The organism is Bifidobacterium sp., assembly GCF_022640935.1.
Lineage (GTDB): Bacteria > Actinomycetota > Actinomycetes > Actinomycetales > Bifidobacteriaceae > Bifidobacterium.
In genome coordinates this window covers 1-57,671 of sequence record NZ_JALCCV010000007.1, presented here as the reverse complement: position 1 = coordinate 57,671, position 57,671 = coordinate 1, and the positions used below count along the sequence as shown (strand labels likewise).

The 57,671-nt window shown below is 61.6% G+C and carries 44 protein-coding genes and 2 tRNA genes (1 of these 46 running past the window's edge); 17 read left to right on the top strand and 29 right to left on the bottom strand.

Going from position 1 to position 57,671, the window contains the following annotated elements; all coding sequences use genetic code 11:
- The 6 genes from glgX to LKG04_RS03365 form a co-directional block, all read right to left on the bottom strand.
- A protein-coding gene (gene glgX / locus LKG04_RS03390; RefSeq protein WP_291760424.1) for a glycogen debranching protein GlgX crosses the window boundary here: on the bottom strand, positions 1-1,586 show its 5' portion. 556 nt of this gene lie to the left of the window's left edge; 1,586 of the gene's 2,142 nt are visible here — the first part of the coding sequence; it begins with the start codon at positions 1,584-1,586; its stop codon lies off the left edge, out of view.
- Positions 1,587-1,648: 62 nt separating this feature from the next.
- Positions 1,649-2,239 (bottom strand): NUDIX hydrolase, encoded by a 591-nt coding sequence (locus LKG04_RS03385; protein WP_291760570.1) that lies wholly within the window; start codon positions 2,237-2,239, stop codon positions 1,649-1,651.
- A gap of 251 nt (positions 2,240-2,490) precedes the next feature.
- Positions 2,491-3,387: a Nif3-like dinuclear metal center hexameric protein gene (locus tag LKG04_RS03380; RefSeq protein ID WP_291760421.1), complete on the bottom strand. Its 897-nt coding sequence runs from the start codon at positions 3,385-3,387 to the stop codon at positions 2,491-2,493.
- Between the two features lie 157 nt (positions 3,388-3,544).
- On the bottom strand, positions 3,545-6,478 hold the full coding sequence (polA, locus tag LKG04_RS03375; protein ID WP_291760419.1) for a DNA polymerase I: 2,934 nt from the start codon (positions 6,476-6,478) through the stop codon (positions 3,545-3,547).
- Between the two features lie 83 nt (positions 6,479-6,561).
- Positions 6,562-7,350: an ANTAR domain-containing response regulator gene (locus LKG04_RS03370; protein ID WP_291760416.1), complete on the bottom strand. Its 789-nt coding sequence runs from the start codon at positions 7,348-7,350 to the stop codon at positions 6,562-6,564.
- Positions 7,351-7,427: 77 nt separating this feature from the next.
- Positions 7,428-7,501: transfer RNA gene (locus tag LKG04_RS03365), tRNA-Leu, on the bottom strand.
- A 222-nt stretch (positions 7,502-7,723) separates the two neighbouring features.
- Here LKG04_RS03365 and LKG04_RS03360 point away from each other — a divergent pair.
- Positions 7,724-8,317: an NUDIX domain-containing protein gene (locus LKG04_RS03360; RefSeq protein ID WP_291760414.1), complete on the top strand. Its 594-nt coding sequence runs from the start codon at positions 7,724-7,726 to the stop codon at positions 8,315-8,317.
- Between the two features lie 128 nt (positions 8,318-8,445).
- Here the strand turns inward: LKG04_RS03360 and pyk are convergent, their stop codons facing one another.
- The 6 genes from pyk to LKG04_RS03330 all read right to left on the bottom strand — a co-directional run bounded on the left by pyk (position 8,446) and on the right by LKG04_RS03330 (position 17,064).
- Positions 8,446-9,888 carry a pyruvate kinase gene (gene pyk, locus LKG04_RS03355; protein ID WP_291760411.1) on the bottom strand — a complete coding sequence of 481 codons (1,443 nt, stop codon included), beginning with the start codon at positions 9,886-9,888 and terminating at the stop codon, positions 8,446-8,448.
- Positions 9,889-10,034: 146 nt separating this feature from the next.
- Positions 10,035-11,030 (bottom strand): TerC family protein, encoded by a 996-nt coding sequence (locus tag LKG04_RS03350; RefSeq protein WP_291760408.1) that lies wholly within the window; start codon positions 11,028-11,030, stop codon positions 10,035-10,037.
- Between the two features lie 201 nt (positions 11,031-11,231).
- Complete coding sequence (gene uvrB / locus LKG04_RS03345) at positions 11,232-13,343, bottom strand: excinuclease ABC subunit UvrB (RefSeq protein WP_291760406.1); 2,112 nt, start codon at positions 13,341-13,343, stop codon at positions 11,232-11,234.
- 254 nt (positions 13,344-13,597) lie between these two features.
- Positions 13,598-14,374 carry a dephospho-CoA kinase gene (coaE, locus tag LKG04_RS03340; protein WP_434734843.1) on the bottom strand — a complete coding sequence of 259 codons (777 nt, stop codon included), beginning with the start codon at positions 14,372-14,374 and terminating at the stop codon, positions 13,598-13,600.
- 156 nt (positions 14,375-14,530) lie between these two features.
- Entirely contained in the window at positions 14,531-16,021 is a 1,491-nt protein-coding gene (rpsA, locus tag LKG04_RS03335; RefSeq protein WP_291760403.1) for a 30S ribosomal protein S1, read from the bottom strand.
- 164 nt (positions 16,022-16,185) lie between these two features.
- Complete coding sequence (locus LKG04_RS03330) at positions 16,186-17,064, bottom strand: bifunctional methylenetetrahydrofolate dehydrogenase/methenyltetrahydrofolate cyclohydrolase (RefSeq protein WP_291760400.1); 879 nt, start codon at positions 17,062-17,064, stop codon at positions 16,186-16,188.
- Positions 17,065-17,280: 216 nt separating this feature from the next.
- Between LKG04_RS03330 and LKG04_RS03325 the strand changes: the two genes are divergently transcribed.
- From LKG04_RS03325 to LKG04_RS03315, 3 genes are all read left to right on the top strand, one after another.
- A complete protein-coding gene (locus LKG04_RS03325) occupies positions 17,281-18,393 on the top strand; it encodes a metal ABC transporter solute-binding protein, Zn/Mn family (protein ID WP_291760398.1) in 1,113 nt (370 codons plus the stop codon).
- A 122-nt stretch (positions 18,394-18,515) separates the two neighbouring features.
- Positions 18,516-19,442: an ABC transporter ATP-binding protein gene (locus LKG04_RS03320; protein ID WP_291760565.1), complete on the top strand. Its 927-nt coding sequence runs from the start codon at positions 18,516-18,518 to the stop codon at positions 19,440-19,442.
- Entirely contained in the window at positions 19,439-20,278 is an 840-nt protein-coding gene (locus tag LKG04_RS03315) for a metal ABC transporter permease (protein ID WP_291760395.1), read from the top strand. Before LKG04_RS03320 ends, LKG04_RS03315 begins: the two co-directional genes overlap by 4 nt.
- 119 nt (positions 20,279-20,397) lie before the next feature.
- Here LKG04_RS03315 and LKG04_RS03310 read toward each other — a convergent pair whose 3' ends face one another.
- Positions 20,398-20,994: a CarD family transcriptional regulator gene (locus tag LKG04_RS03310; RefSeq protein ID WP_291760392.1), complete on the bottom strand. Its 597-nt coding sequence runs from the start codon at positions 20,992-20,994 to the stop codon at positions 20,398-20,400.
- Between the two features lie 159 nt (positions 20,995-21,153).
- On the opposite strand from LKG04_RS03310, the gene glgB reads away from it, so the two are divergent.
- The 4 genes from glgB (at position 21,154) to LKG04_RS03290 (ending at position 26,012) form a co-directional block, all read left to right on the top strand.
- Positions 21,154-23,412, top strand: coding sequence for a 1,4-alpha-glucan branching protein GlgB (gene glgB, locus LKG04_RS03305; protein WP_291760390.1), 2,259 nt, complete (start codon positions 21,154-21,156; stop codon positions 23,410-23,412).
- Positions 23,413-23,425: 13 nt separating this feature from the next.
- Positions 23,426-24,163, top strand: coding sequence for a response regulator transcription factor (locus LKG04_RS03300; protein ID WP_291760388.1), 738 nt, complete (start codon positions 23,426-23,428; stop codon positions 24,161-24,163).
- A gap of 3 nt (positions 24,164-24,166) precedes the next feature.
- Positions 24,167-25,249: a sensor histidine kinase gene (locus LKG04_RS03295; RefSeq protein WP_291763251.1), complete on the top strand. Its 1,083-nt coding sequence runs from the start codon at positions 24,167-24,169 to the stop codon at positions 25,247-25,249.
- Positions 25,250-25,472: 223 nt separating this feature from the next.
- On the top strand, positions 25,473-26,012 hold the full coding sequence (locus tag LKG04_RS03290) for a LexA family protein (protein ID WP_291760382.1): 540 nt from the start codon (positions 25,473-25,475) through the stop codon (positions 26,010-26,012).
- A gap of 175 nt (positions 26,013-26,187) precedes the next feature.
- Here the strand turns inward: LKG04_RS03290 and LKG04_RS03285 are convergent, their stop codons facing one another.
- Together LKG04_RS03285 and LKG04_RS03280 are read right to left on the bottom strand one after the other, a co-directional pair.
- On the bottom strand, positions 26,188-26,994 hold the full coding sequence (locus tag LKG04_RS03285) for a ComF family protein (protein ID WP_291760379.1): 807 nt from the start codon (positions 26,992-26,994) through the stop codon (positions 26,188-26,190).
- Positions 26,995-27,185: 191 nt separating this feature from the next.
- On the bottom strand, positions 27,186-27,989 hold the full coding sequence (locus tag LKG04_RS03280) for an HAD-IIB family hydrolase (RefSeq protein WP_291760376.1): 804 nt from the start codon (positions 27,987-27,989) through the stop codon (positions 27,186-27,188).
- A 93-nt stretch (positions 27,990-28,082) separates the two neighbouring features.
- On the opposite strand from LKG04_RS03280, the gene LKG04_RS03275 reads away from it, so the two are divergent.
- Positions 28,083-28,511 carry a metallopeptidase family protein gene (locus LKG04_RS03275; protein ID WP_291760374.1) on the top strand — a complete coding sequence of 143 codons (429 nt, stop codon included), beginning with the start codon at positions 28,083-28,085 and terminating at the stop codon, positions 28,509-28,511.
- 57 nt (positions 28,512-28,568) lie between these two features.
- Here the strand turns inward: LKG04_RS03275 and LKG04_RS03270 are convergent, their stop codons facing one another.
- On the bottom strand, positions 28,569-30,128 hold the full coding sequence (locus LKG04_RS03270; protein WP_291760369.1) for a DUF5719 family protein: 1,560 nt from the start codon (positions 30,126-30,128) through the stop codon (positions 28,569-28,571).
- The gene (locus tag LKG04_RS03265) at positions 30,125-33,319 is read right to left on the bottom strand and encodes a glycosyltransferase family 2 protein (protein ID WP_291760367.1); all 3,195 of its coding nucleotides are present in this window, start codon (positions 33,317-33,319) and stop codon (positions 30,125-30,127) included. Before LKG04_RS03265 ends, LKG04_RS03270 begins: the two co-directional genes overlap by 4 nt.
- A 210-nt stretch (positions 33,320-33,529) precedes the next feature.
- Between LKG04_RS03265 and LKG04_RS03260 the strand changes: the two genes are divergently transcribed.
- The 4 genes from LKG04_RS03260 (at position 33,530) to LKG04_RS03245 (ending at position 39,463) form a co-directional block, all read left to right on the top strand.
- On the top strand, positions 33,530-34,915 hold the full coding sequence (locus LKG04_RS03260) for an LCP family protein (RefSeq protein ID WP_291760364.1): 1,386 nt from the start codon (positions 33,530-33,532) through the stop codon (positions 34,913-34,915).
- 74 nt (positions 34,916-34,989) lie between these two features.
- Positions 34,990-36,417 (top strand): LCP family protein, encoded by a 1,428-nt coding sequence (locus LKG04_RS03255; RefSeq protein ID WP_291760362.1) that lies wholly within the window; start codon positions 34,990-34,992, stop codon positions 36,415-36,417.
- Between the two features lie 340 nt (positions 36,418-36,757).
- On the top strand, positions 36,758-38,815 hold the full coding sequence (locus LKG04_RS03250) for an FtsK/SpoIIIE domain-containing protein (protein WP_291760360.1): 2,058 nt from the start codon (positions 36,758-36,760) through the stop codon (positions 38,813-38,815).
- A 369-nt stretch (positions 38,816-39,184) separates the two neighbouring features.
- Positions 39,185-39,463 (top strand): WhiB family transcriptional regulator, encoded by a 279-nt coding sequence (locus LKG04_RS03245; RefSeq protein ID WP_024462875.1) that lies wholly within the window; start codon positions 39,185-39,187, stop codon positions 39,461-39,463.
- A gap of 196 nt (positions 39,464-39,659) precedes the next feature.
- Here the strand turns inward: LKG04_RS03245 and LKG04_RS03240 are convergent, their stop codons facing one another.
- Positions 39,660-41,168: a sensor histidine kinase gene (locus LKG04_RS03240; RefSeq protein ID WP_291760355.1), complete on the bottom strand. Its 1,509-nt coding sequence runs from the start codon at positions 41,166-41,168 to the stop codon at positions 39,660-39,662.
- 183 nt (positions 41,169-41,351) lie between these two features.
- Here LKG04_RS03240 and trhA point away from each other — a divergent pair, with 183 nt between their 5' ends.
- A complete protein-coding gene (gene trhA / locus LKG04_RS03235; protein WP_291760353.1) occupies positions 41,352-42,236 on the top strand; it encodes a PAQR family membrane homeostasis protein TrhA in 885 nt (294 codons plus the stop codon).
- Between the two features lie 212 nt (positions 42,237-42,448).
- On the opposite strand, the gene LKG04_RS03230 is transcribed toward trhA, so the two are convergent.
- From LKG04_RS03230 to LKG04_RS03210, 5 genes are all read right to left on the bottom strand, one after another.
- On the bottom strand, positions 42,449-42,928 hold the full coding sequence (locus LKG04_RS03230) for a GreA/GreB family elongation factor (protein ID WP_291760352.1): 480 nt from the start codon (positions 42,926-42,928) through the stop codon (positions 42,449-42,451).
- 132 nt (positions 42,929-43,060) lie between these two features.
- Positions 43,061-43,468, bottom strand: a complete 408-nt coding sequence (locus tag LKG04_RS03225) for an FKBP-type peptidyl-prolyl cis-trans isomerase (protein WP_291760351.1) — start codon at positions 43,466-43,468, stop codon at positions 43,061-43,063.
- A gap of 177 nt (positions 43,469-43,645) precedes the next feature.
- The gene (locus LKG04_RS03220; protein WP_291760350.1) at positions 43,646-45,109 is read right to left on the bottom strand and encodes an L-serine ammonia-lyase; all 1,464 of its coding nucleotides are present in this window, start codon (positions 45,107-45,109) and stop codon (positions 43,646-43,648) included.
- Between the two features lie 19 nt (positions 45,110-45,128).
- Positions 45,129-45,695: a 4-hydroxybenzoate polyprenyltransferase gene (locus LKG04_RS03215; RefSeq protein ID WP_291760348.1), complete on the bottom strand. Its 567-nt coding sequence runs from the start codon at positions 45,693-45,695 to the stop codon at positions 45,129-45,131.
- 467 nt (positions 45,696-46,162) lie between these two features.
- The gene (locus tag LKG04_RS03210) at positions 46,163-47,494 is read right to left on the bottom strand and encodes an exonuclease domain-containing protein (RefSeq protein WP_291760346.1); all 1,332 of its coding nucleotides are present in this window, start codon (positions 47,492-47,494) and stop codon (positions 46,163-46,165) included.
- Between the two features lie 344 nt (positions 47,495-47,838).
- On the opposite strand from LKG04_RS03210, the gene LKG04_RS03205 reads away from it, so the two are divergent.
- On the top strand, positions 47,839-48,048 hold the full coding sequence (locus LKG04_RS03205) for a hypothetical protein (RefSeq protein ID WP_291763248.1): 210 nt from the start codon (positions 47,839-47,841) through the stop codon (positions 48,046-48,048).
- A 674-nt stretch (positions 48,049-48,722) separates the two neighbouring features.
- Complete coding sequence (locus LKG04_RS03200) at positions 48,723-48,950, top strand: hypothetical protein (RefSeq protein ID WP_291763245.1); 228 nt, start codon at positions 48,723-48,725, stop codon at positions 48,948-48,950.
- A 404-nt stretch (positions 48,951-49,354) separates the two neighbouring features.
- Here LKG04_RS03200 and LKG04_RS03195 read toward each other — a convergent pair.
- From LKG04_RS03195 to eno, 5 genes are all read right to left on the bottom strand, one after another.
- A tRNA-Leu gene (locus LKG04_RS03195) sits at positions 49,355-49,437 on the bottom strand.
- A gap of 114 nt (positions 49,438-49,551) precedes the next feature.
- Entirely contained in the window at positions 49,552-50,562 is a 1,011-nt protein-coding gene (locus LKG04_RS03190; RefSeq protein WP_291760342.1) for a Ppx/GppA phosphatase family protein, read from the bottom strand.
- A 100-nt stretch (positions 50,563-50,662) separates the two neighbouring features.
- Positions 50,663-51,223 (bottom strand): DUF501 domain-containing protein, encoded by a 561-nt coding sequence (locus LKG04_RS03185; protein ID WP_363300767.1) that lies wholly within the window; start codon positions 51,221-51,223, stop codon positions 50,663-50,665.
- 225 nt (positions 51,224-51,448) lie between these two features.
- Positions 51,449-52,057 (bottom strand): FtsB family cell division protein, encoded by a 609-nt coding sequence (locus LKG04_RS03180; protein ID WP_434734887.1) that lies wholly within the window; start codon positions 52,055-52,057, stop codon positions 51,449-51,451.
- A gap of 59 nt (positions 52,058-52,116) precedes the next feature.
- Positions 52,117-53,412: a phosphopyruvate hydratase gene (gene eno / locus LKG04_RS03175; protein ID WP_291760339.1), complete on the bottom strand. Its 1,296-nt coding sequence runs from the start codon at positions 53,410-53,412 to the stop codon at positions 52,117-52,119.
- A 413-nt stretch (positions 53,413-53,825) separates the two neighbouring features.
- Between eno and LKG04_RS03170 the strand changes: the two genes are divergently transcribed.
- Positions 53,826-54,326, top strand: a complete 501-nt coding sequence (locus LKG04_RS03170; RefSeq protein ID WP_291760338.1) for a hypothetical protein — start codon at positions 53,826-53,828, stop codon at positions 54,324-54,326.
- A 302-nt stretch (positions 54,327-54,628) separates the two neighbouring features.
- On the opposite strand, the gene mfd is transcribed toward LKG04_RS03170, so the two are convergent.
- Positions 54,629-57,671 (bottom strand): transcription-repair coupling factor (mfd, locus tag LKG04_RS03165; RefSeq protein WP_291763242.1); only part of this gene is annotated, 3,043 nt, incomplete at its 5' end.

Here is a 57,671-nt window from a genome sequence, read left to right as displayed (position 1 = left end):
ACTTCGTCGCCGCCGCTGATCATCGGAATGCCCTGGCTGACCAGAAGCGTAGCGAACATGTTGCGCATCTGACGCTGGCGTAGCTCGTTCACGTCATGAATGGTCGTCGGGCCCTCGACACCGCAATTCCACGAGCGGTTGTTGCTTTCGCCGTCGCGGTTGTCCTCGCCGTTGGCCTCATTGTGCTTGTCGTTGTAACTGACCAGATCGTTCATGGTGAACCCGTCGTGCGCGGTGATGAAGTTCACCGACGCCACCGGGCGGCGCCCGTTTACTTGGTAAAGATCAGAGCTGCCCATCAGCCTGCTGGTGAATTCGGGCAGTGTGGATGGCTGCGAACGCCAGAAATCACGCACGCAGTCGCGGTAGCGCCCATTCCATTCGGACCAGCTGGAGGGGAATCCGCCGATCTGATAGCCTCCCGAACCCAGGTCCCAAGGCTCGGCGATCAGTTTGACGCGCGAAATGACCGGATCCTGTTCGACGATGTCGAAAAACGCCGAAAGCTTGTCTACCTCTTGGAACTGGCGGGCAAGCGTGGCGGCCAAATCGAAACGGAAGCCGTCTACATGCATCTCGCTAGCCCAATAGCGCAAAGAATCGGTGATGAGCTGCAATGCGTGCGGCGAACGCATGAGGAGCGAGTTGCCGGTGCCTGTCGTGTCGAAGTAATGCCGTTTGTCGTTGTCTACCAGACGGTAATAGGACTCGTTGTCGATGCCGCGGAAGCTGAGCGTGGGGCCTTTGTCATTGCCCTCAGCGGTGTGATTGTATACGACATCGAGAATGACCTCCATGCCGGCGCGATGATAGGCCTTGACCATGGATTTGAATTCGTTGACCTGCTCGCCGCACTGGCCGGAGCTGGAATAGGAGTTCTGCGGCGCGAAGAAGCCGATGGTGTTGTAGCCCCAGTAGTTGCTCAGACCCTTCTGCTGCAGGGAGGGATCGTTGATGAACTGATGGATCGGCATGAGTTCGATTGCAGTGACACCGAGCTTTTTGAGATACTCCACGACGCTGGGATATGCCAGCCCGGCGTAAGTGCCACGCAAATCGGGTGGAACCATGGGGTTGAGGTTGGTCATGCCGCGTACATGCGCCTCGTAGATCACGGAATCGTGGTATGAGATGGCCGGAGGCTGGTCGCTGCCCCAGTCGAAATACGGATTGACGACGACCGCTTTCATCGTGTGGTCGGCAGAGTCGAGCGTATTCATCGTTTTCACGTCGTCGGGATTGCTGAAGGAGTAGGAGTATAGGCTCTCGTCGCCGTCGATGTTGCCTTCGATCGCTTTGGCATAGGGGTCGATCAGGAGCTTGTGCGGGTTGCAGCGCAGCCCGTTGGCCGGGTCGTACGGACCGTAGACGCGGTAGCCGTAGCGCTGACCGGGCTGAATGCCGGGGATGTAATTGTGCCAGATGTAGGAGTTCTGCTCGGTCATCTCAACGCGGGTTTCAATGTTGTTCTCGTCCAACAGACACAACTCGACCTTTTCGGCGACTTGGGAGAACAAGGCGAAGTTGACGCCGGCGCCGTCATAGCTCGCGCCCAGCGGATACATGGAACCTGGTCTGATTTGCATAGACACTAGTATGGCACGTTACCGGATGCATGCGTGCACCCTTGGAAAGTCGAGCCCGCCATCTAGCATGTCCGGGCACGTACGCGGCGCAGCGTTTCGTGCTGGATGGCAATGACGGAATTCGATGAGGCGATGGGCAGGATGGTGAGTTCGCTCCAGCTTACCCAAGCCGATTCCACGTATTCGTCCTCGTCGAAATGCCGCGAGGTGGCGCGCCAAGCCTTCAGATGCAGCACCATGACGTGCACGAGTTCGTCGGTCATGCCTTCCGAGGAATAGAAGTCGCCCACGCGATCGATCTGCAGATCCGCGGCATCGGCCTCGACCCCGGTCTCCTCGCGCAGTTCGCGCAGAGCCGCCCGCTCGGGGTCCTCGTCCTCGTTCATAAGCCCTGCAGGGATGCCGTATGCGAAGATGTTCGAGCCGGCCCGGTATTCGCGTTCGGCGAGATAAAGGTCGCGCTGCAAGTCGTGCACGAGCATCACGACGCTCGGCGCATGCAGAACGACTTGTCTTCGGATGTCGAGCCGCTCGCCGCCACGAGAGCTCACGGACACCGTGCGGTCTTCCACGGAGAAGATAGCGCCTTGATAAACAGTGTCCGAACGCGTGATGCGCGCCGGCCGACCCATGTCGATGCGAGTGCCCTGCATCGGCTGGCCGGCGAATTCTGCCGCGCCGTTGCCCGCTTGTCCATCTGAGGTCTCAGCGTCGGCATCATGGGTGCGCTCTGCCATTGTATGCTGCTGTTTCGCGATGCGGTTATCCTGCATGTTCATTGCCTCTCCCCTTTGCCCGTCTGTCTGTTCGCCGCCGTCCAGGCAAGCTTTGTACCACCGTTCTTCTCGTGCTATTGGGCGTCTTCGTCAGCTCGGCATGGCACTCGCACGCAATCAACAGCGCGTTATTCGCACGGTATTGACAGCGTCCACGGATCGGTGTTGCGAACGAGATGCCGCACCTCGTCGAGTCTGCCTCCGGTCGCCTGTTCCACAGCCGCGGGAACGTCTTCCACGGCGTAGCGCAGCCAGAGCGATTCGATGGCACTATGCGGGGTGTTGATGAGCGCCGGTCTGCCGGATCCGCTCCCTTTGCCCGTCTCGGTTCCTTCAGCGCACAGCGATGCCTCATAGCGCATCTGCTGGAGCGCATCGGTCGCCGGATGGTGGCGCAAATCGCTGGTCACGTAGACGTCGGCGCCACAGTCACGCACCACATCGAATTCGGAATCGCCGGAACCGGGCAGTACGGCAACAGTGCTGATTGGCGCCGACAAGTCGCCGCCGACCTGCACGCCGAGCTTCGTCGGCGGCAGCGCGGCAGCGGCCCGACGTGCGAATGCCTCCAAGCTCATCGGGCGTTCCAAGCGCCCTATGCGGCCTAGACCGACAGCATGCTGCGCCTGGGGATCCTCAATCGGCTCCAGCGGGCGCTGCTCAACCAGCCCGAAGGCGTCCGCGGCAGCCTGCGCGACCCCGCGATAGGCGCTGTCGGCGTTGGTATGACCAACCCATAGCGCGCAATGCCCGGCATAGAGTTTGCCGACGATCGCGCCGCGAAAATCCAACCCCGAGACGGCATGCACCGGCCGGAAGAACAGCGGATGATGGCATATCAGCAGATCGGCGGACATCGCCAGCGCATCGTCGATCACATCCATCGTCGGGTCGACAGCGAAAGCGACGCGCCGCACCGGCGCATGCAAGTCGCCCACGATGAGCCCGGGCGCGTCCCATTCCTCCGCGTAGCGCAGCGGGTACAGCGTTTCCAGCACTTCGACGATCTGGTTGAGCGTAGGCATGACGAATGACCTTTCTGTTGTTCGCTTTTGTTATATGCCCTGTGCGCATAGCTGGAAACCCACACCGGGCGCCCATCCAACGGGCACGCCGTCTCTGCAATGGCCTGCGCCGGATGCCCGCCATGCTGCTGGATGGATGATGCCCCGCGTTGAACCCTCAGTGTGCGGCGAGCTGCCAATCGGCCCCGATGCCTGTGGAAACGTCCAAAGGCACGGCGATATCGACGGCATGCTCCATGGCATCCTTGACGATGCCGCTGACCTGTTCGGCCTCCCCCGGGGCCACCTCGACGACGAGTTCATCATGGATCTGCAGAATGATGCGGCTGACGACTCCCGCTTCCCGGAGCAGACGTTCGGCGCGAATCATCGCCAGCTTCATGATGTCTGCGGCCGAACCTTGGATTGGCGCGTTGAGCGCCCCGCGTTCGGCTGCGTCCCGCGCGACCCGATTACTCGATGCGAGCGCGGGGAAGTAACGCCGGCGCCCGAACATCGTCTCGGTGTAGCCTTTGCGCCGTGCCGTGGAGACCAGCGATTCGAGGTACGTATGTACCTTGCCGAAGGTGGAGAAATACTGGTCGCGCAAGACGTCAGCTGCAGCCGGGCTGATCTTGAGCTGCTGGGCGAGACCGTAGGTGCTCAGTCCGTAGGCCAGGCCGTAGCTCATCGCCTTCACATGGCTGCGCTGGTCGGAGGTGATTTGCTTCACCGGCACGTCGTAGACTAGGCTGGCCACGTATTTATGGAAATCCGTACCCGAGCGGAACGCCTCGATCAGCGTCTCGTCTCCGGACAGATCAGCCATGATGCGCAGCTCGACCTGCGAATAATCGCAGCTCAGCAGCGATTCGAATCCCTCCCCCGGCACGAAGGCCGAGCGTATTTCGCGTCCTGTGGCGTTGCGGTTGGGAATGTTCTGCAGATTCGGATCGACTGAGCTCAGCCTGCCGGTCGCGGCGACCGTTTGCTCATACGTCGTATGAATGCGCATGTCATGACGATTCGCCGCATCGAGCAGCGTTTGCACGATCTGTTTGAGCTTGTTGGTCTCGCGGTGCCGCAGCAGCGCGCCAAGAAAAGTATTCGCCCGCTCGTTGTCGGCGGATTTGATGTAGAGATTCTGCAAGGATGCCGCATTCGTGGTGTAGGAACCGGATTTGGTCCGCCGAGTGGGCTTCAGGCCCATATCTTCGAACAGCACCTTCTGCAGCTGCTTAGGGCTCTGCAGATTGATCTGGCTGCCCGCAGCCTGCCATGCGATGTCCTGCGCCTGGTTCGCATCGGCGGCGAACTGCTCGAGCATGCCGTTCAGACGTTCGATATTCACGCTGGCTCCAGTGTGCTCCATGCCGTAGAGCACGTCGGAGACCGGCATTTCAATCGCGCGCAGGAGGCCGAACTGCCGTCCCTTATCGAGTCTCGACGCCAGTGCATCAGCGAGCTGGCGTACGATCGCCGCCTGCTTGACCGCATACTCGAATTCCCCGGCGTCGGGCTGGTTCTCGTCCAGATCGAGCTGACCCTGCGTCACTGCATCCGTTTCCTCGAGATGGATCTCGAGGAAATGCGCGGCAGACTGCTCCAGCGTATCGGCGTGAAAATCAGGATGCACCAGATATCCGGCGAGCTTCGTGTCGAAAAAGGGAAGCGACAGCCGCAGCCCAGCCGTCTCCAGGATGTGCTTGTGCTCCTTGTAGCCATGCATCACGAGATTGCCGTGCCGGCTGTCGCACAGCTGTTGCAGCGTCTCGCGCAGCTCATCGTCGAACCCGGCCCGCACTACTGCGGCATGGTCTGAAGCGAACAACACCAAACAGCTCAGCGAGGCACGCCCGGGCTTGGCCGACCCTTGCGCATGCAGCACCCAAGTCGAGCCCATGCCGGGAGCGCTTCGCAGCGTTGCATCTACATAGTTGCGCGGGTCAGCCTGCGTATCGGCGAAACGCGCCGTCCGGGTATGCGTGGCCTCGGATTGGACCGGCTTTGGTTGCATTGCCCCGGCGGAGTGCTCGGCGCTGTTGTTCTCAGCGCCATCCTCGCCATCGATCTGCGGTTGCGGGCAATACGCTTTCACCCAGGCCCTCAGCGCCGCCGCATCGCCGATGACCTGTGTTTCTATGGGCTCCCGCCCATGTTCGGCCGGTTCTGAATCGTCGGCCGCCTCAGACGCGAGCACTTCGCTGCCCGGCGCCGCGGCAAAGGACTTTATGATGCGCCGCTTGGTGCGCGTGCCGAATTCGAGCTGCGTGAAAAGCTGGTCGATCTTGTCGAGATTGATCTGTCCGAAGGTGCAATCAGCGATGCGCACCCCCAAGTCTAGATCACGTACCAGTGCGTTGACCTTGCGATTGAGCCGGACCTGATCGGCGTTCTCGCGCAGCGATTCTCCTTTTTTGCCGGTGATCTCATCGGCATGATCAAGAATCTGTTCGAGCGAGCCGAACTGGTTGATCCATTTGGCGGCATAACCGTCTCCCACGCCGGGGACCCCGGGGATATTGTCGGCGGTTTCGCCGCGCAACGCAGCGAGATCCGGATATTGGCCGGGCGTGACATGGTATTTGTCCACGATCTCATCCGGTGTCATATGTTTCAGGTCTTTGAAATGATGGCCCGGATACAGCACCGTGATCGCATCGTCAACCAGCTGGAAGGCGTCGCGGTCGCCGGAGAGCACCAGCGTGCGATAGCCGCACGCCTCCCCCATGCTCGCCAGCGTGCCGATCACATCGTCGCCTTCATACCCTGGCTTTTCGATGTAGGTGACGCCCAGCGCACCCAGTAGCTGCTGGATCAGCGGCAGCTGGGTGAGCAGATCCTCCGGCGCGGCATCGCGCGTGCCTTTGTACTGCGGCAGCATCGTATTGCGGAATGTCCCGCCCTTGACATCGAAGGCGACCGCGAGATGATTGGGCTTCTCCGCATCGATCACCTGCGCGAGCATGGTGACGAAACCCCAGACCGCGTTCGTGGGCTGGCCTGCAGACGTCGTGAAATTATCGACTGGCAGCGCGAAATAGGCGCGGAACGCGAGCGAATGCCCATCGACGACCAGCAATGTCTCCTCTGGGTTGTTTTCTTCGCTCATGTCCCGCCTATCGACCTGCCTGCCAGATTGTACCCATCACGCTGTGCGTACCGCGCCCCGGCCTATCGTGTTATTCCGCCTCGTTACTCGTCATCCTCCGGTTTTTCGTCGCCGTACTTGGCGATGATCGCCATGGCCAGCCGCTTCTTCGGAATGCGCTGATCCATCGAGGCTTTCTGAATCCAGCGGAAAGCGCCTTGCTCCGAGAAATCAGCCTTATCCATCAGCAGGCCCTTGGCCCGGTCGACGAATTTACGCTCTTCGAGCGTGTCTTCCGCCTTCTTAAGCTTTTCCTCGGTTTTTTTCAGCTCGTCCTGCGCCTCTTGGAGCCGTCCCTCGCTGCGTTCCACGCTGTCGAGCAGATCGTTGATCTCGGCGAAGCGGCCCATCGCGACCTCGAGCGCCGGCAGCAGCTTCGATTCCTCATACGGTTTGGTGACGTACGCCATTGCGCCGGCACCAGTGGCTTGCTTGACCAGATCGGGCTGCGAGTATGCCGTCAGCATCACCACGGGAGCGATGTTCTCGTCGCAGATGGTGCCGGCGGCGGCGATGCCGTCCATGCGCGGCATCTTGACGTCCATGCACACCACATCGGGATGTAATTTGCGGGTGAGCTCGATGGCCTCTTCCCCGTTCGCTGCCTCGCCAATTACCTGGTAGCCGTTGTCTTCAAGCATTGCGACCAGGTCCATGCGGTTGACGGATTCGTCTTCGGCCACCACAACCGTGGGCTTGCCTGGCTTACGTTCCCCTTCGGCCGGCTTTTCCTGCACCGCCCGCCCATCCTCGCGCGCAACCGCCGCGAGTTCTTCTTCAGTAAGCACGGAATCCGCCGTATCCTGCGCTTCCGCCTTCTTCGTTGTAGCCATCTGAAGCCTCTTTCAATACCTAATCGCTCAGAATCCATCCATCAAGCAGGTGGGAATTCGTCTTCGCCGACCTGACGTGCCCTTGGTGGGACTCGAACCCACACTGCACAGATTTTGAGGCTGTTTCCTCTACCAATTGGGATACAAGGGCGTGCACCGCGGGACTCGGCGCCTGACGCGCCTGCCCGCCTCATGGCAATCTACCATATTCTTCGGACTGTGCAAGCCGTGTGTCGCCCGGAACCAGCGCAGCGGCGGCCTTCGCCTTCGCTATGCGCCGAAAACGCATGTTCGCGACCGGCGTTCCGCCTGCTGCGCACGGGGTCGAAGGCTTAGAATGGCTGTGGCGCAAGGCATCTTCAAGGAGGACAGTATGAGCAATGAAACTTATCGGCGATTCGACCCGTGGCGTCCCGCGCCTGTCGAGGAGAAATCGCGTCGCACCACCCTTGACAGCCATTATTTCGGCGTGGACCACGTGACCTTCTCCTCGCCTGAATCCGGGCCTTTCGAACGGGATCTGCTCCATGAGAACATCGGCGACACCATTGGCGTGCTCGCGCTCACGTCCAAGGGACGCGTTCCCTTCATCGAGCAATATCGGCTCCCCACACATCGCTGGACACTTGAAATACCTTGCGGGCACGCCAAGACGCCGGGCGAACAGCCACGCGACATCGCGGTGCGCAAGCTGCGCGACGAAGCGGGCTACGCAGCGCAGCATCTCACGCAGTTCACACGTTTCATCAACACTCCGAGCTTCTCCGCGCAGCACACCGTGCTCTTCTATGCCACCGGACTGACTCCGGCGCCGACCGACTCGCAGCTCGGTCCGGAGACGCCGCGCGCGCATGTCCGCTTCTATACGCCCGACGAGGCGTACCACATGGTCGTCAATGGGACCATCGTCGATGCGAAAACGGTGATTGCGGTGTTGCGGTTGCATTGCGGTCTGTCCATCGAATAGACAAAACCATGCGAATAGGCTGTGGCCCTGTGCGCCATTCATGAATTCATGAATGGCGCACAGGGCCACAGCCTTGCCCTCACCGTTTCGCCGCGGATCCTTCATTGCAGGCCGAAACCTGCACCGAATCAGTCGCAGGCACCGACCGTATGAACGTAGATCGAATCAGTGCGCCCCGACTGATGCACACCTTGGGCGGAGCTCAGGATGACGATCTTGTCACCGTCGCCGGCCTTGCCTGCGTCACGCAGCACTTTGTCGGTGAAGATCATGAGATCCTTGCGGCTCATGTCATGGTAGTCGCCGGGAAGCAGGAATGCCTCAGTGCCCCAGCTCAGCGCAAGCCAATGATAGGTGTGTTCGTTGCTGGTCAGGCCGTAGATCGGGGCTGCCGGGCGTTCGCGCGAGACGCGCTGCACAGTGTGCCCGGTCTGCGTGTAGGCCACGATGGCCTTGGCATTGAGCTTGTCCGACAGGTCGACGGCAGCCGAGGAAACGGCGCCAGTGCTCGACATATCAAGCGTCTTGAGCTCCGGAATGCGGTCGTAGCCGTGCTCGGTCGCATAGCTCGAGATGCGGTTCATCGTGCGCACGGTCTCGACCGGATAGTCGCCGACCGCCGTCTCGTTCGAAGTCATCGTGGCATCGGCGCCGTCAAGGATCGCATTGGCGCAGTCAGAGGCCTCGGCGCGCGACGGAATCGGCGAATGGACCATCGAACCCAAGACTTCGGTCGCGACGATGACCGGCTTGGCATATTGGCGCGCCAGCTCGATACAACGCTTGGTGACCAGCGGCACCTCTTCGAAAGGCATTTCCACCGCCATATCGCCACGCGCCACCATGATGCCGTCGAACGTCTTGACGATCTCCTCGAGGTTCTCCACAGCCTGCGGCTTCTCGATCTTGGCGACGATCGGGATGCGGCGGCCTTCCTCGTCCATGATCTCGTGGGCGCGGTCGATGTCGGTCGCGAAGCGCACGAAGGACATGGCGATGATGTCGGCGCCTGTCCGGATGGCCCAGCGCAGATCCGCCTCGTCTTTTTCGGTGAGGGCCGGGAGGCTCACGGCCACGCCGGGCAGATTGATGCCCTTATGGCTGGAGACCGGGCCTGCAACGATCACCTTGGTGTGCACGTTGCTGCCCTCGACCTTGGTGACTTCAAGACGCACCTTGCCATCGTCGATCAGAATCGGGTCGCCGGCATGGCAATCGCCGGGAAGGCCTTTGAACGTGGTAGACGTAATATGTTCGTCGCCTTCGAGGTCATCGGTGGTGATGACGAACTCCTGGCCCTCCTGCAGCTGGACCTTGTCCTCGCCCTGAGCGTTCTTCTTGATCCATCCGCAGCGGATCTTCGGTCCCTGCAGATCGACCAGCGCCGCCACATTGCGGCCAGTTGCCCGGGATGCCTGGCGCACGTTGTTGTACACCTTGAGATGATCCTCGGGCGTGCCGTGCGAGCGATTGAGCCGCGCCACGTCCATGCCAGCTTCAACGAGCTTGGTGAGATCCTCCAATGACTCAGTAGCCGGACCGATGGTGTCTACGATTTTGGCTTTTCGCATGAATGCCTGCCTCTTCTTTTTTGATGAGCAAGGATCTTTCGACCCCTCTGTCGATGTTCAGTCTACTAGGAGACGACGAAGGAATCCATGCGCAGGCACTGGCGTGTTGTGAGCGCTCACAATCCAGAATCCCCGCAGCCGGGCCATCATTGTCCCAACGTCTGGCCCGCCGACTGCTCCCGGCGCATCTTAATGACGCTGGCCAAGGCAGAGCCGCCGATCGCCGCCACAATGACCGCGAGCGAAAGCCAGGTCGGCAATTCCGGCACCTGCTCGATGGGCCGGCCGCCGTTGATGAACGGCAGCGAATTGCCGCTCAGTGCCTCCATGATGAGCTTGACGCCGATGAAGCCAAGCACCACTGCAAGCCCGGCCGGCAGATAGACGAGTTTGTCGAGCAAAGCCCCCAGCAGAAAGTAAAGCTGCTGCAGGCCAAGCAGCGCGAAGACATTCGAAGTGAAGACGATGAAGGGATCCTTGGTCAGCCCGAAGATCGCCGGTATGGAGTCGAAGGCGAACATCACGTCCGTGGTGCCGATGGTGAGGAACACGATGAGCATCGGAGTCCAGAAACGCACGCCGTTCTTCTCGGTCCGCAACTTCTCGCCATCATATTCGTTGGTGATCTTCACAACCTTGCGCAAGCCTCGGATGATGGCATTCTCGTGGTATTCCTCGTCTTCGTCGCCGCCCATCGCCGTTCTGACCGCCGTGACGATAAGGAACGCGCCGAACAGAAAGAACACCCATGTGAAACGCTCGATGATGGCGGCGCCGACCAAGATGAACAGGCCTCGCAAAATCAGCGCCACGGTGATGCCGATGCTGAGCACGTACTTCTGCAGATTGCGCGGCACTGCGAAATTCGCCATGATGATGACGAAGACGAATAGGTTGTCGATGCTCAGCGAGTATTCGGTGAGCCAGCCGGAATAGAATTCAACGGCGGGCTTCGCCCCGACCACAAACCATAAGACCGCGCCGAAGACCAGTGCCATGGCGACGAAGAAGACGATGCGCCGCAGGCATTCCTTGGTGCTCGGCACATGCGGGTTGCGCCCGATGACAAACAGGTCGACGACGAAGAACGCCGCGAGCACGACGAATGTGATGATCATGAAGGCAAGGGGGGTTTCGGCCATGGCTCCCAGCATACGGACGGCCGGTGACGGTGGACAGCAGTTGCCTGTGGCGCGTCCCTTCGCGACTTTGGCGTTCGCCCACCTCGCCTGCGGACGGCACTTCGTGTTGCGTTTTGCGCAGCTTGCGCTGGTAGTTCGCCCACCTCGCCTGCGGACGGCACCCTGTGCTTGTCCACCTAGCCAATCGGCCGAATGGCGATGCTACTTCTGCGCCTCGGTGATCTGGCGCAGCTCCTTCTTCAGGTCTCGGATCTCGTCGCGCAGGCGCGCTGCGAGCTCGAATTGCAGCTGTTCGGCGGCGGTGTGCATCTGCTCGCTCATCTGCCGGATCAGATCGGCGAGATCCTGCGCCGGCAACCCGGCCTTGAGAATCTCCTGATGCCGTTTATCGGCCTCGTCCTGGTCGAAGTTTGGCAGGCCCAGATGCGTGTTGCCCGCCTTGCCGGCATTGCGATAGCCGCCTTCGAGCAGGGTCTGAGTGTCTACGTCCTCCTTGGCGAGCATGTCGTTGACGTCGCTGATCTTCTTGATGAGCGGCTGCGGGTCGATACCGTGTTCGGTATTGTAGGCGATCTGCTTGGCGCGGCGGCGGTTCGTCTCGTCGATGGCCTTGTGCATCGCGTCGGTCATCTCGTCGGCGTACATAAGCACGGTGCCCGATACGTTGCGGGCCGCTCGGCCAATCGTCTGGATGAGCGAACGATAGGAGCGCAGGAAGCCTTCTTTGTCGGCATCGAGAATCGCGACCAAGGAGACTTCCGGCAGGTCCAGGCCTTCGCGCAGCAGATTGATGCCGACGATGACGTCGATTTTGCCCTCGCGCAGTTCGCGCAGCAGCTCCACGCGGCGCAGCGTGTCTACGTCGGAATGCAGGTATTCGACCTTGATGCCGCGTTCCAACAGGTAATCCGTGAGGTCCTCGGCCATTTTCTTGGTCAGTGTGGTCACCAAGGCGCGCTCGTTCCTGGCGACGCGGTCCTTGATCTCGGCGAGCAAGTCGTCGATCTGCCCGGTGACTGGACGCACCTCGACCTTCGGATCAAGCAGCCCGGTCGGGCGGATGATCTGCTCGACGACGCCGTCCGAAAGCCCCATCTCATAATCGCCGGGCGTCGCGGACAGGTAGACCGTCTGGCCGACGCGCTGCAGGAACTCCGGCCATTTGAGCGGCCGGTTGTCCATCGCCGACGGCAGGCGGAAGCCGTGCTCGACAAGCGTGCGCTTGCGGCTGGCGTCGCCTTCGTACATCGCGCCGATCTGCGGCACGGTGACATGCGATTCATCGATGACCAGCAGGAAATCATCGGGGAAGAAATCGAGCAAGGTGTGCGGCGCGGTGCCGGGGGCGCGGCCGTCGAAATGCCGCGAGTAATTCTCGATGCCGGAGCATACGCCCACCTGCGTGAGCATTTCCAGGTCATAGGTCGTGCGCATCGTCAGCCGCTGGGCCTCCAGCTCCTTGCCCTGGTTGCGCAGCTCGGCGACGCGCCCATCGAGTTCGGTTTTGATGTCCTTCAGCGCGCGTTCCATGCGTTCGGGGCCAGCGACATAGTGCGAGGCGGGGAAGATATGGACGGATTGTTCGTGGGCGATCACATCGCCGGTGAGCGGGTGCAAAGTCGAGATGCGGTCTATCTCGTCGCCGAAGAACTCGATGCGCACGGCGAGCTCCTCATAGACTGGGATGATCTCGACCGTGTCGCCGCGCACACGGAACGTGCCGCGGGTGAAGGCGATGTCGTTGCGTTTGTACTGCATGTCGACGAATTTGCGCAGCAGCGTATCGCGGTCTATCTGCTGTCCTTCCTCCAAGAACAGCATGCGGCCGGCATACTCCTCAGGCGTGCCCAAGCCGTAGATGCACGAGACCGTGGCCACGACGACGCAGTCGCGCCGGGTGAGCAGATTGGCGGTGGCCGCATGCCGCAGCCGCTCCACGTCGTCGTTGATGTTCGAGTCCTTCTCGATGTAGGTATCCGTCTGCGGAATGTAAGCTTCAGGCTGGTAGTAGTCATAGTACGACACGAAGTAGCTCACGGCGTTGTCGGGCATGAGCTCGCGGAATTCGGCGCACAGCTGCGCGGCGAGGGTCTTGTTCGGCTCCAGGATCAGCGTGGGCCTCTGCAGTCGCTCGATAAGCCAGGCAGTGGTCGCTGTCTTGCCGGTTCCGGTGGCGCCCATCAGCACCACATCGTTCTCACCGTTTTCGATGCGAGTAGCCAGCTCGTCGATGGCCTGCGGCTGGTCACCGGAGGGATGGTAGGGCGATTTGACGACGAAAGGCTTGTTCGCACGCTCGATATTAAATCCCATGTCCATCCGATCCTTTGGTCGCCTGCTAGTCATTACCGTATGTGATCAGCGCGGCGCCCAGCAACGCCGTGCCGATAACACAGCATCGACGGGCGCCGCGTCAGGTCTGCGCAATCGGATCCAAACGGTCGGATCCAGACAGCCGGATCCAGACAGCCGGATCTGCACAGCCGTCTGCGCACTGCCATATTTTCGCGCGGCCATGAGAATCATCGTCTCCGTGCAACCGTCTTCCCGTGCGATGGCCGCCGCCATCAAGAGTACGGCGCGGCGCGAAGCTCCTGCCGCCATTGCGCAACCAGCATATCAACATGTTCGAACATTCGTTCGATTGGCTGGCTGGCGTCGATGACCGCATCCGCCAGCGCCCTGCGCTCCGCCTCGCTGGACTGGTGCCGGATGCGCGCCAGCGCCTGCACGCGGGTCATGTCCCGCGCGCCCACCATCCGCGCGATGCGCGTTTCCGCTGGCGCCTCGACCGAGACGATATGCGCGAAGGAGAACGGCATGGCATCGATCACCTCGGAGAGCAGCGGCACGTCATGCACGACGATGGACTGCATCTTTGGCTCGTGCACCCCCTGGTCTTCATCGTCAAAGCCGTCGCCGCCGACTTTGACGCCCTCACCGATTGCGCCGGTCTCATGGATGCCCATGTGGCTGGCCTCCCGTTCGCTTTCGTCCCCGGCTTCACGCTCGCCGCACTCCAACGACTGCTCGATGCGCCGCGCCGCCTCATAGATCAGCGGATGTTCGATGGCATCGAGCCGCTCGCGAGCACCGGGCGCAGCCTGCTCGCCGAACACATGATCGGCCATCCACGCCCGATCCAACTGCCCCTCGGCAGTGATCGACCCGTTCCCGAACTCCAGGGCAATCCGTTTCAGTCCTTCGCCGCCGGGGGCGACGACCTGCCGAGCCAAGTCATCATAATCGATGACGAGCAGCCCCAAATCCTTGAGATGCCCAGCCACCGTGCTCTTGCCGGCCGCAATGCCGCCAGTCAGTCCGATCCTCATCATGCATTCCATCGTAGCGTGGGCTGATTCGATGCGCGTCAGCAGGAGACGGCAGGAACGGCAAAGCGGCAAGCGCGCAGTGCGCGCTTGCCGCTGCCCGGATACGGGCGAAGCCCGGCCCCTCAAGGGGAAACCGGGCTTCGTGACGTTATACGCGAGCCTAACGACTCACTTCTTCTCGCTCAGCAGCTGCTCGCGAAGCGCGGCAAGCTGATCGGAGCCGGCGAGAGTGCCTTCGTTCGCATCGTTGGACGAGTAATTCGAGGCTTCCGAACCGGCGGAGTTGGCGTGTTCCTGCCGTGCGCCCTGACCGTCTTCGGCGGCCGAAGTAGCGGCGTTCTCGCTCTCCTTGGTGACGAACTCCTTGTGCTGCTCCCACAGGTCGTGGGCGGCCGCATACTGCGACTCCCATTCCTCGCGCTGCTTCTCGTAGCCGGCGATCCACTCGTTGGTCGTCGGATCGAAGCCTTCGGGGTACTTGTAGTTGCCTTCCTCGTCGTACTCGGCGGGCATGCCGTAGAGCGCGGGATCGAAGTCCTCGGAGCTGGCGTCGACGGAATCGTTGGCCTGCTTGAGAGACAGGGAGATGCGGCGACGATCGAGATCGACGTCGATCACCTTGACGAATACCTCTTCGTTCGGCTTGACGACCGTCTCGGGGTTGTCCACGTGGCGGTTGGCCAGCTCGGAGATGTGCACCAGGCCCTCAATGCCGTCTTCAACGGAAACGAACACGCCGAACTGCACAATCTTGGTGACCTTGCCTTTGACGATCTGCCCGGGAACGTGGGTGCGCGCGAAGCGCTGCCACGGATCTTCCTGGGTCGCCTTGAGGCTCAACGAGATGCGTTCGCGATCGAGATCGACGTCAAGCACCTCGACGGTGACTTTGTCGCCGACCTTGACGACCTCGGACGGATGGTCGATGTGCTTCCAGGACAGCTCGGAGACGTGGATCAGGCCATCGACGCCGCCGAGGTCGACGAACGCGCCGAAGTTGACAATGGAGGACACGACGCCCTCACGAATCTGGCCCTTCTTAAGCTGCGAAAGGAAGGTCTCACGCACCTCGGACTGGGTCTCCTCGAGGTACTGGCGACGGGAGAGGACCACGTTGTTGCGGTTCTTGTCGAGCTCGAGGATCTTGGCCTTGATCTTCTGGCCGATGTACGGGGTCAGATCGCGTACGCGACGCATTTCGACCAGCGACGCGGGCAGGAAGCCACGTAGGCCGATGTCGACGATCAAGCCGCCCTTGACGGCCTCGATGACCGTGCCCTCGACGACGCCATCAGCATCCTTGATGGTCTCGATGTCGCCCCATGCACGCTCGTATTGGGCACGCTTCTTGGACAGGATCAGACGACCCTCTTTGTCCTCTTTGGTGACGACGAGCGCCTCGATCGAGTCGCCGACCGCAACGACTTCCTCAGGCTTGACGTCTTTCTTGATGGAAAGCTCGCGGGAGGGGATCACACCCTCGGTTTTGTAGCCGATGTCGAGCAGCACCTCGTCATGATCGACCTTGACGACGGTTCCCTCGACCAGATCGCCATCATCGAAGTTCTTGATGGTCGAATCGACTGCCTTGATGAAGTCCTCTTCAGTGCCGATGTCGTTGATCGCGACCTTGGTGACTTCCGTATTGTTCTCTGCCATTAAAATAAGTGGTTTCTGTTTGCTAGTGGATGGATATTGCCGATGTTCAATTATCAGTGCCCTTGCGGGCACATACATATTTTAAGATACAGGAAGCCATGTCCAAAGCAGCGGTCATATTCCGGTCGTGTCATGCATTGCGCCGCGGAATGCCGCATGCGACCTTATGAAGCCCGCCGTTCGGCCATCTCCACGACGTTGCTCAGCAGCATCGCGCGGGTCATCGGCCCTACTCCGCCGGGGTTCGGCGTATAAGCGCCGGCGCGGTCGTAGCAGGCCTTGTCGATGTCGCCTCTGACTCGGTAACGGCCGGTATCCTCGTCGAGCACCCGCGAAACACCCACATCGACAAGCACCGCACCGGGCTTGACGTCCTCGGGGCGCACAAAGCCCGGGTGACCGGTCGCCGAGATGATGACGTCGGCCCGGCGCAGGTGACTGTGCACATCCCGCGTGCCCGTATGGCACGCCGTGACGGTCGCGTCGACCCCCCGACGCGTCAGCAGCAGGGGGATCGTGCGCCCGATGGTGATGCCGCGGCCGAGCACGCAGACATCCTTGCCCGCCAGACCGATGCCGTAGCGCGACAGCAACGTGAGTATGCCGCGCGGCGTGCAGGGCAATGGCGTGGCGATCCCGCCGCCGATGCGCAGGACCAGCTGGCCGAGATTGTACGGGTGCATCCCATCGACATCCTTGCCCGGGTCGATGGCGTCGATGACCTCGTTCTGGTTCACGCCGCGCGGCAACGGCAGCTGCACGATGAACCCGGTGCACCGCGGATCGTCGTTGAGCGCGCGCACAGCCTCGAGGATTTGCGTCTGGCTGGCATCGGCAGGCAGTTCGCGCCGGATCGAGCGGATACCCACTTCGGCGCAATCGACGTGTTTGCCGGATACGTATTTGGCGGAAGCCGGGTCGCTGCCCACCAGCAGCGTTCCCAGCCCCGGTTCGATTCCACGGGCGAGCAAACGCTGCACCCTACGCGCCAGATCGGCCTTGATATCGGCCGCCGCCGCCTTCCCGTCAAGTCGTATGGCCATAGACATCCTTTCCTCCCGCGTACATCGCCGCCGCCTGCCGCCGTCACCGGTTTTGCCACTGGCACTTCCCGCTGGGATTGCAAGCTCCGTAACGTAGATTATCGTTAGGTATTGTCGGTTGCCGGCGTGAGGCATTAGGGACGGCACATCTGGGATGTGCGCCAGGACACATCGCGGTAGCCAGGTACGCTATTGTGCAAGGCAAGGAAGGCTGCTATGACATGGAAGGCTGTGCGGAAAAAGGCGCTGCGCGAATTCACCGCGCTTGCGACCGCGATCGTCTTGACGGCGTCCTTGGCGGCCTGCGACATGTCCTCGCCTGATCCGAAGCATTCCAGCGCCTCCCCCTCGTCCAGCGGCCCGATTGCTGTCGTGGCTTCGATCAGGCAGTGGGGCTCGCTGGCCGAAGAGATCGGCGGAAGCGATATTGCGCTTGACACCATCGTTTCACCGGCTTCGGATGAGGAAGCCCAGGATTTCGAGCCGAAGTCGGCCGACACCGCCAAACTGCAGCATGCTTCGATCGTCGTGACCAACGGCGCAGGCTATGATGCCTGGGCCACGAAGAACCTCGTCAAAGGCACAGTCACCGTGTCCGCCGCCGAAACCATCGGCGCCTTGGAGGGCGACAATCCGCATCTGTGGCTTTCCAAAGACGTGCGCGCAGGCATGGCCTCAGAGCTGGCCGAGGCTTTCAGCAAGGCACTGCCAACGAAGAAGAAATCTTTCGCCGCCAGGCTACAAACGTGGCAGGCGAAGGAGAAAACGCTCGATGACGAAATCGCCTCTTTCGCGAACGCACACGGCAATGCAAGCTACGCCGCCACTGGAACAGCGGCGTTCTATCTCATGGACGACATGGGATTCAAGGATGCCACACCCCGAGGCTACTCCCAGGCTCTGCTTGCAGGGCAGGAGCCCGCTCCGGCCGATCTCAAAGGCTTCCGGGAACTGTTGGAAGGCGGGTCGGTCGCGCTGTTCGTCGACACCAGCGGCGAATCCGGGAACGCGAAAAAGGATACGAAAACCAACAACGGCAGCGGTACTGGGGATGCCACGAACTCGGCGCCAGGAGAGACTGCGGATGCCGTGACGCTGTTGCGTGCGGCAGCCAAAGACGGCGCTGTCCCCATCGTCGATGTCGCCACGCAAATGCCTGCCAAGACGGCCACGCTCGACGATTGGATCGGCTCGCTGATCGAATCAATCGAGACTGCGTTGGATGCCACCGCCCCCGAGACTTCCGGCAACCCGGGCTCTCCGACACAGGGCACCTCATCGCCTTCGCCGGCGCAACAGCCAGCGTCCACGAATTCTTCCAAGCGCTGACCTGTCTGGGTCGTTCCATTTGAGAATGATTGTCAGCCTCCTTTGCGATAATCCAACTCTCATATGGCTGGATGATGCGCATGGCCATATCGGCCGTAGAGAGCGCAGGGAACGAGGATGGCATGCAGGCAGGCATCGGTGCAACAGACCCGGACGACGCCGGGGCGATCGTTTTTCGCAACGCTGCGGTCAAACGGGGCGACCGCATCATCTGGCAGCACGGTGATTTCTCGATACCTCGCGGCACGGTCACGGCAATCGTCGGCACGAATGGCACCGGCAAGACCACGATGATGGGAACGGAACTCGGGCTCATCCCGCTGGCGGCCGGTTCGCTCAGTGTACTCGGCAAGCCGGCCGGTTCGCTCAACCACCTCATCGGCTATGTGCCGCAAAGCTACACCACGGCCATCGATTCGAACCTCACCGCTGAGCAATCGGTGCTGCTGGGACTGACAGGTACCTGCTTCGGCATTCATCCGGTCACCAGGGCGCAGCGGGCCAAAGCGCATGAGGCGATGACGTTCACCGGCATCGCAGACAAGGCGAAATATCGACTTTCCCAGCTTTCCGGAGGGCTGCGCCAGCGTGTGGCGATCGCCCAGGCGCTGGTCTGCGATCCGCAGCTGCTCATGCTCGACGAGCCGCTGGCCAATCTCGATCTGGCCAGCCAACGCGCGACGGTGCACGTCTTGGCCAAGCTCAACCGGGAGCTGGGCATGACCATCCAAGTCGTGGCGCACGACCTCAACATGCTGCTGCCAATTCTCACCGGGGCCGTCTACCTGCTGGACGGGCACCCCCATTACGCCGCGATGAACAAGGTGCTCGACGCGGACCTGCTCACGCACCTGTACGGCACCAGCGTTCAGGTCGTCACTACACCGCAGGGTGACATGTTCGTCACCCCCAGCGCAGATGAGCCTCAAGACGTCGAGGCCGACACTCATGCGCCGCAGGAAGTTGCGCGCTTCCATCAGCACCACCGCGATACCCAGTCAAGCGGAGGCGCCAAAGACAACGGGAACAAGGAGGCACAGGCATCATGACATCGGCAGGATTTTCCTTCGATCCGACTTGGCTGGAGACGCTCGCCACTCCATTCATGAAGAATGCGTTCCTCGCCGGGCTGTGCATCGCGCTAGCCGCGGGGGTCATGGGCTATTTCACCATCGCACGGCATTCCACGTTCGCAGCGCACGCCCTGGCCCATATCGGTCTGCCTGGCGCCACCGGAGCCGTGCTGCTCGGCCTGCCGGTGTCGCTCGGGCTTGGCGTGTTCGCGCTGGGTGGGGCCATCGTGATCGGCGCGTTGGGCAAACGCGCATCCCAGCGCGAAATCGCCACCGGGACCGTGCTCGCCTTCGCGACCGGTCTGGGCCTGTTCTTCGCCAGACTTTCCACTTCGGCCTCACAGCAGATGCAGTCCATCCTCTTCGGCTCGATCCTGACGATCACTACCGATCAGATCATCGGCTTCGCGCTGTTCGATCTGCTGCTGCTCTCGGTGCTCTCAGTCATTTATCGCCCGCTGCTGTTCAGCGCCTTGGACGAACAGGTGGCCCAAGCCAAAGGCGTGCCGATCGGCATAATGAATCTCGCGTTTATGGCGATCATGGCCGGCGTCATCACCATTGCGGTCCCTGCGGTCGGCACTCTGCTGATCTTCGCGCTGGTCATCACTCCGGCCGCCACGGCCAACATCCTCGTTGCATCGCCGCTGCGCGCCATGGTGGTCTCCGGGCTGCTGTGCCTGTTCGCGATCTGGGGCGGACTGGTGATTTCGGCGATGTTTCCCGCTCCCCCGAGCTTCATCATCGTAACGATTTCGACCTTGCTGTGGGCCGGGGTCAAACTGGCTGATTCGCTTAACCGCCGAGCCTGAGCAGTCCGTCACACCAGGCGTACCGAATCGCAGTCAGCGGCTCGCGTCCTTTCGCGTGCCCGCGGACAACACCGAAAAAAGGTGAACCGCCGACCCGGCATGTCCCCTATGCGTCGCGGCTACTTCTTCTTCGTCTTCTTGCTTTCGCGCTCCAAGCGGATCAGCGTCTCGGCCGCCGGCTCTTCAGGAGACTTAGTGTGATGCTTCTCGTCGCCCGGCTCCGGATCAGCGCAGCCCAGGTTCACGTCGAGCAGGCGTTGCGCCTCGTCTTCGTCGATCTTCTCGGACAGCGCGATCTCGGAGGTCAGGATGTTGCGGGCCCGGGTCAGCATGCGCTTCTCGCCGGCGGACAGGCCGTGCTCGTCCACGTCGCGCTGCGCCAAGTCGCGCACTACTTCGGCGATCTTGTTGACCTCGCCGGTCGCGATCTTTTCAACATTGAGCTTGTAGCGGCGCGACCAGTTCATTTCCTTCTCGACGATCGGCGTGCGCAGGATCTCGAAGACCTTGGCGACCTCGTTCGCGTCGACGATGTCGCGCACGCCGACCTTCTTGGCGTTCTCCACCGGCACATTGATGACCAGCCCGTCGGACGAGAGCACAGACAGCTGCAGGTACTCGCGAGTTACGCCTTTCACCGTGCGTTCGCTGATGGCTTCGACCTTTGCAGCGCCGTGACGTGGATAGACGACCATATCGCCGACCTTATACCCCATGAATCCTCCGTGAAAACAGCAATAAACCTCAGTCAAGAATGCCATATGGGCCGGACGTGGCGGAAATGGCCATTGCTCTGCAGGGAATTTGCACAGTTCTGCGGGGCATCCGCGCGACACGACACTGCATTGAGTGCAAACCGCGGCTATGCTTTGAGCATGGCTACAGAACCGATTATCAATGATGATCTTGCGGCGCTGCCCGCTGACCCAAACGTGCTCGACAGCGTAAGCAACGCGCACTACTACGATCCCCATGCCTTGCTCGGCGGGCACTTGGGCTCCGGGGTGCAGACAGGTACGGTCACGTTCCGCGTCTTTCGGCCGTTGGCGAAATCCGTGACGATACTGACGCAGCACGGTGAAGTCGAGGCGCGCCACGAGCACAATGGCGTGTTCGTGGCCGTAGCCCCGGCGCTGGGCGGCGCCGACGGCGCGTGGTCGGTGCCCGACTACCGCATCCGCACCACATGGCCCGACGGCTCGACGGTCGTCGAGGACGACCCGTACCGCTATCTGCCGATGATCGGAGAAACGGACATCTACCTGTTCGGCGAGGGCCGCCACGAACGCCTGTGGGAGGCGCTGGGCGCACATGTGCACCGCTTCGACGATCCGATGGGCGCGGCCGACGGAACACCGGGCGAGCCGCTCGTCGGCACCGCCTTCAGCGTCTGGGCGCCCAACGCCCAGGCGGTGCGCGTCGTCGGCAACTTCAACTCCTGGGACGGCCGGCGCCACGCCATGCGCGAACTGGGCTCCTCAGGCATCTGGGAGCTATTCGTGCCCGGGGTGCAGGCCGGCGACATCTACAAATACGAGATCCTCACCGGCAATGGCGAGTGGATCATGAAGGCCGATCCGATGGAGCGCTCCCACGAGCTTCCTCCCAGTACGGCCTCGGTCGTCGTCGAATCGACCCATGACTGGCACGACGAGGAATGGATGGGGCGCCGTCGCACCTCCAACCCGCACGAGGGACCGGTCAGCATCTACGAAGTGCATGCGATGAGCTGGGACCGAGGGCTGAAAACCTATCGCGAACTGGCCGACCGCCTGGCCGACTACGCGCGCCAGGAGGGCTTCACGCATGTGGAGTTCATGCCGTTGGCCGAGCATCCCTTCGCCGGCTCGTGGGGCTACCAGGTCACCGGTTATTACGCTGTCGATTCACGCATGGGCGGGCCCGACGACTTCAAATACCTCGTCGAAAAGCTGCATGAGGCCGGCATCGGAGTCATCATGGACTGGGTCCCGGCCCATTTCCCCAAAGACAGCTTCGCGCTGGGACGCTTCGACGGCACACCGCTGTATGAAGATCCGGATCCGCTGCGCGGCGATCACCCCGACTGGGGTACCTACGTGTTCAACTTCGGCCGGCGCGAAGTGCGCAACTTCCTGGTGGCCAACGCCTGCTTCTGGCTGGACGAATACCATATCGACGCGCTGCGCGTAGACGCCGTCTCCTCGATGCTCTACCTCGACTACAGCCGCAAGGACGGCCAGTGGCGGCCGAACATCTACGGCGGGCGCGAGAACCTCGAGGCCATCGACTTCCTCAAAGAGGCCAATGCAACGGCGTACAAGAACAATCCCGGCATCATGATGATCGCCGAGGAATCCACCGCCTACCCCGGCATCACCGCGCCGACCGATGCGGGCGGGCTGGGATTCGGCCTCAAATGGAATATGGGCTGGATGCACGACACGCTGCAGTACCTGCACGAGGAGCCGATCAACCGCCGCTGGCATCACGGTGAAATCACATTCTCGCTTGTTTATGCCTATTCGGAGCATTATGTGCTGCCGATCAGCCATGACGAAGTCGTCTATGGCAAGGGCTCGGTCTATGGCAAGATGCCGGGTGACGAATGGCAGCGTTACGCGGGCGTGCGCGCGCTCTTCGCCTACCAGTGGGCGCACCCCGGCAAGAACCTGACGTTCATGGGCAACGAGATCGCGCAGGTCGGCGAATGGAGCCAGGAAGGCTCTCTCGATTGGAGCTCGCTCGACTGGCAGGAGCATCGCGGCGTGCAGCGGCTGGTCGCCGATCTGAACGCGCTGTACAAGCGCTCCCCCGCGCTGTGGAGCCAGGACTTCACACCGGACGGCTTCCAATGGCTCACCAGCGACGATGCCGACCACAATGCGCTCAGCTTCATGCGCGTGGGCTCGAAGGGCGAGCAGCTGGTGGTCGTCGTCAACTTCTCCGGGCAGGCATGGCAGGACTATCAGGTGCCGCTGCCGCAAGGCGGGCGCTGGCATGAGGTGCTCACCACCGACGCCGAGGAATACGGCGGATCAGGCATCCACAACGACAGCTTCGAAGCGCAGCCCGGCGAATACCATTCGCGCGGTTGGTCGGCGAAACTCACCGTTCCGGCGCTGGGCGCGGTATTCTTGGAACCAGAATACTGAAAGGCGGTCCCGCATGCTCAACACGTCGGCACATCAGACAACTCCCCGCACGATCCTAGTCGTCGAGGACGAGCCGGATCTGGCCACTGCGATAGCGCAGCGCATAACGGCGAAAGGATGGACCGCACGAGTAGCCTCCGATGGCGCCAGTGCAGTGCGCGCAGCAGGCCAGCTGAAGCCCGATCTGGTCATCATGGACATCATGCTGCCGGTGATGGATGGCATCGAGGCAACCAAACGCATCGTGGCCGAACGGCCAGTGCCGGTGCTCATGCTCACCGCCCGCGACGCCGAATCCGACAAGGTCATGGGCCTTGGCGCCGGCGCGGACGACTACATGACCAAGCCGTTCTCTCCGCGCGAACTGATCGCCCGGTGCGAGGCGCTGTTGCGGCGCGTGGAGCGCGCCACGATCATCGCCAAGAACCTCGAGAACGAGAAGGTGCTCGACTTCGGCTCGCTCGTCATCGACCCGCGCCAGCGCATCGTCACCTTCGAAGGCGAACAGGTGCATCTGACGCCCACCGAATTCGACTTGCTCGCCACCCTGGCCCGTAAACCCAAATCGGTCTTCAAACGCGAGAAGCTGCTTGAAGAGGTGTGGGATTGGCCTGACGCTTCGGGTACACGCACCGTCGACTCGCATGTCAAGGCGTTGCGTCACAAGCTCGGCTCCGCCATGATTCGCACCGCTCACGGCGTTGGATACGCCTTCGAGCCGCCGCAAGACGACGATGCGGACGAACGGTAGGCCATGCCGGGAAATCAGCATGATTCCGTGCCATCTTCGAGGCGCCGGAGCGCCAAGCTCTCTTCCCAACGTCCGATAGGCTTCTTTGCCTCGCTGAAAACCGAGCTCAGCGTTCTCATCGTCATCTCGACCGCCATCGCCTTCGTGATGGCATGGTTTCTGCTCAAATTCGGCTGGAGCGGCTGGATCGCGATGCCGCTGACGCTCGTCGTGGCGCTAGGCATCACCTATTTCTTCTCGCGCGGCATGATCGCGCCCCTGCGCCAGATGCGCGATGCAGCCGAAGGCATGGCGGACGGCGATTATTCAGTGCGCGTGAGCATCGGCACCGACAGCAACGACGAGATCGGGCAGCTGGCCCGTTCGTTCAACGAAATGGCCGAAGAACTCCAGCACGCCGACCAGATGCGCTCCGACATGATCGCCAACGTCAGCCACGAGCTGCGCACGCCGGTCTCCGCTTTGCAGGCGATGCTCGAGAACCTCGCAGACAACGTAGTCGAGCCGACGCCGGCGAATCTCGAACGTATCCTCGACCAGACGCATCGGCTATCAGACCTCATCGCCTTCCTGCTCGACCTTTCGCGCATGGAAGCAGGGGCGGCAAGCCTGCAGGTCGAACGTTTCGATTTCGCCGAGTTCATCGACGAGACGCTCGAGCCGCTCGAGATCGCGGACGCCGGGCATGCCCACGACATCGAGGTGCATATTGAACCGGGAATCATGCTCGAAGGCGATCAGGATCGGCTGCGCCAGCTGTTCACCAATATCATCTCCAATGCGCTCAAGCATTCCGCCGACGATACCTCGGTGCTGATCGAGGCGCGCGACGACAAGGAACAGGGCACTGTCGTGACGAATGTGGTGAACTTCGGCTCCCAGATCCCCGACGAAGCGCGCTCCGACATCTTCCGCCGCTTCGTCAAAGGCAAAACCGGGCCTGGCACCGAATCGGGAGGCACCGGCCTAGGGCTTTCCATCGCCCGCTGGGCGGCCCAATTGCACGGCGGCACCGTCAAAGTCGTCAATGACATGCGCGGAGCCAATTTCGAGATCGTCCTGCCCAAGTACCACGTCGCCCAATAGATCAATCGTCCGTTGAAGGTGCGGCCAGTTTGCATTCGATCCCCCTGCGCCTCACTCTTGGCAGAGGCGTCACGAAACCGGATAATTTCGCATGGCGCTTCGGCCCGTGCCCGTGCCTTCTCGCGGCTTCACCGCGCTGCACAGGGTGATCAGACGGATGCTGCGTTGTCGGGGTCGTGTCCCATACTGATTCGAACATATGTTCGACAACGAAGGAGGGAAGATGGACGCCCCGACGACGTTTGCCCGCAGCGCGAAGCCCACAGGCGCCGCGTTCGCATCACCCGGACGCAGCGCCGCACTGCAGCACTGGCGTGGGCGCTGCACTGCGATATCCGTACGCCGCATGCATCGTCGTCCGGCACCGCTGCCGATGGCTTTGGAATCGATACATGCAGGGTTTCCATCCCCCGCCCAAGATGATTTCATCGATGGTTTCAGCTTCGACGAGCAGGTGACCGCGCACCCGGCCGCAACTTACATTGTCACGGTGGCGGGCGATTCGATGCAGAACGCAGGCATTTGGGACGGTGACCTGCTGGTGGTCGATCGCGCACTCGAAGCACGGCACGGCGATGTGGTAGTCGCCTTGCTCGGCGGCGAACTCACTGTGAAACGGCTGTGGCTGCATGATGCCAGCCCGGTGCTGCACGCTGAGAATCCGGAGTATCCCGACTTCCATCCTGCGCCCGACGAGGATCTGGCAATCTGGGGCGTGGTTACCGGCAGCTTCCATCCGCAGAAAGGCCGCCGACTTGCCTGATCGGGACGCCGGTAGGTGAGGCACCAGCGAATATGAGCCACACGGCTGCTCGCAGGGTGGAGATTCGCCGGGCGATACGCGCGCGCCAGATGGATTGCGGGCTGGTCCTCTGAAACCCGCCTCAGGGAAATTGTCGGGTGCGTGCACGGTGCGCATACGAACTCAAGTGAATGCCTCAGATGAATGCCTCAGGCGAATCCAGCAGACGTGTCGGCAGCCACATATCGCCCGCTTGGGCCAAGGCGAGTGCAGTAAGCACTGTCGCCCCGCCGGCTCGCAACGCGCCGACGCATTGGCGCATCGTGGAGCCAGTGGTGACGATGTCGTCGACCAGAATCACCAACGCTCCCGCTATGTCGGAGCCCCGCCGCAATGCCATATGCCCGCCGACCCTGCCCGCTCGCTGCGACAGACCTCGCATTTCCACTGATTTGCCTTTCACGCCGCGCATCGTCAGGACCGGCGCGGCGCTCGAGTCGATGTCGTAGCCGCGCAGCAGCCGCGACATCCGCTTGACAAGCTGCAGCATATGCCATCGTCCGCGCTGAAATACCGAACGCGGCGAGGAAGGCACGGGCACGATGAGGACAGCGCCGCCGCCCGCAGCCTGCCGTACACCGATGAGCAGAGCCAGCCCAGCGAGCGCCTGGGCGAAAGGCCCTGTGCATTCCTCATCCCCGTGGTCCTTCCATGCCAAGATCGCCTGCCGGAGCGCATCGCTGTATGCGCCACAGGCATAGGAGAACCCCGTCGACGAGCCACGCAGCTCGCATCGGCAAGGCCGTGACAGCAGTTTTCGGCATTCGGGACACAGCACGGCGTCTGGCCTCTCGCAGCCGGCGCAGCCGCGCGGCAGCACGGCATCAAGCAGACTTCGGCAGAAGTTCCCGGCGATGGCTGCAACGGCAGGCATCGGGAATACCGATGGCGAATCCAGTCCTGCAGTCGTTCCGGGGTTCTCCATGGAGCGTGTAGCGTTCATGGCGCGATTCTACGTTCGCCAGCATCCGCGCCGCATCGCGGTCAGGGTCATGTGGTCGAAGGCCCGGCCCTGCGACACGCCGAACGATGCGGGGAGCAGCCAGTCAATGACGAATGCGCATTGCGGCGTGGTCATCGCTCGGCGCAGAGATGCAATCCGGTCGGGTCTCGTCATCCGATCGGTCGCATAATTCAGGACAGCCGTGCGATCAACTCCTTGCAGACCTCGAGCGTGTCATGCGGGCCGGAAACGCGAATGGCGATCGTGCCCGCAAGGGCGGCCGGGTAATCGTTGCCGTCGGGATCCATGCGATCGCCGACGTAGACGACGCGGCCGACGGGCACGCTCGTCATCGCGCTCAGCTCGCGGACCGCATAAGCTTTGTCCACGCCGCGTCGCGACACGTCGACGCTGGTCGAGCCGCCCGAATGCACTGCGAGATGTGGGAAGTCGGCCCCGACGGCGGCGGCGAGACAATTTTTCTTCGAGTTGTCGGGATCCCAGGTTTCCTTCTGCTCGATCGGCGCCTCCTGCCCAAGCGCGGAAAAAGTTATCTGGCTGCCGCGGTCCTCGACGCGCCGTCCCCATGGATGTTCGAACCACAGCCCCTGTTCCCGGGCATGCCGTTCGAACGAGGCGACGACGGCACGCCGCTCCGCAGGATCGAGGTCATGGGCGTATTCGCAATGCCATGCAGCGCCGTTCCAGCGATAGTACCGGGTGCCGCTGGTGGGCATGAGATGCATGTTTTCACGGCACGCCGTATCATCCAGTTCGTTGAGCACTTGGCTTTTCACCAGTTCAAAGCGCCCACCGGTAATGATGGCCAAAGGCCGCAAGCGGGTCAGCATCGAGATGCAACGCGCCATGTCCGCCTTCATAGGCTGCTTCGAACGCGCGAGCGTGTTGTCAAGATCGAAGGCGATGATTCCCGCCTTGGCCCCCACCGCGTCCATATCGAGTTCGGTCCATACAGGCACGTGGCAGACATCCATGGCATACCTCCGATATTCCCAGCCGATTCAATCAGCGTTCCGACTCCCCAGTATCCTAGCGCATTGCCCCCGCCTTGGCCTATCGTGAATGACATGTCGCGCGCACCTTGGAAATCCCGTGTCTATCGAAACCGCCATGGCCGGGGCGTCCGCACTCCCATGTTCGGCGTGCGGTTGCCGCAGTATCGTACCAGCAGCGGCCAATTCGACGATATGGTGGCCGCGCAAATCAAACGGCTCGCCGCGGCGTGGCCGCAGCTGGTCCAGACAGTGCAGTTCGCCGTCGAAGACGTTCCCCCGCCTCAACCGGTCGACTGGCAGAGCGGTTCGGACACGACTTCGCAAAGCTTCGCGGCCGGCCACGGCACTCCTGCGCGGATCGTGCTGTATCGCATGGCGCTGCAGATGCAGGCGGATGACCGCATGGAGCTGCAATGGGCCATCCGCGACGAACTCGTCTCGCGTTTGGCAGAGCTCTACGGCCGCAGGCCCGAGGAAATCGATCCCGACTGGGGAATGTAACTGCGGAATGTAATCGTGGCGCCCCCATTGCAGCGCATAGTCATGGGAACACAGTCATCAGCGCACGATGCGCGGGTCGCGGATGACACGCACGCGCGCATGCTGCGGCTCGAGCGGCTGCGGCGAAAGTGTGGCCACCCCAGCCAGCTTGGCGTCGTCCACATCGCGCTGCGAGAGTCGCACGCCCCAATGCAGCCCTTGAGCATCATTCAGGACCAGTAGACGAGCATCCCCGCCGAGATCGCTGGCATCGAGATTCAATGCCGTCTCGGCACCGAGCTCGAGCTTCCTGCTGTCCAGCTGCCGGCCTGAGCCATCATAGGAGATCATCGTGGCCGTGTGCACACGGGTATCCGGATTGCTCAGCGTGATCCGGCCCTGGACCTTGTCCGGCATCGCAACCGCCGAAGATGTTGCGCCAGGCTGGGACCCGAGGAAGGCGAAATCGGCCGAACCGCCCCGCACGGTATTCGCGGCCATCGCCTGAACCGCCGTCGCGCCGTTGGCTGCAGCCACGAGCGATGTGGCATTCGACGGCATATCGGAAGGCGTGATGACCGCGACCTTGCCACCATCCAGCTTCCATGAGCCCGCAGCCGTGACGCCCGCAGGACTCAGCCACTGCAACTTCAGCGCAGTGGCCTTGCGGCTGTAGGCGAACACAGTAACTTTGTCGCCCGATTCCAGCCCGTCCAGCACGGTCGAACGCGATGCGACGACCGGCACGGCGAAATCCGAGCCTTTCGATGTCAGGCCTTCCATGCTCACCACACGCACCACGGCGGCAATGGGCGTCTCTTTGCTCGAAACGGTGACGAACAGTCCATCTTGCCGGGGGGCAGCAGCGGAAAGATCAAGCGTGACCTGCCCATGTGCAGCGACGCTGAGCGTCCGGCCGGTCGAAAGCGTCAGCGTGCCGGCGTGCTCCGTGCCCCGCACATCAAGCTGCAGCGAGGTGGCCTTGGCCGAGGGATTGGCCACAACCAGCTGCTGAGTGATCCCCGTGTGCGTCGCCGGCAGCAGGAAGGAGTGCGACAGCCCGGTTCGCACGCAGGATGCAGCGGACAGCCCTTTGAGGTCCCCGGTCGTCGCCCACGAGGCGACGGACCCGGCAGAGCCTGAGCCGGTCGCCGCTTTCAACAAGTGTTCGTCGAACAGCCGGGCGCCATGATCCGCATTCCCCGAAGCCACTTTCACATTCGCCTGGTCCTGCAGATCGGCATCCTCCAGGATCTGATCATTATCCGCATTGCCGTCCAAGGAGGAGACCTGCGCCTGCAGCACCGATCCGAAAGCGGCATAGCGCGCGGCCGAAGCGATATCGCCCTGCGAAGACTGGTATGCGCTGTCGCCGTAGGAGCCGGCATCCGGCAGGGTCATGCGCGCCGGACAGTATGCGGTGGTCTGCGTCTGCGAGACGGCATATTCGCGCGCACCGGCTGCCGCTTCAGCGCTGTCCTCCAGCCATGGGGCGAGCCGCAGCACGCTCAGCGCCAAGAACGCGGCGACGAGCAGAGCCATGGTGACAAGACCGGCGAGGATGCGGCGAATGCGCTCGGCCCTCAAGCGCTGTGAACGCCGGGTGCTGGTGGCGCCTTCCTCGTTCATATCGTTCATACCTCATCCCCCAGTTCTCGCCCGGCGCGCGGCACGGCCACCAAACAGTAAAGCCCAAGCAGCACCGCAGCGCTCCAAAGCCAAGCATGCCGCCACGCGCCATGCTGGATGGCCTGCTGCCGCGCAGTGTCGATGCCACGCGAATCGGGGCCGAGCGCCGTGAAACGGTAATAGGCTCCCGCATCGTTGGAGACGACCGGCTGCACTCCGTCCGACGCCGTGATGTTCGAGATCAATGTCTGGGAAAGATCGCGCTGATGCGCGCTGGAACCAGTCGACACATAGATACCGCCGAAGCCCAGCTGGCCGAGTTCGGCGATGGCGCCGGCATCGGTATCGACCAGCAGTCGCGCGCTCATCTCCGCCAGCGTCGCATCATGGGGATCGTCTTTGCCCGAAACCTCCTGCGCGCGCTGCGCGGGCGAGGAATCTACAAGATCTCCCCGGCCTGTTCTCAACACATTGTAGGACACGCTGCCAGCCGCATCGACATACAAGGCAAGAATGCGGCGGCCCGGTTCCTTGTCCAGATAGTCTATTGCGACCATAGGCAAGCCTCCTTCGCTCACCTGCACATCATGGGCGTCGGCGCGCAATGCCCCGGTCGCGAGCCAAGCTACGGCCCCAGCAGCCAGCAACGTGACCAGCGCAGATCGGGCGAATCGCGCGGCAATCGCCGCAGCATGGCGGTGCCCGGACCACACGCCATCCGCTGCATTCGCAGCGCGCCCAGCAGCTGTACCACGAGTCGGCAGCAAAGGACGATAGCGTGCGACTGCACCTCCCGCGAGCTGGCATACGCAGCACAGCAAAGCGAACAGCGTCAGCACGAATCCAGGGATCGGCGAACCGGCTACAGGCCCGTCCGGGCCCAGCGCGACGACGACACGGACCGAAACCATCGAAAGCAGCATGCCCAGCACCGCGACCACCCACATCATACGTGAAACGCGCAGCGCAAAAGGCAGCAGCAACGAAGCGATCGCCAGCAGAGCGACCACTGACAGCATGATCAAAGCGGCGGCGTCAAGCCAATTCAGCATGCCCAAGCCGCGCAGATCCGCCGGCATGCGCACACCGAAAGCGGAAGCGGCGATATCAATGAATCTCATCGCGCGCGGCGCGCGGGCCACGCCATTCGCGTCCGTCGGAGGAATCATGATATCGCCGAACAGCTGCCGCCAAAAACCTTCATGCGCGTAGCGCAGCGAATTGACGACCGTAGGGGCCACTGCGAAGGCCGCGGGGAACGGGATCAGCAGCAGCCTGGCGCGATGGCGAGGGATGAGCAGCAGGAACACAAGGAATGCGGCGATCAGCGGCAGTAGCAGCTGCGGTTGCGCGGCGACGACTGCGACGAAGCACAGTGCTGCGCAGGCTGCGGCCTGCACCGAGGAATGAGGCCGTTTCGGCTCCTCTGTGTGATACATGCCCACAGCGCGGAACACGAAGGCGAAAGCGGCCGGCAACGCTATCATCACCGTGAGCATGGCGAGGTCAGCATCGCCATATAGACCCAGCGCCACACCAACCGAGAACCACAGCAATCCGCACACCACACGCACCGAATCGGAACGCGTGAAGACGCCGGCCAGCGCCCAGAATGACAGCGCGCTCGCCGGGGCGGATATCATGTACAGCAACGTCAAAGCCGCCGCCGTATGGCCTAGCGTGACAACGGATGCCAGCAGCCAGACCAGCAGCCATGGGGTCGGCGGGGCCGGAATACCGGTCGAAGCGCCAAACAGCCAAGGTGTGGTTGCCGCCTGCGCAAGCTGCGCGAACCCGGCCTGCGTGGCGACAAGACGCGAGGAGAACAGGGAGCCGCCCGAAAGCGCCTGCCCGAGCACGTCGCCGTGCAGCGCCGCGAGCACGGCGAAGGCCGCTATGCTCATCGCCGCGGCTGCTCCGAAACGCCGGATCACACGGCGGCGCAAATGCGCCCGAGCGAGCGGATCAAGTAGTACGGTGCGCCGCTGGCTTTGCAACGCCTGCCGGCGTTCGCGCCACAGCGCGAGTTGGCGGCGATCGGCGGCCAATGTCGGCAGTTTCGACAGCGAAATAACACTTTGCGAACGCACCCGATGTCTTGCCCGCCACATGGCCGGCATGTCCGCGAGCGCATGCCAGGGAAGCTGCAAGACGCACCACGCCTCGTACGGCTGTTTGGCGAACAGGTGGCGTATCGCCTGCCCGAGGACTGCCACGAGGCTCCAGAGCCAAGCGGGCAGCCACCATGCCCGCCTCATGTCCGTGTAACGGTAACGCTGCCGGGCGAGCATCACGGACAGCGCATTGTCCTGCGGGTATTGCTCGTCCAAAGGGACGCCGTCTTTCGACCGTATGCCTTCGAAACGCGCCCGGCGGTGCGCGATGCGCGCCTTGGGAACCACGACCACGCGTGATCCGCTCAGACACACCCGCCGCGAGAAGTCGGCGGATTCCCCATAGCTGTCGAACCAAGGATCCATGCCGCCCAACGCCCGCAAGGTTCGTATCGGCACAAGCGCCCCGGCCAAGGACACGGCGAAGACATCCTGTCGACCGTCGTATTGCTCTTGGTCCGGTTCGCCGTCTACGACGAGGCTTTCGATACGATGCCGACCGGCATATGCGCCCACGTCGTGCAACGACACGCCGTCCCAGCCCAGTTGCTTGGCCCCGAGCAGCGCCGCGGTCGGCGCGTTGCGCCATGTTTCGAGCAGCTGCTCGAGGCAGCGAGCATCAGCCGGGCGAGCATCATCGTGGAGCATCCACACTGCACGAAGATCATTGCCCAGTAGGGCTTGAGTCAGCGCCATGGAGACGGCATCGCCGAACGAGACGGCATCCCTAACGCCGACCAGCCGGACGCTGACCGTCTTCGCCTCAGGCATGCTCATCACCAGCCCGGCGGGCGAAGGGATGACTTCGAATTGCGATTGCAACGGCGCGCTCACGCCCCCCGCGCAGTCGGCGATGACAATGACGCCCGGCAGAATGCTTTGCTCCAGCACGGCACGCAGCGTCGCCGCGAAAAAGCGCATGTCCTCCTCCACGGTGATGACCGCAGCCAGCGTCGGTTCGACCTCCTGCCGATGCGAGTACGGGCGGCTGGCGATGAGCCCCGCCACCAGCTGCTGGATGTCCTGATTCTGCTGGCCATCCGCCTCGTCCGTGCCTGCTGCGTTCGTACCGTCCAGTGCATTCATACCGTCCAGTGTACGCAAACGCGGGATGCGTCCACAGGTCGGCGAGGAACTGGCATCGATGCCCACGGGCGGATTTCGTAAACAATTCGGCATCAGCAGCATCGTTTCCCAGTATTCCCCAAGCTTGTGGCTTACAATCTAGAGGTTCAATGGTATTCACCCGGACGGAATGCGCGCACAGCTTCCGCCGGCCAGCAGGAAGGCAACAGCGTGACCTCTCATCGCGATGTGAAGCATGTGGTCCCCGACCTGAGCAACTGGCGCGGCACGCATCCACGGCACAGCGGCAACTATCGCATGCGGCGCACGGCGCTGGGCACGCTCGCCACCGTGCTTGTGGCGGCGCTGGTGTTCCTCACGGCGGCCATCGCTCCGGCGGTCATCGATCTGGGCAACGAATACCGCGTGGTACAGGTCGTCACACAGCCCAATGCAAAGCCCGTCGACCCAGTCGACCCTAACGCCGGCAAACCGATATCCTTCCTGTTGCTCGGCCAGGATACGCGCGACGGCGCGGGCAACGAAGCCATCGGGGGCGGCGGCAAGGCAGATCAGGGATATCACAACGCCGACACCACCATGGTGGTACAGATCAGCGCCGATCGCTCCTATATCAATCTGGTTTCGATCCCGCGCGATTCGCTGGTGGACATCCCCAGCTGCACGACGCCGAAAGGTACGATCCCCGCGCAATACAACACGATGTTCAACTCGATCTTCTCCTCGGCTTGGAACCGGGGCGACGGGCTTTCATCGGCGGCGAGCTGCACGCTCAACGCTGTCAACGCGCTGACCGGTCTGGATCTGCAGCAATTCATCGTCGTCGATTTTGAAGGGCTGAAGGGGATGATCGACGCGGTCGGCGGCGTCGACGTGTGCGTGCCCATCGATACGAAAGACAAGTACACCGACTTGGATCTGAAGAAGGGCATGCAGCATCTCAATGGCTTGAACGCCACAAGATATGCCCGCATGCGGCATGGCACCGGCACCGACGGCACGGATATCATGCGCACGACGCGCCAGCAGTATCTGATCAAACAGCTGCTCAATGAGTCCATGAGCAAGAACCTATTCACGCAGACCAGCCAGCTCTACCAGTTGGCCAAGGCGGCGCTGCATTCGCTGGACTTCAGCAACGGTCTGGGCAATATCGCCACGCTGGTCGGTCTGGCCATAAGCCTGAAAAACATGGATCCCACCCACCTGTATGCCCAGACCCTCCCTGTGACGCCAGCGCCCAGCGACCACAACCGCAGAGTATGGGCACCTGAGGCCGACGCGGTATGGGCCAAGCTGCGCAATCAGCAGCCCTTGACGCTGGTGAAGGCAACCGGCGGCTCTTCGTCGTCACCAAGCGCTTCGGCATCCGATTCCGCGTCATCGAGCTCGTCCGCCAGCGCCACGCCTGCTGCTACGCCCGATCCCGTGACCGGGCTCATCACCGAAGCCGACGGCACGCTGATCGATCCGAATACGGGCGGCATCGTCAACCCGAAGGACGGTTCGATCACCGATCCGCACACAATGGAATACATTGGCATAGCGGACCGTTATCTCAACGCCACGGTATGTGCCGTTCCTGCGCAGAAGTGAGACTGGGCATCGGCAGGCGCAGGCAGGCCGAGTAGAAGTAGATACGACTCGCGCGTTGGAGATGAGGTACAGGTATGGGCCAGGAACCGGCAGAGGCGGACACACCGAAGACACCGCCGAGCTTCGTCCCTGCCTCCACACGCAAACGACGCTCCCCTCAGGACACTTTCTCCACATCCTCCGACTCGACTCTGTCGTCGACGTTCCAGTCGAAGGACATGCCGCTGCATTTCGCGCCGTCAGACAAACGGCAGTACTCCAGGCAGAAGCCGGTCAAGACCGCGCATAATGATCCGGAAACCCCGCAGAGCTTCCAACCGGAAAGACGCTCCCCGGGCTCTTTCTCGGGCTCCGCGGCACCGCATGCCGCACGGCGCTCCTCCGGCTCTTCGAACCATACTGGCGGGCATGCGAACGGCTCGAATCGCTCCGGCGGCTCTGCGCCGCGGAAGGCGCCCTCTTTCGCCGCAGGGCAGGTGCAGCCGTCAGCGCAGGCTCTGCGCCGCGCCACAGCACGACGTGGCAACGGCTCCAACGGCACGGCTGAAGCTGCCGAGCCCCGCCGCCATCATCGTGTTCTGATCGCATTTCTCATGCTGCTCGCGCTGTTGGCGGCATTGCTGTTCGGCGCATGGCACTGGGTCGACAGTCAGCTCGACAAATCGGACTGGATTACAGCCCATCACGATACCACCGGCACCGCGTGGCTGATCCTAGGTTCGGACGAACGCGATGGCACCACGTCGAACGATGGCACGGTAGGGTTCAGAACCGACACGATCCTAGTGCTCACCAAGCCCAACAAGGGGCCAAGCTCGCTCATTTCCATTCCCCGCGATTCGCTGGTCAAGGTCAACGGCACCTTTATGAAGATCAACGCCGTCGCCCAACTGGCAGGCGAGAAACAGCTCGTCACCCAGGTGGAAACCATTACCGGGCACAACATCGACCATGTGGCGGAGATACAATTCGGCGGTCTCAAGGGCTTGGTGGATGCCGTCGGCGGCGTGCAGCTATGCTACGATCGGACGGTCAACGATGAGAAATCCGGGCTCAACTGGAAGGCCGGCTGCCATCTCGCGGATGGAAACACCGCCTTGGCTTTCTCCCGGATGCGATACTCCGATCCGCAGGGCGATTTCGGACGCGCCACGCGGCAGCGCCAGGTCATCGGCGCGATCATGGGAAAAGCCTCTTCGCGCGCCATACTCACCAGCCCGGGGACGGTCAAAAAGGTCGCTTCCGCGGCTCTCGACTCAATCAGCGTAGATGACGGCACCAACCCGGGCACGCTCATTTCCATGGCCCAGGCATTCCGCGCGGCGACCGGCAGCGAAGGCGTGACCGGCAGCGTGTACTGGACCAATCCCGGCTACTACGTCTCCGGCGTGGGCTCTTCCGTGTTGCTCGACGAACCCAAGAACCTCGCCCTCTTCGACCAGCTCGCCAACGGCACGCATGAGCCAGGTGCAGTCGGCACGCTGGCCGATACCGCCAAGTGAGTCAGCGGGCAGACTCAGCCAATTGACGCTGAGGCGGTTGCTCGAGAGACGGCGAACCGCCTCTCGAGCAACCGCCTCACAACCAACGGCATGGTGTGATGTATTCGGTCGTCGCGTGACGTACTGATCCGCCGTTGCAACGCAGAGATCATCGTGCTGGGCCGGTAAACGTAAATCTCACCGGTGTGTTACATAGGCGAAGCAAGGCTCCGCTAGGGAGCCAAACGACGGATCGCAATACGCCTCCTCGACACGCCATGACACGCCCACCGGCAAGCCTTCGACCACATGACCAAGTCGGGCTTGCATGTCCCCGACCGCCACCGTCACACTTAAAGGCATGACATTACGGCAATTTGACTTTGGCCTGCGGCACCGGCACGCCGCAAACGCTTCCGTGCGGCAACGCCACGCGCAACCGAGCCGAGCAACGAATGCCGATGATTCTGCAGCCACTGATTCCAGAGTCACTGATTCCAAGGCGAATAGAAGACTGTCGTTATTGCGATATGGTACGCCGGCGCTCGCCCAGCTCATGATGCTCGTCCTGCTCGTGGCTGAGCGCCGTTGGCTCTTTGCACTGATGTTCACTCCGGGCCTCATGATTCCTCTGGCATCCCTACTTACGGCAAAGTCCGAACGTGCGGCTCGCAAGCAGCAAAGCAATGTGGCTTCAACTGGCGCGACTGCCACCAATTCGAGCCAGCGCGATGACGATATGCGAGACCTTCGCTGCCCGTCCTTGGAAACGCTGCTGGGCTTGGACGAGGAGCCGCTGCTCTGGCGTTCCATATCGCGCGGATGGCTGAGTTCTTCTGGACTGCGCGCAGTCATGGCTATGGCCCGAACCGGGCCCTTTGCCATCGATTTGGAGCGGCAAGGCCCCCATGCGCTAGTCGCTGGTACAACCGGCTCCGGAAAATCGGTGCTGCTGCAAAGCTGGTGCTTGGCCTTGGCTCTCGCCAATCCGCCTGATCGCGTGCAATTCGTGTTCTTGGACTTCAAAGGAGGATCGGCATTCGCCCGTCTTGAAGCGCTGCCGCATGTCGTGGGCAGCGTGTGCGACCTCGATCTGAACCATGCCGTGCGCGCGCTGCTGGCGGTCGAGAACGAACTCTCCCGGCGTGAACGACTCGTCGCCTCGCATCGGGCCGGAGACATCACTGGCCTGCGCGAACGCCCGGCATCCCTAGTGATCGTCGTCGACGAATTCCATGCATTGAGCGGCCAGCTGCCCGATTATGTGGGCCGGCTTTCGCGCATTGCCTCGCTCGGCAGGTCCTTGGGCATGCATGTCATCGCCTGCACGCAGAATCCGCTAGGTCAGGTGAGCGCCGACATGAAGGCCAATATGAGCCTGAACATATGCCTGCGTGTGCGCGATGGCCTGCAATCCCACGAGCTGCTCGGCAGCGCGAAAGCGGCTGCTATCAGTCCGGAACTTCCCGGAATCGCCTACTGCAATGACGGTGCTCAGGCGCAGGCGATCCGCTGCGCCGCGGCCAACGACATCGATCGGCTTGTGCTCGCGACGCAGTCGGCCCAACGCTTCCGAGGCGGGCATAGCTCTCCAGCACTGTTCAGCGCGCCACTGCCACGCAGCGTGCACAGACTCTCCGATCATCTCGGTTATGAACCCACGGTTTCCCGTGATGCAGTGCCGTTCGCCCTTGGCGACACCGGCGTGGATATGATTGTGGCAAGCGTGCCCGTCGGGCGTGGCAACATCGCGATCATCGGTTCTCAAGGCCGCGGCAAAACGACGCTGCTGCACGCGCTTGGCGGGCAGATATGCGCTCTCGCACATGCAGCGGCCGGGCTGCAGGTGCGGTGGACTGACCGCAAGCACGACGGCATGCCGCCGAATATTTGGGCTGAATCGTCACAGCGGATTGCTGACTTGCGAGCCGACGGGAGTACGCATGCCGGGCAGATTCTCCGGATGGCGGAAAATGCCAGATCGTTCCCCATGCAGCTTGGCGACGCATCGGATGAGGGTGCCGCACGTGGCTGCCATCGGCCAAACGTGCGGCATACGATGTGGTTGATCGACGACGCCGACGAATGGATGGATCCGCTGTCCACCGACCCAAAGGCCGGCGAATTGCGTCGGGCGCTGAAAGATCCCGCCGTCACCGTGGTATTCGCCTTGCACAGCACACGGCATCTGCGTTTCCCCGAGCATTGCACCATTCGTATTGTGCTGCCGACAGGGGAGCGCGCCGTTGATCTCATGAACGGCATCCCTGCGGGCATCCTGTCCACGTTTGACCAAGAGACGTACTCAATCGCAGGCCGTGCAGTGCTGCTGCGCGACGCGAATGCCATGCTCGTGCAATGCGCTCAGCCTGTCTCAGCTGCATCTCGAAGCCCTGCGACACACTCATATGTGGCATAGGCATCTTGCCGCATAGCTGCCCCTGGCCTCAGCCGCTCCCCCCTCGCTGTTTTCGTCGCCAGGTATGGCCCTAGACCGCATGACTCCGCGTCCATGCCACACCCTTCCCGATCTACCAGGCCACGGCTGCCCCTGTCTGCCGCCCTCTTTCGGTCAACTCGGGTGGAGTGAGATCTTCTTGTGCATGAAAGGTCTTGAAAAGTCGACGCGTTCGTGCTTATCTAGTAGGGAATGTACAGCAGATGATGCCATGAGAGCGGCCGATTCGCATCGCGGATACATGGGATATGATCGCGAAGGTCATGTTTTGCGTGTTTGCCGTGGATCACATTCATGCGTAATCATGGTTTCAACAGGAAGGCGAATGTGATGAGCAGTGCTTTTGACTGGCGCGCGAAGGCGGCATGCCGCGACAAGGATCCGGAGCTGTTCTTCCCCGTGGGCAACACCGGCGCGGCGTACCAGCAGATCGAAGAGGCCAAGGCCGTATGCCGCACTTGCAAGGTAATCGATGCCTGCCTGAAGTGCGCGCTCGACACCAACCAAGACTATGGTGTGTGGGGCGGGTTGAGCGAAGACGAGCGCCGCGCCCTGAAACGTCGCGCCATGCGCGCGCGCCGATCGCAGAACATGCAGATGCAAATCTGATATCGACGGTTTCGATTTGTTGGCCGATTTGCGATCGCCATTAGGCAGCTGACTACATGTTGGTAACGGTTGGGGCTTCCGGGATTTTCCGGAAGCCCCAACCGTATTTTCGATATGATAATCCACTCGTGCACGTTATGGGCATGCGATGGAACGCCCGGGATAATACCGATCTGGAATCAACCTGACATAGGCGTCAGAACGTCGTGCTGTCATCCTGCGGATCCTGGGCCGCGCGCAGTCGCATGTCGAGGATCACTCTGGTGCCGCCTTCACGCCGGGGCTCCCAATGCACGGTGCCGCCGAAATCGTTCGTGACGAAAGTGTTGATGATCTGCGTGCCTAGGCCCGACCCGGAGGAACGCGCCATGCCGTTGTCCTCCTCAGTGTCCAAGCCTGATCCGTCGTCTTCGACGACGACATTGAGGTTGTTGCCGCCACGACCCACCGAAATGGTGATGCGCCCTTCTTTGCGCCCTTCGAAGCCATGTTCGACGGCGTTGGTGATCAACTCGGTAAGCACCAGAGACAGCGGCGTAGCATCTTGGGCCGGCATCATACCGAAGGACCCGATGTAGTCGATATGGATGTGCTGATCGCGCATAGTGGCGAGGTCCACAGTCATCTTGAGCAGGTTCGAGATCACCTTGTCATAATCCACCATCTCATCGGCGGTCTGGCTCAGGCCCTCGTGCACCATGGCGATCGTCTGTACGCGCCGCTGGGCCTCGGCAAGCTCGTTCTTGACCTCCTGCGATTTGGTCTTGCGCGCCTGCAGCCGCAGCAAGGCAGACACGGCTTGCAGGTTGTTCTTGACCCGGTGGTGGATTTCGGAGATCGTGGCATCCTTGGTCTGCAGCTCCTGGTCGCGTCTGCGCAGCTCAGTCACGTCACGGCACAGCACCAAGGCGCCGGAGCGGCCATTGGCGTCGACCAGCGGCAACGAGCGGATCGAAACCACGGAGCGGTTTGCATTCAGCTCGGAATCGACGGCGGCCTTGCCGGAGAGCACCAACGGCAGCGTTTCGGGGACCGGATCCTTCGTGTGCAGCAGTTGCGTGCCGATTTCGCTCAGATACTGCCCCTGCATTGTGGTCACTGCGCCGAGACGCCTGAAGCAGCTGATGGCATTGGGCGAAGAGTAGCGTACCACGCCGTCGACAGTCAGCAGGATGAAGCCATCGGAGACGCGGGCGTTGTGGCGCTGATTCATCACCGGATCATGGTACGGGAACTGCTCGCGCGGAATCATTTCGAACAGCTGCTTACCTGCGTTGATGCTTTCGGATTCGTATCGACCGTTGGATTCGCGCGTGGACATATTCGTTTCACGGATGACGACGCCGAGCGTTTTGCCATTGTGATGCACGGGAGCGTAGACATTGCATACCGTCGAACGGCCCACATCGCGCAGCACGCTCGAACGCACGGTGCTGTTCGAACGCATCGCCGTATCCACCTCGCCGATCAGGTCGTCTTTGAGCTCATTGCCTACGACGTCATCAATGCGCAGCGTCATCACCGTGGACGGGCGGCACTGCTCGGCGACGACATAACTTCCATCGCCTTTCTGTAGGATGAGCAGCAGGTCGGCGAAACTCAGATCGGCGATGACCTGCCAGTCGGCGACGAGATGGTGGAGCCATTCACGATCGCTGTCATCGAAATCAGGGCGTGTTGCAAGAATGTGAGTGAAATCAGCCATGGAATCCATCATACGCAGCAAAGCCTCGGACTGGCCAGATGGGCGTGGATTTTATGCGCGCGGTTGCGGTTGCAGGGCTCCGTACGGGTTTCTGACGACCTCGGACGCGTCGCCGCGCTTGACAACGCCTACGGTTACGATAACGTAGGTTACGCTTGCGTAACATAGGACAGTGGAGGAGCAATGAACACAGCGAACCATCCTGAATCCGACGACAGGCAGCGCACTGCCATAATGGCGCGCAGGCAGGCGATACATGCCAAGGCCGAGGCAGCCCGCGTCAAGGCGCATCATAGAGCCGATTGCGTGCGCCGCTCAGCCGAACAGCGGGCTGCAGCCATCATTGCGCGAGGCGACACCCGCGCCGTGCGCATCGAGGGCGTGCCGACGAGCGAAAAAGAGCACAGGATTCGGCTCGACGTGCATGGCAGGCCCAAGCCGCTCATGCGCGGCTGGATTCATGCGCTCGCCGCTCCTCTGGCGTTGGCTGCCGGCATCGTGCTGATCTGTCTGGCGCACGGGACAGGGCTCAAATGGGCGTGCGCCGTGTTCATGGCATGCTCGGCGTTCCTCTTCATCAACTCCGCCGCCTATCATCTGGGCGACTGGTCGCCGCGGGTCACCGACGTGCTGAGACGCATCGACCACGTCAACATCTTTCTGCTGATCGCCGGCACCTACACGCCGGTCTCCTTTGCGCTCGACGCCTTCTGGCGCACCTCCATCATCGTGGGCATGTGGAGCTGCACGCTTGTGGCGCTGGTCATCCATGTGATCTGGATCAACGCTCCGCGCTGGCTCTATGTCATCGTCTACATCGTATTCGGCGTGTCAGGATTGGCGTTCATGCGCCTGTTCTGGATCTCCCCGGCGGCAGGCCCAGCTGCCGTGGTCCTGATTGCCGCTGGCGGCGCATGCTACATCACAGGCGCTGTCGTCTATGGGCTGCGCAAGCCCGACCCGTGGCCGCACATCTTCGGTTTCCATGAGATATTCCATCTCGGCACCGTAGCCGGATACGCCTGTCATATGGTGGCCATCTATATGGTCATCGTCAACATGTGGTGAACGCCACCCAACCAATTCATCTGTCCCTCTGCGCATCCCGCAAGCCAAGCCGTACCTATGCAGACGCGAACAACAAAGTCAGGAATCTGGGAGAGCTGCAAAATCCGCGGACGCACCCACAGCAAAACGCGAAACGCCGCCATGCCATATAAAAGTTTCCCTATGCCAAGCAATTGGCATAGGGAAATCACATCGTCGCCGACTTCGCAGCGTCAGGACAGTGGCTGGGAATCCTTGACCGTGACTGAAATCTCCCGACCGCTGGGCGTCTTGTAGCTTACCGCATCGCCCTTCTTCGCGCCCATGATGGCGGTGCCGATCGGCGACTCAGGGCTGATGACGTCGTATTCGGTGGCTACGGCGATATCGCGTGAACCCAGCACGTAGACCATCTCCTTGCCCGCCAGCTCCAAAGTCACCACGGAGCCGTTGCCCACGATGCCCGCTTGGGGCGCCTCGAGTATCTTGGCGTTGCGCAGCTTGACGATGAGCTCGTTGACGCGTCCTTCGTTTTTGCCCTGCTCCTCGCGGGCGGCCTGATATCCCCCATTTTCCGACAGATCGCCTTCGGCGCGCGCCGTGGCTATGCGCTCGGTGATCTCGTCGCGGTATTCGCCCTCGCGATGGGCGAGCTCTTGCTTGAGCTTGTCATAGGCCTCCTGCGTCAGCAGAATCGTCTTTTCCTCGGCCATGTTGCCTCCTGACCTTTGTTGATATCGTGCGGGTGCGCGGTGCGCATTCATCTGCGATTGCGCCGCGCCACTCGTATTTATGACGAAGCGCCGGCATATTCATAGCCGGCGCGGTTATTGCACACACTGCCCTCAGCGCGTCGATATGATATCGATGACGAACACCAAAGTGTCCGTGCCGCCAATGCCGGCCTGGGGCATGCCCTGGGAACCATATCCGTACTCCGGCGGAATCGACACAACTAGGCGCGAGCCGATGTTGTGCCCGGGCACAGTCCTGTCCCATCCTTGGATGACTTGGCCGACGCCAATGCCGAAGCTAGCCGGCTGATGGCGGTCGAAGCTGGAGTCGAAGGGGGCGTCGCCGCCCCAGACCACGCCATGATAATTCACGGTGACGGTGTCGCCGCGGCGCACCATCGGGCCTTCGCCTTCGACGATCTCCTCGACTTTGAGTCCGGCGGGCGGTTCGGGCGCGGGGAAAGCGATCACCGGCGCCGCGCCGAACTCGGCGTTGACCTGCGGCATGCCTGCTGTCATATTGGCCTCCTTACGCTCAATGTTACCTAACCAGTGTTCCCTGAAACACAATGTGACTTAGCCTAGCACTAGTCGCGTCCTCACGCCGACAGCGTGCCGCAGGGCGCGGCACAACGGGCACGCAGATACCCCTCGGCGAAGCCCGACCCATGACATTGGACCATCGACAGCGCGTATTCAGCATTCCACGACGTTGACGGCGAGACCGCCTTGCGACGTCTCCTTGTATTTCGACATCATGTCCGCTCCGGTGTCCATCATCGTCTTGATCGCCTGATCGAGGCTGACCAGGTGCGAGCCGTCGCCGAACATGGCCATGCGCACCGCGTTGATCGCGGTGTTCGCCGCCATCGCGTTGCGCTCGATGCATGGGATCTGAACCAGACCGCCCACCGGGTCGCAAGTGAGACCCAAGTGGTGTTCGATGCCGATTTCCGCCGCATTCTCGACCTGACGAGGCGTGCCGCCCATCACTTCGCACAATCCGGCGGCGGCCATCGAGCAGGCCGAGCCGACCTCGCCCTGGCAACCGACCTCGGCACCCGAGATCGAACCATTGCGTTTGAACAAGTAGCCGATGGCTCCGGCCGTGAGCAGGAAGCGCACGATGCCGTCCTCGCCCGCGCCGTCGACAAACGTCCAGTAATACTGCAGCACGGCGGGTATGATGCCTGCGGCTCCATTGGTCGGCGCCGTGACGATGCGTCCTCCACCGGCGTTCTCCTCGCACACGGCCAGCGCGAACAGGTTCACCCACGCGGCGTCGGAGGATTCGAGCACCGCATCGGCGCGGTGCTGATCGCGGCACAGCACATCGCTGTTCGACGATAGCGTGCGGTACATCTTGGGCGCGCGTCGCCTGACCTCAAGGCCACCGGGCAATGTCGCCTGCCCGCTGGTGCAGCCCGCCATGATGCAGTTGCGCATAAGCTCCCAGACGCGTAACAATTGCCCACGTACTTCGTCGGCGGGCCGCATCGCACTCTCGTTGGCCCAGACGATTTCGCATATCGACAGCCCGGTACGCTCGCACATAGCGATCAACTCGGAGCACGAAGCGAAGTGATACGGCGCCCGAGGCCCGAAATCGACCCGCTGCGTGTCGTCGTCGCGTTCGGCGAACGTGCTGCCTTTCGGAGACTGCTCATGGATGCCGATCATCAGATCGTTCCTGCCCCCGGGGCGTATGAAACCGCCGCCGATGGAATACCACACCTGCTCGTCGACGATGTCGCCTGCGTCATCGAAAGCCTGGAAGCGCATGCCATTGGGATGCGCGGCGAGCCGCTGCCACAATTCGAAGACGACATCGCGGTCATAATCAAACGCAATGCTGTGTTCACCGGCGAGCGCAAGCGTCCCACGCTGTTTGCATTCCCGCTTGATGGTGAGCAAGTGCTCAGTGTCGACCGTGGACGGCAAACTGCCCTCCAGACCGGCCACGGCGGCACGATCCGTGCCGTGCCCCATGCCGGTCATCGCCAGCGAGCCATAGAGCACCGTGCGCACGCGGGCAACCTGCGTGAGCACGCCTGAATCGCGCAAGGACGACACGAACGCGTTGGCCGCGCGCATCGGCCCGACGGTATGTGAGGAACTCGGCCCCACGCCAATGGTAAACATGTCAAGCACGCTGAACATTTCGCGACCTTTCCTCAGATCAATACAGTACCGCGTACACGCTGGCGACCGTGTATGCGCCAAACGCCGCGAACAGCAAGGTCAGCACACCGATTCCAATGACCACGCCCTTGCGGCGAGAAAGGAATCTGGGCGCCATGGAGCCGAGGAAGAACGAGGCGAAGCCCAAGACCGCGCAATTGAAACCAACAGCAACAAGCGCTGAGCCACTGAGACCCGAGAGGCCCAACGGCCTCAGAATAGAGTCAAGAAATGCCGGATAAACCGCGTACCCCCATGCTGCGAACCCGATCAAGCCAGCGATCCCATACGCGACCGGCATAAGGGAAGGCCGCAATCTGCCGCACAGCGACTCGACGCACCACAACAAAGCGAACCCGACGGTATAGGTGAACGCCACGGCAAGCAGGCACGCCACCATCGCCCACGGAAGCAACGCGATTCTGCCATGCGTCAGATTCACGTAAATCGGAGCGCATATCAGCTCGCCCGCACACAACACTCCGGCGATGACGACGGCCCTCACAAGCATGGTCGGCATGCCCGATTCCTCGTCGCGCGTGACGCGGATCCATTGTGCAGCCATGACGTTCCTTTGCCTATGTCCATTGCCTACGATGAAGTGACTACCGCTCATTACATGCTATACGATTAGCTGCCTAAATGCCCCAGCACCAGGCGGCCTGTGCACGATTGTCCGGTGTGTTCCGCCGGTTGTAGATTCGCCGCGCGAATCCGCCAGACCTCCCGTAATCACCTACGCGACGTAGGATAACCGAAGCACGATAAGAGTGTGTTTCACGGTGCGCCGCAGCGTGAAAGTGTAGTACCGAATCGACAACCGTTATGGCTGCAGATGACGCACGATCCATGCCCGTTCAGGTGCACCCTGGCATAATGACAGTCCGGCATCCGCTGGATACATGGATTACATGATTCGCGGATGCCGGACCGTGCTGCGGTTGCCTTGCCCGTGCTGCTCGTGTTGTCTTACGCTTTGGTGACGTGGCCTCCAAACTGCGCGCGCATGTTGCGTCCGCAGGCCGTCCGGGGTCACAAGAACAGCTTCACCTTGCCGTCCTTGCCGATGAACGCCCTGCCTACCGAAGCGGATTCGTCTATCTGGCCGTCAAGTTTTTTAGCCGTCGCTGCCGGAAGCCAGCCGACGAGGGAACCGTCGAGCCTTATCAGGATGGTCGGCTTGCCCGTCCCGGGGCCTTCGGGAATGGCGCCATGCACGGCAGACACCCAGACCCATGTTTCGCCCCGGTATTTTCCGATCTGTTCATGGCTATCAGGCGCAACCGTGATCCGCATCTCGCGAAGATGCCCGGTCTCCTCGCCTTCAGGCCTGTCGTTCGCCGGACGCGCCGTCTTGTCCTCGACGCGCATCATCCCCTCCGTCACGTGGTACGCGGGGACCGCCGTGGCCAGAGCCCACCCGAGCATGTCGTAGAACCCGTTCTGTGAGATGATCGAAATATCCCGCCCGCCGTCTTTAAGCTCCGACGCGCGTTTCAGTTTGCTGGTCGCGCCGCCTTTGCGCAGCGCCGGAGCGTTCAAATCCGCATCGCCCACAACGAGGCAATCGGTCTTCTTCGACACGCTCGACGATGTGCGCCCGCCAAGATTGACGACGGCCTGCTCGGCGCTTTCCTTGCCCATTTTCATCAAGGTGCCGGTGAACACGAATGTCTTTCCTGCGAACAATTCGTCGGGAACCGGCTTCTCCCATGCCTCGAACACCAGCAGATTCCCCTTTGGCCGGCAGACTTCCTTCACCGGCTCGTACCGGGACGCACGATCTTTGAGTTCGATACCGCGATCCGCGGCATCTGCGCGCATACGCTCGTACAGCATGTGCGCCATGCAAGCGTCGGGAAGCGCACGGTTCTCCTGCGATTCGGCGATGCCGAGATGAGCGAGAAGATCCTGCAGCGCATAGCCCGGAGCTGTCGGGTACAGATAGCGGGCGAGCCTCATCGTGTCGACGAAACTATTGCGCACGAGGCCGAATCCCAAGTCTTCCGCATTGTCGTAAAGGAAGCGCAGAGGGAATCTCGCGGCGTGCGCGACGACGAGCGAATTCCCCAGCCAGTCGAGGAACTCTTTAAGCCTGTTGTCGGCGCCGGCATCGATTCTCGGGGCATTCGCGACATCGGCGTCGCAGATCCCTGTCCTGCCCGCCTCGCCTTCCGGTATATGGCGGCCCGGGTTGAACAGCGACTCGAAGCTTTCCATCGACTTGCCGCCCTTGACTTTGATGGCTCCGATCTCGATGATGTCGTCCACGCCGGGGTCCAGCCCGGTGGTTTTGATATCCAACGCGACATAGTCGCCGGTGTCTGCGAATACGCTTGGCCCGAATCCTGGTCTTGCTTTCATGCCTGCTCCTTTACACTCGCGGCGTGGTATGGACCCGTGCCGTTGATGCAGATTATCGCACCGGCAGTTTCCATACGGCATGCGACGTCGTTAACAGAAGACGTTCACCCGGCGTTATAGTTTTCTTCAGACAACAACGCCTGAGGGAGAAGGGATGAGATTGCCCGGATTGAATCCAGAGCCAGCACGCGTCACGGAGACTGGCAGACGTCGGAAGAAGTTGATTGGTCTTATAGGCCAGTGCGGCGATCACTGTTTTGGTGTTCGTCGGCGCCGCCACATGGTGGTTCCTATCGAGACCGAAGCATGTCGCGGCGGAGCCGCTGCCGTCGTATGGGACGATTATGAGGGAATGCCCCGGAGTGCGCAGATACCCAGAGGGCGGGATATTCGCGCAGGCCGATACGGCACTAGGCGATGATACGAAGGATCTCAATTGCCTGTTGAAGGCGGCGCGGGTGCCCGATTCGGTGAAGAGCGGCATCAATGCCGCTATCGAGAAAAATAAGGATGTTGAAGGCAAGGTCACTGCAAGAGGGCGCGTCTACGACTAGGGTTATGTTCCGGGCGGCGACTTGGACGGTTACATGCTGAGCTTGTCCATTTATGATGCCGGCAGCGACAGTGACTGATTCCGCTTGCTTATCCTCCCAGCCTCGCTTCGGCGGGGCTATCTCATATCCGCGAGCGCTGTTCTTGCATCTGCTTAATGAAGACAAGGGAATACCATATATTGGTTATATTCTTGGAACGGTAATTGGAACGGGGACTTGGACTGTATTGGCTATGCTGTCAGACTATATTGCTCGGTGCCGCTGGAGACGCCTTCCGCCGTGTAGACTTGTGTAATGGACACTATTTTGATTCTCTTCTGGGCGGGGACGGTTGTTCTCGCGCTCGGATTCATACTGCTCGTGTCCGGCGGCGTTTCGTTCCAGGTTCGCGCGATACGCAACAAGCCCGCTTGGGACGGTCACACTCGTACCCTTCTCGTATGGGGAATTGCCATATTCATCATTGGCGTCGTCATGTCCGCCCCAACCATATATCTCATGTACACGGCCGCAGCATAGGTCAGCGGGGCTCCAGCCAGGTGGAATAAGAAAGCGCTTCGACTCACGCACTCTGCTCCCGTGTCATGTTCAACGAAGAACCATTGAAATGTTAGGAGCCACGGATGTCAAAGAAGAACAAGAAGCTGAAAGAACGCGATGAAAAGGAACCGATCATGGAAGAAAAAACCTCAAACCACACAGGCCTGAAGATACTGGCCTCGTCATGCTGCATGCTCATGCTCAGCCTCGCAGGAGTGACCGCATGGGCTGTGATGAACAAGCGCAATGAAATGAAGGAACTGTCAAGAATCCTTCAGGAATCGACCAAGGACCTGTCAAAGGACGCGAAGGCGAAACTGGTGGATACGGCAGGACAGATCAGCGAAGTGCTCGGCAAATAGAGAGCATGCCAATCAGTGAACTTCAAAGCCCTGCTCCGGCAGGGCTTTTTCAAGCGCCTTTGGAAATTTGCCCGCCAATGCCCGGGAATGCTTTATGACCGGTGTCGACCACAGCCATGTCGTGATGCCGTCGCATGGCTCCGCTTTTTGCCTGGCACGACCATGCGACGGCTGCCGCCAAGCAACATGGTCGCACAACGGCGACTCGGGCCTGCACCTCACACTCGAGCGCAAAAGTAGTACAGCTCCCAACCCAGCCCCACTTCGGCAGGGCTTTTCTTATGCCAATACACATACTGCCCGGATTATCCCGTGCAATATAGTATGCATATAGTATGCATTTCGTGGCTGTCATGGTCTCCCGGATCGCTGGTCAATGCCGTGAACCGTTCTGCCTATTGATATGGTGCCCCCGGCGGGACTCGAACCCGCACGCCGTAGCGACCGATTTTAAGTCGGTTGCGTCTACCGATTCCGCCACGGGGGCATAGTCCGCTCTGCCTTAGGCAGGCCGACCGTAGCTATTATGCCACGTTTCCACGCTGACCATATGCATTGGTCAATCGCCACATAGGTCAATGCACAGGCGTTAACCGACGCTCTAGCGTTTCAGCAGCCGGCGGCCGTAGTCGAGTACGATGCCGTCGAGCAGGCCATGCTCGCTGGCGACGAAGGAATCGAGCGGCTCGACGTGGTCGTGGGCGGCGGCCTCGGCGACCTTGGCGAGCACACGGTTCCAGATCAGCGCTCCCCCGCCGACCACGTCGATGCGGCCGGGGTGGATGGCCTTGTATTCGCCACGCTCGGCGCGGGACATGCTCAGGAAGCGGTTGTCGACGTCGAAAGCCTGCTGGAATGGGATGCGCACTCCATCCACAGCTTTGTGATCGTATTCGTTCAATCCCAGCGCCAGCGCGGCCATCGTCGTCACCGTGCCCGACACGCCGATGATGGTGCGCGTCTTGCCCGCAGGGACATGGGCGAAGGCCTCGTCGATATGTTCGTCGATATCTGTGGAAGCCTCTCGGATCTCCCCCGTCATTGGCGGGTCGGAGCGCAGATGCCGCTCGGTCATGCGCACCGAGCCGATGTTCATCGAAAAAGCCGCTTGCACCTGCGTATCCGGGACGTTGACCCCGTCGCCGCCGAGCACCAGTTCCGTCGAACCGCCGCCGAGGTCCACAACGAGGTACGGAGCCGCAAGATCATGCCTCGGCACGACGCTGGTGGCACCTAGGAAGCTCAGCGCGGCCTCTTCGCTGCCGGGTATGACCTCCGGGCGCACGCCGAGAATGCGCTCCATCGAAGATTCGAACACCTCGCGGTTTTCGGCGTCTCGCGTGGCCGACGTGGCCACGAAACGGAGGCCGTCGACCGGATGCTCAGCCAGCACGTCGGCAAATTCCTGCGCGGCGGCATTGGCCCGTTCCAGCGCCTCGTCAGCGAAACGGCGGGTCTTGTCGACATCCTGCCCGAGCCGTATCACGCGCAGTATGCGTGGCACGATGTCCTGCGTGCCATCAGCATCGACGCGCGCGATCTTGAGCCGGATCGAATTCGTGCCGCAGTCGATGCCCGCGATCGTCACCGAATCCCTTGGTGAACTTTCCATAGCTTAATGCTGCTCCTTCTCATATGGGCGCTCCGACGAGTTGGCGAACACATGTTCCGATCGGCACGAGTATACGCTGCCTCATTGCCCAACCTTCTGTTCAGTCTTCGATCTGCGTCGTGCACCGGCACACGGTCGGGCTGAACTCGCCCTGTATCCGTTCCAACGTCAGGTCGCCTATGGGATTGACGCCGGATCCCATGACCAGCGTCTGCGCCAGCAGCGCATGCAGGCATTTGACGCGCGTGGGCATGCCGCCGGCGCTCGTGCCCGCGATATGCTCCTCGCCGTCTCCTAGTCGAATCGCCAGTTCGCGCCGGAATGCCAGATAGAGCCTATGCGCATGTTCGTATGCCCTGCGCGTTGTACCATTATCGTTGAGCAGCTGATTGTATTCACGCATCACGCCGTTCGCCTCCAGGTGCGAAACCGCCTTGACCGCCTCCGGACTGGTGAGGTAGCACGTCGTAGGGAATGGCGTGCCGTCGTCCAACTGCGGCCGGGTGACAACCGCCAGCGGCCTGCCGCAGACGCACCGGGCGCCCACGGCCACCATGCCCCGGGGGAATCGTCCCAGCTGCTTGGTCACGAGCGCGATATCGTGCTCGGTGGCAGGGTCGGCCATGCAGCGATCGACCAGAGAAATCGCATGGCCGCACATAGCAGGACCGCACATAGCAGGACCCCGGTCGGCATCGGCCATACCCTGTGGCTGGATCTGGGTCATCGGCCCTCCACTATCGTTGTCCGTTGTAGTTATCGTTGATGTCGTTGCTGATTACGTTGCTGCCGTTGTTCTCATCGCCGTAGTTATCGTCGTTCCCGCCATGATCATCGTCTCTGCCCGCCGCCGCCACCCCGATGGCAACTGTTCGATTCCGGAACGTTATTCGCCCGACGAACCACCAGCTGGCGCAGCGTTCCCCGACGCATCTCCTGCGCCGCTGCCTGATGCCGCGTTGCCCGAGGAACCGGCCCCCTGGCCCTTGGTCGTCGTCTTGGGAAGCAGCACATCGGCCTGTTTGAAGGCGTAGGATAATTCGGCATACCACGGCAACGCCTTCTGCCCGTCTGACGAAGTGGATTCGCCCGACCCGCCATCCTTGGAGTCGCCGGTGACCGCCTCAGGATGTTCGACCCGGATCGCCTGCTCGCCTGGGAAGACGAATCCCAGACGCTCACGCGCCTGGGCGGTGACATAGGCCTTGTCATTCCACCGGGCGATGTCGTTTTCCAAGTCCTGTTTCTTGGCGATCAGCGCCGATTCCTGACGTTTGAGGCCGTTGAGCTCGGACAGGTTCAGCGCATAGGAGTGAAAACTGGATACCAGCTGGATCGACCCCAGCGCAACAATGAACAACGCAACAAAGAACGCCAACGGGCCGCTGCCGCGTTTGGGCGACGAAGGTCTGGGGACGCGGGTCGGTTTGTTCATAACTACGAAAATACCCGTCGCATTCGACTTGATCGAACGCGACGGGCCTTCCGCATGCATGCGGTGCCTACGCAGTGCCGTGCGCCATCACATGCTGCATGGCATCAGGCGAATCCACACTATTTGGTGTACTGCTTGCAGGCCTTGAAGGCGCTGTAGCCGGCGTAGGTCGCGGTGGAGCCGAGCTCCTCCTCGATCTCGAGCAGGCGGTTGTACTTGGCGATGCGCTCGCCGCGGGCCGGCGCGCCGGTCTTGATCTGGCGAGTGTTCTTCGCGACTGCAAGGTCGGAGATCGTGGTGTCCGGGGTCTCGCCCGAGCGGTGGGAGACCATGGAGGTGAAGCCGTTCTCGGTGGCCAGCTCGATTGCGTCGAGGGTCTCGGTCACGGTGCCGATCTGGTTGAGCTTGACGAGCAGAGAGTTGGCGGCCTTGAGGTCGATGCCCTTCTGCAGGCGCTTGGGGTTGGTCACGAGCAGATCGTCGCCGACGAACTGCAGCTGATCGCCCAGTTCGGCGGTGATCATCTGCCAGGCATCCCAATCCTCTTCGGCGTAGGGATCCTCGATGGAGACCAGCGGGTACTTGGAGACGAGCTCCTTGTAGTAGTCCAGCATGTAGGCCGCATCGCGGTCGGCACCGTCGAAGTGGTAGGTGCTGGTTTCTTTGTTGAAGAACTCGGAGGACGCAACGTCCAGGCACAGGCCGATCTGCCTGCCGGGCTCGTAGCCGGCGGCCTCGATCGCCTTGACGATGTACTTCAGGGAATCCTCGTTGGATTCCATCTTCGGGGCGAAGCCGCCCTCGTCGCCGAGGCCCGTGTCGTGGCCATCCTTCTTCAGGATGCCTTTGAGGGTGTGGTAGACCTCGACGCCGGCGCGCAGCGCCTCATGATAGGTGTCGAAGCCATAGGGGGAGATCATGTATTCCTGGATGTCGGTCGCGAAATCAGCATGGGCGCCGCCATTCATGATGTTCATGTTCGGAACTGGCAGGATATGGCCGTTGGTGCCGCCAATATAGCGGTACAGCGGTAGGCCTGCAGACTCGGCCGAAGCATAGAGCGCGGCCAGGGAGACGCCGAGGATGGCGTTGGCGCCCAGCTTGCCCTTGTTCGGGGTGCCGTCGAGCTCGATCATCGTCTCGTCGAGCGCGCGCTGGTCGCTGGCATCCATGCCGATGACCTTCGGCGCGATGACCTCGTTGACGGCCTTGACCGCATCGAGGACGCCTTTGCCCTGATAACGGGACTTGTCGCCATCACGACGTTCCCAAGCTTCCGCCTCGCCAGTGGAAGCACCGGAGGGAACAAGGCCGAGGCCCTGTGCACCATCATCGGTGTCGAGGACTACTTCGACTGTCGGATTGCCACGGGAATCAAGAATTTCGCGTGCATATACGCTTTCAATTGCTGCCACAACTACTCCTTCAAGCGTTGGTTGTTTGACACACCCAAGAATAGTGTGCTTGTTGGACGACAGCGCGCCTTGACAGCACTGTTCACTGGGAGCGCTCACATCCTGCGGCGGACGGATGGAGCCTGCATTGGACTGCTGCCTGGGCAATCCAAGAAGATCGATGCGCTGTGCCTGTTGCATCACGATTTATTGCGCCACAATGCGATAAGAGAAAGGACATCCTCGTCTGGATCCCTACTGATGAGATTGCATGTATCGTTCTGATGAATTTTCATGACACTAATCGGCACAGCGCCAAGGGCACATTCGGCGGATTCACCTTACAACGATAGATGGTGAGGCGATGGACCGGAGAGACTGCGGCGCGGGATCAACGAGCATCGACAGGCGCTCGCGAATCTTGTTTCACCCTCATGGCGACGACGATCAGCCATGCATATCATGGCGAGGATCGCGATGCCGATCCATGCGCTCGCATGTTCTATGGCAGGCCCGACGGCGAATCCGAATCCGTTCGAGACCCACACCATGAGTGTGGTGGAGGCTATTGCGATTCCGCCATCGACGAGGCGACGAACATCGTTTTCCAGGCTCAAGTCGTCGCCGTATGGCGTATCGGCGAACAGGACATTGAGCGTGTCGACGCGGATCAGGCCTCTGCCCAGGCTGGCCGCAGTTCACGGCATGATCGGAAGCAGCCGCGGCATGCCGGATGCCACGACGCCGACCCCAACCGTCAGCATTTCCGCGCCGAGGCACAGCGGCGATACGCACAGCAACGTCAGGCCGGAGCCGTCCTCAGGCAGTCTCGAGACGGGTGCTTCGCGGATTTCGCGCCGCACACCATGCCCGCCAGGGCCCAAGCGAGCCAGCCGCGCAGGATGACAAAACCGATATCCCTGACATCCCAATGACGCAGATCATAACCGATAAGCGGCAGAATGAGCGGGTTGAGATAGCCCTGCATTCCCCGATCAACTCGGTGCACGCCAGCGCAGCAGCGGGCACGATCTGGCGGCGCACCTGTTTGCCAGCCATTCCGGTTTTTTCCGATCGTCAGCACTGAAAAACGAAGCTTCTCAGCGTTAGCTGCAGTTACCTGCAGCCCCAGAAATCTCCTCAGCCGGTTTCAACATGGGTGAATGCGAATGCTCGACAGCGCAGGCCTCGCACGTTTTGCTTCGGCTTGAACAGGTGCGATCCAGTCCAGCCGATCCTACGCCCGCGGCTTCCCGTTCCATGCCAGATCCTCGAGCAATTGCCCGGCCCACTGCATGATCTGTTCGCTGCCCATCGGTGAGGAGCCGAGCGAGCCGGCGAAGGGCGCGGGGATGAGCATGGTGTGGGTGACGGGGCGGTATTGCATGCCGCGGTAGATACGCGACATGCGCATTTGCAGCGACTCGGGCGGGTCGACCTTGCCCACGCGCACCCGGCTGCCTTGCGTCACGATTTCGCTGATGCCCAGCATGCGCGCCTTGGCCCGCAGCCGTGCCACGTCGAAGAGCGTCTCGAACTCCGGTGGCAGCACGCCGTAGCGGTCGGCCAGTTCCTCGCGCAGATCGGCGAGATCCTGTTCGGTTCGCGCGGCAGCCAGCTTGCGGTAGGCCTCAAGACGTAATTTATCGGAGTCGATGTAATCCACCGGAATCGACGCCTCGATAGGCAGGTCGATGGTGACCGCCACCGGCTCATGGCGTTCCGGCTCCTTGTACTGCTCCACGGCTTCGGAAACCATGCGCACGTACAGGTCGAAGCCGACGCCCTCGATATGCCCGCTCTGTTCGCCGCCGAGCAGATTGCCGGTGCCGCGCAGCTCCAAGTCCTTCATCGCCACATCGAAGCCCGAGCCCAGCGCAGTATTCTGCGCGATGGTCTCCAGTCGGTCATGCGACTGCTGGGTCATGGGTTTGGCCGGATCGTAGAGGAAATAGGCATATGCGCGTTCGCGGCCACGTCCGACGCGCCCACGCAGCTGATGCAGCTGACTCAATCCAAAGCGGTCGGCGTGGTCGACGATCAGCGTGTTGGCGTTCGAGATATCGAGGCCGGTTTCGATGATGGTGGTGCACAGCAACACGTCGACATCGCGATGCCAGAAGTCGCGGATAACCCCGTCGAGCTGTTTCTCGCCCATTTTGCCGTGCGCGACGCCGATGCGCGCCTCGGGCACCAGTTCGTGAAGCTTCGCAGCGACACGGCCAATGTCTTCCACGCGGTTGTGCACGTAGAACACCTGCCCGCCGCGCAGCAGCTCGCGGTTTATGGACGCCTTCACTTGCGCGTCCTCGTATGGCCCGACGTAGGTAAGCACCGGAAGCCGGTCTTCGGGCGGGGTGGCCAGCGTCGACATCTCGCGGATACCAGTGACGGCCATCTCCAAAGTGCGTGGAATAGGCGTGGCCGACAGCGAGAGTACATCGACGTTGGTGCGCAACGCTTTGAGCGTCTCCTTGTGCTCGACGCCGAAGCGCTGCTCCTCGTCGATGACGAGCAGCCCGAGATCCTTGAACTTGATTTTCGGGTTGAGCAGCTTATGCGTGCCGATCACCAGATCGACCGTGCCGTCAGCGAGGTCTTTCAGCGTCTCGTTGACCTCCTTGGCGCTCTGGAAACGGCTCAGCGCCGCCACTTTGACCGGAAAACCATCGTAGCGTTCAGTGAAGGTCTCATAATGCTGCTGAACCAACAAAGTCGTCGGCGCGAGCACGGCGACCTGTTTGCCGTCCTGGATCGCCTTGAAGGCCGCCCGCACCGCGATTTCGGTTTTGCCAAAACCTACGTCGCCGCAGATGAGCCGGTCCATCGGCACGGGTTTCTCCATATCGGTCTTGACTTCGTCAATGGTCGTGAGCTGGTCGGCGGTCTCCTGATAGGGGAAAGCATCCTCAAGCTCCCTCTGCCACGGAGTGTCGGGGCTGAAGGCGAATCCGGCCGTGCTTTGCCGCGCCGAGTAGAGCTTGACCAAGTCCTCGGCGATCTCATGCACATGCTTGCGCGCTTTGGCTTTGGTTGCCGCCCAGTCCGAGCCGCCCAGCTTGTTGAGCTTCGGGGCTTCGGCGCCGATGTATTTGCTGACCTGGTCGAGCTGGTCGGTGGGGATGAACAGCTTGTCTGGCGGAGCGTTGCGCTTCGAGGGAGCATATTCGATGACGAGATATTCGCGCGTGGTCTTGTTCGTGCCGACGCCGATCGTGCGCTGCTTCATTTCAATAAAACGCCCGATGCCGTGCTGCTCGTGCACGATGTAATCGCCGGTTTTGAGCTCAACCAAGTCGATGGCCTTGCGTCGGCGTTTGGGCGTTTTCGCCTGGACGCCCACGCTCGTGCGACCGGTGATATCGCGCTCGGTGAGCAAAGCGACTTTGGCGGCGTTGTCCACAAAGCCATCAATGGCATGCGAGCGGATGCACGCGAATTTCGTGATGCCGGTTTCGTTGATCACGCGTTTGAGTCGCGACAGCGTGCCTTGCGCCGGCGAGGTGACCGTCACCGCATAGCCGGCGTTGATCAGCGATTCGATGCCATGCGAGGCTTTGGCCTCGTCGCCGCGGAACTGAGCGGGGTCTTGGGCGTCAAGCTGTACATGCCCCGGTCGGTTCGAATCCACGCCGAACGAGGTGAGCTGAACGACCTCATGACGAGAGAATTTCAGCGCGCTGACGGTCTCGTCGTAGTCGAGGAAACTGGCCTGTTCGAAGCTGATCGGCGCGCCCGCGCCATGCCCGGCCGCTGCCACATGCCAGCTGGCGGCGAGGAATTCGTTCGCTGTTTTCGTCAGGTCCTCGGCGGCGCGGCGCAGCTTCTCCGGGTCGGAAAACAGCATGAACGCATCGTCGGGCAGCAGCCCCGCGACCGGCTCCATATCGTCGATCAAGGCCGGCATCAGGGATTCCATACCTTCGACCGGTATCGCGTTGGCGATCGATTCGAGCATGTCGTCGGCGTTGGGAATCCGGCCGATGAGCGACTTCGCCCGTTCGCGCACTGCGTCGTTGAGCTGCAGCTCGCGGCACGGCGTGGCCCATATCCTATGTAAATCATCGCCGTAAGTACGTTGATCGGAAGCGTGGAATTCCCGGATGGAATCGATTTCGTCGCCGAAAAACTCAATGCGCACGGGGTGCGGCGCAGTGGGAGGGAACACGTCAAGAATGCCGCCGCGCACCGCGAATTCGCCGCGGTCCATCACCAGATCGGCACGGGTGTAGGCGTTCTCGACGAGTCTGTTTGCGGCATCGCCAAGCGGCAGGTCCCTG

Bases quoted from the DNA above. Each gene is read 5' to 3' on its own strand.
- LKG04_RS03255 (WP_291760362.1), top strand. From the start codon at position 34,990: ATGGGCCAGGAACCGGCAGAGGCGGACACACCGAAGACACCGCCGAGC.
- LKG04_RS03380 (WP_291760421.1), bottom strand. From the start codon at position 3,387: ATGCCTACGCTCAACCAGATCGTCGAAGTGCTGGAAACGCTGTACCCG.
- polA (WP_291760419.1), bottom strand. From the start codon at position 6,478: ATGAGCGAAGAAAACAACCCAGAGGAGACATTGCTGGTCGTCGATGGG.
- trhA (WP_291760353.1), top strand. From the start codon at position 41,352: ATGAACACAGCGAACCATCCTGAATCCGACGACAGGCAGCGCACTGCC.
- LKG04_RS03185 (WP_363300767.1), bottom strand. From the start codon at position 51,223: ATGTGCGGCCATGCGATTTCTCTGGTCGATCGCTGCATGGCCGACCCT.
- LKG04_RS03330 (WP_291760400.1), bottom strand. From the start codon at position 17,064: ATGGCCATACGACTTGACGGGAAGGCGGCGGCGGCCGATATCAAGGCC.
- LKG04_RS03215 (WP_291760348.1), bottom strand. From the start codon at position 45,695: ATGGCTGCACAATGGATCCGCGTCACGCGCGACGAGGAATCGGGCATG.
- rpsA (WP_291760403.1), bottom strand. From the start codon at position 16,021: ATGGCAGAGAACAATACGGAAGTCACCAAGGTCGCGATCAACGACATC.
- LKG04_RS03170 (WP_291760338.1), top strand. From the start codon at position 53,826: ATGGCGACGACGATCAGCCATGCATATCATGGCGAGGATCGCGATGCC.
- LKG04_RS03310 (WP_291760392.1), bottom strand. From the start codon at position 20,994: ATGGGGTATAAGGTCGGCGATATGGTCGTCTATCCACGTCACGGCGCT.
- LKG04_RS03370 (WP_291760416.1), bottom strand. From the start codon at position 7,350: ATGGCTACAACGAAGAAGGCGGAAGCGCAGGATACGGCGGATTCCGTG.
- LKG04_RS03210 (WP_291760346.1), bottom strand. From the start codon at position 47,494: ATGAAAGCAAGACCAGGATTCGGGCCAAGCGTATTCGCAGACACCGGC.
- LKG04_RS03180 (WP_434734887.1), bottom strand. From the start codon at position 52,057: ATGCATGCGGAAGGCCCGTCGCGTTCGATCAAGTCGAATGCGACGGGT.
- pyk (WP_291760411.1), bottom strand. From the start codon at position 9,888: ATGCGAAAAGCCAAAATCGTAGACACCATCGGTCCGGCTACTGAGTCA.
- LKG04_RS03350 (WP_291760408.1), bottom strand. From the start codon at position 11,030: ATGGCCGAAACCCCCCTTGCCTTCATGATCATCACATTCGTCGTGCTC.
- LKG04_RS03285 (WP_291760379.1), bottom strand. From the start codon at position 26,994: ATGAACGCTACACGCTCCATGGAGAACCCCGGAACGACTGCAGGACTG.
- LKG04_RS03360 (WP_291760414.1), top strand. From the start codon at position 7,724: ATGAGCAATGAAACTTATCGGCGATTCGACCCGTGGCGTCCCGCGCCT.
- LKG04_RS03250 (WP_291760360.1), top strand. From the start codon at position 36,758: ATGACATTACGGCAATTTGACTTTGGCCTGCGGCACCGGCACGCCGCA.
- LKG04_RS03200 (WP_291763245.1), top strand. From the start codon at position 48,723: ATGGAAGAAAAAACCTCAAACCACACAGGCCTGAAGATACTGGCCTCG.
- LKG04_RS03300 (WP_291760388.1), top strand. From the start codon at position 23,426: ATGCTCAACACGTCGGCACATCAGACAACTCCCCGCACGATCCTAGTC.
- LKG04_RS03190 (WP_291760342.1), bottom strand. From the start codon at position 50,562: ATGGAAAGTTCACCAAGGGATTCGGTGACGATCGCGGGCATCGACTGC.
- LKG04_RS03270 (WP_291760369.1), bottom strand. From the start codon at position 30,128: ATGAACGATATGAACGAGGAAGGCGCCACCAGCACCCGGCGTTCACAG.
- LKG04_RS03205 (WP_291763248.1), top strand. From the start codon at position 47,839: ATGAGGGAATGCCCCGGAGTGCGCAGATACCCAGAGGGCGGGATATTC.
- LKG04_RS03220 (WP_291760350.1), bottom strand. From the start codon at position 45,109: ATGTTCAGCGTGCTTGACATGTTTACCATTGGCGTGGGGCCGAGTTCC.
- uvrB (WP_291760406.1), bottom strand. From the start codon at position 13,343: ATGGGATTTAATATCGAGCGTGCGAACAAGCCTTTCGTCGTCAAATCG.
- LKG04_RS03225 (WP_291760351.1), bottom strand. From the start codon at position 43,468: ATGACAGCAGGCATGCCGCAGGTCAACGCCGAGTTCGGCGCGGCGCCG.
- coaE (WP_434734843.1), bottom strand. From the start codon at position 14,374: ATGGAATGCATGATGAGGATCGGACTGACTGGCGGCATTGCGGCCGGC.
- LKG04_RS03385 (WP_291760570.1), bottom strand. From the start codon at position 2,239: ATGCAGGGCACTCGCATCGACATGGGTCGGCCGGCGCGCATCACGCGT.
- LKG04_RS03265 (WP_291760367.1), bottom strand. From the start codon at position 33,319: ATGAATGCACTGGACGGTACGAACGCAGCAGGCACGGACGAGGCGGAT.
- glgB (WP_291760390.1), top strand. From the start codon at position 21,154: ATGGCTACAGAACCGATTATCAATGATGATCTTGCGGCGCTGCCCGCT.
- LKG04_RS03315 (WP_291760395.1), top strand. From the start codon at position 19,439: ATGACATCGGCAGGATTTTCCTTCGATCCGACTTGGCTGGAGACGCTC.
- LKG04_RS03295 (WP_291763251.1), top strand. From the start codon at position 24,167: ATGCCGGGAAATCAGCATGATTCCGTGCCATCTTCGAGGCGCCGGAGC.
- LKG04_RS03275 (WP_291760374.1), top strand. From the start codon at position 28,083: ATGTCGCGCGCACCTTGGAAATCCCGTGTCTATCGAAACCGCCATGGC.
- LKG04_RS03245 (WP_024462875.1), top strand. From the start codon at position 39,185: ATGAGCAGTGCTTTTGACTGGCGCGCGAAGGCGGCATGCCGCGACAAG.
- LKG04_RS03280 (WP_291760376.1), bottom strand. From the start codon at position 27,989: ATGGATGTCTGCCACGTGCCTGTATGGACCGAACTCGATATGGACGCG.
- LKG04_RS03325 (WP_291760398.1), top strand. From the start codon at position 17,281: ATGACATGGAAGGCTGTGCGGAAAAAGGCGCTGCGCGAATTCACCGCG.
- LKG04_RS03230 (WP_291760352.1), bottom strand. From the start codon at position 42,928: ATGGCCGAGGAAAAGACGATTCTGCTGACGCAGGAGGCCTATGACAAG.
- LKG04_RS03290 (WP_291760382.1), top strand. From the start codon at position 25,473: ATGGACGCCCCGACGACGTTTGCCCGCAGCGCGAAGCCCACAGGCGCC.
- LKG04_RS03240 (WP_291760355.1), bottom strand. From the start codon at position 41,168: ATGGCTGATTTCACTCACATTCTTGCAACACGCCCTGATTTCGATGAC.
- LKG04_RS03320 (WP_291760565.1), top strand. From the start codon at position 18,516: ATGCAGGCAGGCATCGGTGCAACAGACCCGGACGACGCCGGGGCGATC.